This window comes from uncultured Albimonas sp., from assembly GCF_963977235.1.
Taxonomy (GTDB): domain Bacteria; phylum Pseudomonadota; class Alphaproteobacteria; order Rhodobacterales; family Rhodobacteraceae; genus Albimonas.
The window spans coordinates 57672-115342 of sequence record NZ_CAXBOD010000004.1 but is presented as its reverse complement, the minus strand read 5'-3'; the positions used below and the strand labels follow the sequence as shown (position 1 = coordinate 115342).

Sequence of the window (57671 nt, the reverse complement as noted above, 5' to 3'; positions counted from 1 at the left end):
CGCAGGGGCGGCGCCGCCCGCCGGGCGAGCCACAGGGCCAGCAGCGCCGCCGCCACCCCCGCCCCGACCCACAGCGCCAGGCGCAGACGCGCGGCGGGATCGGGCGCGGCGGCGGAGGCGGCGGGCGGACCCTCGACCGAGATCGCGACAGCCGGGACCTCGGCGGTCTTCACCCTTGCCTCGTCGATGTCCCACCAGCGCAGGGCGAGGGCCGGCAGCTCGCCCGCGCCGCCGCCCTGGGCAAGCAGGGAGATGCGCTCGGTCCGGGTTCCCGAGAGGCGGCCGCGCGCCTGCGTCTCGACCAGCTCGGGCTCGTCGGGATAGGCGGCGAGCCCCTCGATCGCGGGCGGCGGCGCGAGCGGGGGCAGCAGCATCGGCGAGGCTCCCTCGATCGTCGCGGTCAGCGTGACCGAGAGGGCCTCGCCCGCGGTCATCCCCTGCGGCTCGCCCTCGATCCTGCGCTCCAGCGTCAGGTCGGCGGCGGCGATGAAGGGGGAAAGGTCCTCGGCCCCCTCGGGCACGATGGCGCGGAAGTCGATGGCGGGGGTGGTCAGGGTCGTGCGCAGGGGGGCGCCGCCGGGGGCGTCGGGATCGGCCCAGGTGACGGCGATCTGCGAGGCGGGGAGGGTGTAGGCGCCCGGCGCCAGCGGCGCGATCTGCCAGCGCCGCGAGAGGCCCGACCAGGTCTGCCCTTCGACCCGGCCGCTGACCGGGCCGGTGGCGCGCGAGGGCAGGCGCACGCGCAGGTTGGGCGCGTCGAAGCTGGGCCAGACCGGGGGCTCGGGCAGGAAGGTGGGGACCAGCAGGGTCATGCGCAGGGTCAGGGGCTGGCCGGGCAGGGTCTCGTCCGTCTCGAACTCCACCGTCAGGCGAGGGGCGTCGGCGGCGGTCTGGGCGGGCGCGGCGGCGGGGAGAAGCGCCGCGAGACCGGCGGCCAGCAGGTGGGCGAGCGCGCCCCGGAGCCGCCGGGCGGCGCGGGCCCGGAGGGGCGCGGGCGTCGGAACAGGCAGGGGCCGGCCGTCGTCCGCCGGCCGCGCGCCGGGGGGCGCGCTGCGGCGGCGCTCCGGCGCCGGGGCGCGGAGGCGGGCGAGGGCCGTCATTCGCCGCCTCCGGGGGGCTGGGCGCGGGAGGCTTCGAGGGCGAAGCGCTGGCGCAGGAACTCGGCCGGGCGGGTGTCGACGGTGCGCATCCACTGCTCGGCGGTCAGCAGGCGGCCCTCGCCCTCCTGGTCCTCCCGGGGCGCCTGGATCTCCTGTCCGCGGTCTTCCTCGTTGTCATAGGCGACCTCGTCGGCGCCGAGATCGGGCTGGTCGCCGGTGTCGGACGCCTCCTGCTGATCCTCGACATAGGCGACGATGCGGCGGGCGAGATCGAGGTTCTCGGCCGCGCCCGGGAAGTCCGGGTCGCGGTCGAGCGCCGTCTGGAAGGCGCGGACCCCGTCGCGATAGGCGCGCGCGCGGATCGAGGCGAGCCCCTGCAGAAAGGCCGCCTGCGCGGTGTCGAGCGCGGCCAGCGCCGCGGCTGCGGCGCCATACTGGCCGTCGCGATACTGGGCCCAGGCTCGTCGGTAGGGATCGGCGTAGAGCGCGGCGGCCCGGTCGAACTGGCGCCGGCGCACGGCGATGTCGCCCTGCTGGTCGGGGGTCAGGAACCAGCCGGCGAGCGGGGCGCCGAGCTCGAACGGCCCCGGCGGCTCGACGCTCGCGGCCGCGCGCACGTCGCGCGAGCCGTCCTGCGCGCGGGGCGCGCCGGGGGCGGCCAGCGCCAGGGCCAGGGCCAGGGCGGCCCAGCGCATGGTCCAGCCGCGGCGGAACCAGATCAGCGTCAGGAGCGCCGCCGGCCAGGCCAGCCAGCGGCCGCGATCCTCCCAGGGGCGGCTCTCGTCGCCAAGCTGCGCGCGCGCCCAGGCGGCGTTCAGCAGCCCGTCGATGCGGGCGATGTCGGCGTCGTCGGGCGAGATCGCGATCACCGGGGCCGAGAGCGCGTCGAGCCCGCGGTCGCGGCTGCCCTCCGGCAGCGCCGAGAGGACCGCGAGTCTGGCTGCGGCGTCATTCAGCGCCTCGACCTCGCCCGGCGCCACCGCGTCGGCCACCAGCAGCACGCCGCCGGGGGGCGGGGCGCCCGGCGCGGCGCCCGCCTCGGCCGAGAGGAGGGAGGCGGCCAGCGCCAGCGCCTCGGCGGCCGCGTCGCCCTCGCGCGGCATCGCCCCGGGCGAGAGGGCGGCGAGGTAGGGCGCGATGACGCCCGCGTCCTCGGTCATCGGGATCACCACATGGGCCGACCCCGCATAGGCGATCAGCGCCGTGCGGGCGCCGGCGCGAAGGTCGAGGAAGTCGCGGATCTTCTGCTGCCCGCGCTCGAGCCGGGAGGGCGCGAGGTCGGTCCCCAGCATCGAGGGCGTGACCTTCAGCACCACCACCGCCGGCGCCGACTGGGCGGCGAACGGGTCGGCGGCGCGGGTCCAGGCGGGTCCGGCCGCGCCCAGCGCGCAGCAGATCAGCGCCAGCGCCACGCCGTCGATGGGCTGCGGGCGCCGCCTGCGGGCCGCGTCGAGCGTCAGGGCCGCGTGCAGGTGGGGCGCGATGCGCGCCGCCGCCGGCCGGGGCCTGGCATGGGCGCGGCGCACGGCCGCCCACAGCAGCACGATGACCGGCAGCGCCAGCAGCCACAGCGGGCGCAGGAAACGGAACGCCTCGGCGGCGAGGGCGAGCGCATCGAGGCTCATGCCGGGCCCCGGTGGCGAGAGTCGCGGCGCATGCCGCGCGGGCGCCGGTTGACGGGTCCGAGGCTCATGCCGGGCGCCTGCGGGAGACGAGGTGCAGACCCGCGGTGGTCGCCAGCACCACCGCCAGCGCCCCGGCCATCGGGATCCAGGCCAGCGAGCGGCGGGGGCGCCAGGACAGGGTTTCGACCTTGCGGGGGGTCATCTGGTCGATGCGCGCGTAGACCTCGGCCAGCGCGTCCTGGTCGGAGGCGTAGAAATAGCTGCCCCCGCCCCGCCGCGCGATGTCCTGCAGGGCGCCCAGATCGACCCGGTCCTCGCCCGAGGCGGCGGGGTCGCCGACGCCCACGGTGTGGATCTCGACGCCCCGGTCGGCGGCGATCTCGGCGGCGTTGACCGGGCTCATGCGGCTGGCGGTGTCGGCGCCGTCGGACAAGAGGATCAGCAGGCGCTGCTCGACCTCGCTCGCCTCGAAGGTGCGGATCGAGAGGCCGATGGCGTCGCCGAGCGCCGTGTGCGGGCCCGCCATGCCGACCTCGGTGCGGTCGAGCAGCGAGACGATGGCCGAGAGGTCCTCGGTCAGCGGCGACTGCAGATAGGCTTTCGAGCCGAACACGATCAGCGCCAGCCGGTCGCCCTGCCGCCCCTCGACAAAGCGGCGCACCACGTCGCGCACGGCGGCGAAGCGTTGCTGGAGCGCCCCGTCGGGCGCCTTGAAATCGCGCGTGTCCATCGAGCCGGAGATGTCGATCGCCAGCGCCACGTCGCGGGCCGAGCGTGTGATCTCCACCGGCTTGCCCAGCCGCTCGGGCCCCGCGAGGGCCACAACCAGCAGGCCCCAGGCAAGCGCCGCCGCGGCCATCTGCAGGCGCGAGCGGGCGCGCACCACGGCGCCGCGCCGGGGCTCGGCCCCCGCGGCCTCGGCCACGCGGCGGAAGAACGGGACGCGCAGGGCGGGCGTCGGCTCGCGGTGCGCGGGCATGAGGCGCCAGACCAGCAGCGGCAGGGGCAAAAGCAGCAGCGCCCAGGGGAAGGAGAGCGAGATCACCGGCCCCCCTCCATCGGCGCCCGGCGCACCCAGCGGGCGGCGAGCGCCCCGAGGCCCGGGGCGGGCGCGTCGCGGCCGTCATAGGGGCCGCGCAGCAACGCCCGGCCGGGGCCGTCGGCGAAGGCGGCGTCTCCCGCCCCGCCGGTCTCGTCGAGGTAACCGAGCCAGCGTTCGCCGGTCAGTCCGGCCACCTGCGCCCGCGGGCGGGCGGCGAGCGCGGCCCGCCTCAGGATCGGGGCGATTGCGGCGGGGTCGTCGCCCGCCTGCGCGAGGGCCGCCAGCGCCTCGCGCCGCCAGGCGTTGGCGCGGCGGCGGCGACGGCGGGCGAGCGCGGCCCAGACCAGCAGCAGCGCCAGCGCGACGCCGATCACGATCCAGCCCGGCGTCTGCGGGGTCATCGCCACCGGCGCAGGCGAAGGCGGCTGCTGGAGGGCGTCGAGCAGGTCGATGAGGTTGGCCTGCGCCTCGCCCGGCACGGCGTCGGAGGTCGGCGCGGGGATCTCCGCAGCCCCGGCCGGCGTTCCGGAGGGGGGAGCAGGCGGATCCTGCGGGGCCTCGGTTGGCGTCCCGGAGGCGGGAGCGGGCGCGGCCTGGGCCAGCAGAATGGGGGCGTCGAGGGGCGGCGCCGCCTCGGGCGGGGAGGGCGCGGGGCCGGTCATCGGGCGCCCGCCGCGGCGGGGCGCGGGGCGAGGCCCATCAGGCGGCGCATCTGGGGGACCGTCTCCTCGGCCGCGGTCAGGGGCAGGACCGGGACGCCGAGGCTGCGCTGCCAGTCGAGGATCTCGGCCAGCCGGCCGCGGGTCATCTCGCGCAGGCTCCGGTGGGCGCCGCGGTCGGCGGTGTTGACCTCGGCCTGCAGCTCCCCGTCCGAGACCACCAGGCGCAGCCCCTTGGGCAGCTCGTCGGCGAACGGGTCCGAGACGAGCCCCAGCACCAGGTCGTTGCGCCGCGACAGGGTCGAGACCAGCAGCCGGGTCTCCGCGTCCACCGCGTCGAAGTCCGAGAGCACGATCACCAGGTGATTGCGCGGCGCGATCCGGGCCACCGCGCGCAGCACCCGGTTCAGCGGCATCGGCGAGGGGTTGGGCGCGTCGGCCGCCAGCATACCGTTGGCCTCGGCGAGCGCGGACAGGAACCGGTCGAGCGAGACGCGGCCGCGGGCGGGGCGGATCTCGGCGAGATGCGCGTCGCCAAAGACGATGCCGCCCACCCGGTCGCCCTGGTCGCGGATCCGGAAGGCGGCGAGTGCTGCGGCCTCGGCCGCGGTCACCGCCTTCATGTTGAGGACCGAGCCGAAGAACATCGACATCCGCTGGTCGACCACGATCAGGGCGGGGCGGTCGCGCTCCTCGGTGGTGACGCGCACGAAGGGCTCGCCCATGCGCGCGGTGGCCTTCCAGTCGATCGAGCGGACGTCGTCGCCGGGGACGTAGGCGCGCAGCTCCTCGAAGGTCAGGCCGCGGCCGCGCAGGCGCGAGGCGTGGCGCCCGTTCATCGCCGAGCGCGCCGGCTGGCGGGGGGCGAAGCTGAGCGCGCGGGCCCGCCCCTCTAGCGCCCGCAGCCCGCCGAGCGAGACATGCACGCGCGGATCCTCCAGCGCCTGCGGTTCTGCGGCGACCAGCCCCGCGCGAAGCCGGGCGCGGGCGGAGGGGGAAGGCGAGGCCATGCGCGCAGCCCTCAGGGCAGGGCGACGCGGGCGAGGATCTCCTCGACCACGCGGTCGGGGGCGACGCCCTCGCCCTGGGCCTCGTAGCTCAGGCGCAGGCGGTGGCGCAGCACGTCGGGGGCGACCGCGCGCAGGTCCTCGGGGTCGACATAGTCGCGCCCCGCCAGCCAGGCGTGCGCCCGCCCGCAGCGGTCGAGCGCGAGGGACGCGCGCGGGCTCGCCCCGATCTCGATCCAGCGGGCCAGATCCTCGCCGAAGGCGTCGGGCGTGCGGGTGGCCTGGACGAGATCGGCCATGTAGCGCTCGATCGCCGGCGCGGCGTGGATCGCGGCGATCTCGCGACGCGCCTCGAAGATCGCGGCCTGGGGGATCGCCTCGCGCGGGGGGGGCGGCGCGGCGGCGTCGGGGGCGGCGGCGGCCTGGGCGGCGATCTCCTCGCCGCGGACCATGCGGATCACCTCGACCTCCTCCTCGACCGAGGGCCAGGTGACGAGGACATGCATCAGGAACCGGTCGGTCTGGGCCTCGGGCAGGGGGTAGGTGCCCTCCTGCTCGATGGGATTCTGGGTGGCCATCACCATGAACAGCGGCGGCATCCGGTGGGTCGTGCCGCCGACGGTGACCTGGCGCTCCTCCATCGCCTCGAGCAGGGCGGCCTGCACCTTGGGGGGCGCGCGGTTGATCTCGTCGGCCAGCACGATGTCGGCGAAGATCGGGCCGGGCTGGAAGCGGAAGGCCCCGCCCCCCGCATCCGCCGCGCCCTGGCTGTAGATCTCGGACCCGGTGACGTCGGAGGGCAGCAGGTCCGGGGTGAACTGGATGCGCGAGAAGTCGCATTCCAGGTTCTTCGCCAGCGCTTTGATCGCCCGGGTCTTGGCCAGCCCCGGCAGCCCCTCGACCAGCAGGTTGCCGTTCGCGAGCAGGCCGATCAGCAGCCGCTCGATCACCCCCTGCTGGCCGACGATGGCCTCGCCCATGCGGACGCGCAGAGCTTCGAGCGCCTCCTGCGGGATCATTCGCCGCTCCAGACCCGGGACCACTCGGCCTTCATGTCGACGATCACCCAGCCGCGGCCCTCGGCGTCCTCGAGCCCCTTGTCGAGCACCCCGATGTGGCCCTCGCGGTCGTAGGCGAATTCGCGCTCGGCGTCGGTGTGATGGACGAGCAGGCCCAGCGAGGGCCCCTCGCCCGAGGTCACGTAGTCGAGCATCTGGTAGTCGCCGTCGGAGTTGCCGAAGGCCAGGATCGGGCGCACGCCGATCTGCTGGGCGATGCCCACCGGCTTGCCTTCCTTGTCGTCGATCAGCACGACGCCGCCGGTCTTGACCACGGTCTTCGTCTCGGGGTCCCAGGCGCTGTTCCCGCGCGAGCCGACGACCTGCCAGGGGGGGATGCCGTAGGCCGCCTCGCCGACGGCGCGGATGAAGTCGACGCCCCCGCCCGAGACGATCCAGGTGGCGAAGCCGTTGTCGTGCAGGTAGCCCAGCAACTCGACCATCGGGGCGTAGGTCATCTGCGCGTAGGTCAGGCCCGAGGTCGGATGCGTGGCGTGGGTCAGCCAGTCCTCGACGTCGGCCTGGAAATCCTCGATCGAGACGCCGGCGTGGGAGACCTCGACCACTTCGAGCAGGCCGTCCATGCCGGTTTCCATGAGCGCCTGCATGTCGCCCGCCGCGGCCGCCTTCAGGGCAGGGGAGGTCAGGATCGAGGGGTCGGCCTCGGCCTTCGCCTTCACCGCGTCGAGGGCGTAGAGGAACTGGAAATAGACCGGCTGCTCGGACCACAGGGTGCCGTCGTTGTCGAAGACGGCGATGCGCCGTTCGGGCGCCACGTAGCCGGCGCCGCCCTCCTCGGTCACGCTCTCGACGAAGGCGACGATCCTCGCCTGGGCGCCCTCGTCGGTCCAGGAGGGCAGCGGGTCGGCCAGCGCGGACAGAGGGGCCGCGGCCAGCAGCGCCGCGGCGGCGAGGGTGGGAAGGGCGTCGAGGCGCATGGTCGTCTCTCTCTCGCGAAAGGGCGGGACGCGCCCGGCGCGGGCGCGTCCCGGTTCGTTTCCTCAGGGCTCGCTCACTGCTTGGGCGTGAAGGAGCCGGCCTCCTGGCGCTGGGGGTAGTCCTCGAACGTGGCCATGAACTCCGCGACGACGCCGGTGATCGGGCCGAAGGCGAACATGTGCCGCACGAACCAGTCGTCGTAGTAGGAGGAGTCCTCCGGCGCCATCTCGAAGGGATCGGCGCGCAGGTCGATCAGCAGCGGCGCTTTCAGCGGAACCTGCCCGCGGGTCCAGGCGCCCATGCCCTCTTCTTCCTGAACGCTGAAGTGAGCCTTCCAGCGGTTGATCCGCACCGCCCCCAGCGACCCGTCGTCGACGAAGGCGAAGAAGGTGTTGCGCGGCCACTCCTCGGACTCGCCCGTCAGGTTGGGCAGCAGGTTGTAGCCGTCGATGTGGACGTTGTAGGTCATGTCCCCGGCCTGGTGGCCGTCGAGCAGCTTGGTCTTGATGTCGGGATCGCCGGCCGCGGCGATCAGGGTGGGGAACATGTCCTCGAGCGACAGGATCTCGTTCGAGACCTGGCCGCCCTCGATCTTGCCCGGCCACTTGATCATGAAGGGAATGCGGATGCCGCCTTCCCAGGTGGTGGCCTTCTCGCCGCGGAAGGGCGAGGTGCCGCCGTCGGGCCAGGTGAACTTCTCGGCGCCGTTGTCGGTGGTGTAGATGACGATGGTGTCGTCGGCCGCGCCCAGCTCGTCGAGCTTGTCGAGAAGCTGGCCGACCATCTTGTCATGCTCGGTCATGCCGTCGGCGACGATGCCCATGCCGGTCGCGCCCTCGGACTCCGGCTTGAGGTGCGTGAAGATGTGCATGCGGGTGGTGTTGAACCAGACGAACCAGGGGGTGTCCGACTGCTCCTGGCGCTCGATGAAGTCGATGGCGGCGGCCATGAACTCCTCGTCCACCGTCTCCATCCGCTCGCTGGTCAGCGGGCCGGTGTCCTCGATCTGGCCGTCGGCGGTGGCCTTGAGAACGCCGCGCGGGCCGTAGGTCTCGCGGAACTCGGCGTTCTGCGGATAGTCGGGGTTCTCGGGCTCTTCCTCGGCGTTGAGATGGTAGAGGTTGCCGAAGAACTCGTCGAAGCCGTGGTTGGTGGGCAGGAACTCGTCCAGGTCGCCCAGGTGGTTCTTGCCGAACTGGCCCGTGGCGTAGCCCATGGGCTTGAGCATCTCGGCGATGGTGGGGTCTTCGGCCTGCAGGCCGATCGGATCGCCCGGCATGCCGATCTTGAGCATCCCGGTGCGCTTGGGCGACTGGCCGGTGATGAAGGCCGCGCGTCCGGCGGTGCAGCTCTGCTGGCCGTAGGCGTCGGTGAAGCGGATGCCTTCCTGCGCGATCGAATCAATGTTGGGCGTGGTGTAGCCCATGATCCCCGAGTTGTAGGCGCTGGTGTTGAACCAGCCGATGTCGTCGCCCATGATCACGAGGATGTTGGGCTTGGACGCGCCGTCGCCGGCGGCCTGCGTCTGCGCCGCTGCGCTGAGGGCCAGGAAGGCGCTCAGCCCCCCGACGATCGCGCCTGCGACGTTGCGGATTGCGTACATGCGATGGGACTCCCCTGCGAGTTCGTTCATTGACAGAAATGCGTATCATGACTGAACGGAATTCGGAGAAATAATTAGCAATGTCATGAAGATGAGCGAATTCTGACGCTGCATCTGCGAAGGCTGGCTGCCGCAGGCGCGACCGCCTCCCCCCGCGCCGGGACGCGGGGGAAGGCGAGGGCCGGGCGCGGGCTTACTGGGCCGGCGCCGCCATCCGTTCCATCACCTGGTCGAGCGAGAAGCTCGCCGCCTTCTGGCGGGGCGGGAACTCCTGGAACGTCTCCAGGAAGGCGCCGACGTACTGCTGGGCGGGAACCAGCATGTAGGCGCGGTCCAGCAGCCAGTCGTAGTAGGTGTTGGAGGTCAGCTGCGCCCGCTCGTAGGGATCCTGGCGCAGGTTGAAGATCAGCGGCACGCGCAGTTCGGTGAACGGGTTGGCCCAGATCTTGAGCGTGCCGGTCGCGCGCTGCTCGAGGAACACCAGCTTCCAGTCGTTCCAGCGCAGCGCCATCAGGTCGCCGTCGTCCGAGAAGTAGAAGATCTCGTCGCGCGGCGAGGTTTCCGACTCGCCGGTCAGCATCGGCAGGATGTCGTAGCCGTCGAGATGCACCTTGTACTCGCGCCCGATGGCCTCGACCCCGCCTTCCATCAGCTTGGACTTGATGTCCGGCTCGCCCGCGACATGCAGGAAGGTCGGCAGCCAGTCCATGTGGTGCACGATCTGGTTGTTGACCGAGCCGGCCTCGACCTCGCCGGGCCAGCGCACCATCGCGGGCACGCGCCAGGCGCCTTCCCAGTTGGTGTTCTTCTCGGAGCGGAACGGCGTCATGCCCGCATCCGGCCACGAGTTCATGTGCGGCCCGTTGTCGGTGGAATAGAACACCAGCGTGGTGTCGGCGATCCCCAGCTCGTCGAGCTTGTCGAGGAACTGGCCGATGTGCAGGTCGTGCTGGATCATGCCGGCCTGGTATTCGCTGACATGGCGGCCGGCGATCTCGTCGGCGCGGTCGCGCATCTCCTGGGCGACATGGGTGCGGAAGTGCATCCGGGTGCCCGACCACCACACGAACCAGGGCGTGCCCTCGGAGGTCTTGCGCTCGATGAAGTCCAGCGCCGCGGCGACGGTCTCGTCGTCCACCGTCTCCATGCGCTTGCGGGTCAGCGGGCCGGTGTCCTCGATCGTGCCGTCGGCCGAGGACTTGATCACCCCGCGCGGGCCGTAGGCCTCGCGGAAGGTGCGCCCGTCCTTGAGCACCATGTCGCCGGGATAGTCCTCGTTCTCGGGCTCCTCCTCGGCGTTGAGGTGATAGAGGTTGCCGAGGAACTCGTCGAAGCCGTGGTTGGTCGGCAGCATCTCGTCCTTGTCGCCGAGGTGGTTCTTGCCGAACTGGCCGGTGTCGTAGCCCTGGGCCTTCAGGAGGCCGGCGATGGTCGGATCCTCGACCCGCATCCCGAGGTCCGAGCCGGGCAGGCCGACCTTCGAGAGGCCCGTGCGGAACACCGACTGGCCCATGATGAACGAGGACCGGCCGGCGGTGCAGGACTGCTCGCCGTAGTAGTCGGTGAAGATCATGCCCTCGGCGGCGATGCGGTCGATGTTGGGCGTGGTGTAGCCCATCACGCCGCGGGTGTAGGCCGAGATGTTCGACTGCCCGATGTCGTCGCCCCAGATCACCAGGATGTTGGGTTTCGCCGCCTCCTGGGCCGAGGCCGCGCCGGCGACGGCGAGCAAGGCGGCCGTGGCGACCGCCGCCCGGCTCAGGTTTCGCAACAACAGGCGCATGGGCGGGATTCCTCGGTCCGGACCGGTCGCGTGCGACGCGCGCCGTGGGACTCGCGCGTCTCGGAGCGCGGAGACCGGCGACGACGGGCTCCGCAGCGGAAGCTTGCGCCCGATGTCGCGACAAAATCAACGGCAAAAATTAAGACAAAATCAATACATTGCCCGAATCGGTGGCCCGTGGGGGGTGCTGCGGCGCACAACCCCCACGGGTTCGCGGGATCAGGCTTTCGCCGTCGCCTGCAGCCGCTCGAACAGGCGGGCCACGGCCTCGGCGCCGGGGTCGTTGTGGCCTGCGAGGCTCTCGGCCGAGAGGTAGCTCGCCCGCCCCGCGCGGGCGTGGGTGATGGCGGCGGTGGCGTCGGCCCCCTCGCGCGCCGCCTGCGCGGCCGCGGGCAGGCCGCGGGGCAGGGCCTCGAGCGCGGGGAGCATGGCGTCGACCAGGGTTCGGTCGCCGGGTCGGGCGCCGCCGACCTGCTGCACCCGCTCGAGCCCCGCGCGCAGGGCGCCCACCATGTCCTTGCCCGCGGCCGAGCCGTCGCCGGCCGCCGCAAAGAAGATCGCCAGCAGCACCCCCGAGGAGCCGCCCATGGTCTGGCTCAGCTCCAGCCCGATGGCGCGATAGAGCTGGGTCTGGTCGGCCAGCGGCAGCCGGTCCATCGCCCCCGCCAGCGCCCGCGCGGCGGTGGCCAGCGTCGAGCCGGTGTCCCCGTCCCCCGACTTGGCGTCGAGCGCGTTCAGATCCGCCTCCGCCTCCACCAGGATCGCGCAGCACCGCTCGAGCAGCGCGCGCACGGCGGGGTTGGCCGAGGGGATCGGCTGGATCGGGGCCAGCCCGTCGGGCAGGTCCAGCACCTCGACCTCGCCCACCGCGCGGCAGCCGGGCCAGGCCCAGGGGGCGGCGGGGGCCTGCAGGGCGGCCTCGTCCTCCCGCGTGGCGGGCAGCAGCGAGACCGAAAACCCCTGCATGTCGAGCGAGGTCATCAGCGGCGCCGGCCCCACCATCCAGCGCACCTGCGGCCCGAGGCGGGAGCGGACCAGCTCCTCGGCCAGCACCCCCATCTCGAGCGGCGTCGCGCCGCCGAGGTTGTTGAGCAGCGCCACCTGCGGACCGGGGCCGATATGGGGGGCGAGACGCTCGACCACCTGCTCCATCGCGTCGCGGGCCGAGGCGACGTCGACCTGCTCGATCCCCGCCTCGCCGTGGATGCCCAGGCCCAGCTCGGCCTTGCCGGGGGGGATCCGGGTCTCCTTCGGGGAGCCCGGGATGGTGCAGGTGTCGAGCGACATGCCGATCGAGACGACCCCCCCGATCACCCGCTCGGCCGCGGCCTGCACGGTCTCGAGGTCGGCGCCCTGCTCGGCGAGCGCGCCGGCGATCTTGTGCACGAAAAGCGTGCCGGCGACGCCGCGGGCCTGGGGCAGGTCGGGCAGGGCCACGTCGTCGTCCACGATCACCATGCCGACCTTGAGCCCCTGGGCGCGGGCGCGCTCGGCCGCAAGCCCGAAGTTCAGCCGGTCGCCGGTGTAGTTCTTCACGATCAAGAGGCAGCCCGGCTTGCCGGTGACCGCCAGGATCCCGGCCAGCACCGCGTCGACGGAGGGGGAGGCGAAGACCTCTCCGCACACGGCCGCGGTCAGCATCCCCTGGCCGACGAAGCCCGCGTGGCTGGGCTCGTGCCCCGAGCCGCCGCCCGAGACCAGCGCCACCCTGGAGCGATCCCAGTCGGTGCGCGCCACCACCTTGATGTGCGGATAGCCGTCGAGCCGCGCCAGCCGGCCGCCCGCGGTGCGCAGGGCGCCGTCGATGGCCTGCGTGACCAGGCGGTCCTTCGCGTTGATGAACTGGGGCATGGGGCCTCTCCCTTCAGGCGATGCGCGCGCCGGCGGCGTCGAAATACAGCGGATTGCGCGGCGCGACCGGCACGGCGTCGCCGGGCGCGAGCGCGGTGTGGGGATCGGCGAGCGTGACCAGCGCGTGCCCCTCGAGCGCAAGATGCAGGCGGGTCTGGTCGCCCAGCCGCTCCACCCGCACCACCTGCGCGGGGGGGCCGTGATCGTGGGCCACATGCTCGGGTCGCAGGCCGATGGTGGCGGCGCCGGCGGGCGCGCCGGCCCACAGGCCTGCCGGCAGGGCGTTGATCCGCGGCAGGCCGAGGCGCCCGGCGACATAGAGGCTGACCGGATCCTCGTAGATCTGCCGCGGGGTTCCGAACTGCACCAGCCGCCCATGATCCAGCACGCCCACGTGGGTCGCCATGGTCATCGCCTCGACCTGGTCATGGGTGACGTAGAGCATCGTGGCCCCCAGGCTCGCCTGGATGCGCTTGAGCTCGATGCGCAGCTCGGCCCGCAGCTTGGCGTCGAGCGAGCTCAGCGGCTCGTCCATCAGATGCGCCGCCGGGTCGCGCACCAGCGCCCGCCCGATCGAGACGCGCTGCATCTCGCCCCCCGACAGCGCGGTCGCCTTGTTGTCGAGCTTGTGGGCGATGCGCAGCACCTCGGCCACTTCGCCGATCTTGCGCGCGATCCGGTCCTCGGGCGTGCGCAGGATCGGGGAGCGGAGCGGGAAGGCCAGGTTCTCGCGCACCGTCATGTGGGGGTAGAGCGAGTATTGCTGGAACACCATCGCCACGTCGCGCTGGGCGGGCGTGTCGTGGAGGACGGATCGCCCGCCGATGCGGATGTCCCCCGCGTCCGGCCGCTCCAGCCCCGCGATCAGGCGCAGGGTGGTGGTCTTGCCGGCGCCCGTGGGGCCGAGCAGCACCACGAAGGCGCCGTCCGGCACGGTCAGGCTCACGTCGTCCAGCGCCGCGGTCTCGCCGAAGGCCTTGCCGACGCCGGTCAGTTGGATCTCAGCCATGCAGGACCCCCTCGTTGAGCGCCGAACGCAGGGCGCGGCCCGATTGCGCGTCGAACAGCGTGGTGGTGCGCCCGTCGAAGTCGAGGCCCACGGTTTCGCCCGTCCGGGCGGGCTGGTCGGCGGGAATGCGGGCCTTGATCTCGCCGTTGGGGGTGGCGAGCGTCACCACCTGCGTGGTGCCCAGATACTCGGTCGCCAGCACCTCGCCGCGGTAGGGGGCGGCGTCCGACAGGCGCACATGCTCGGGGCGCACGCCGTAGACCAGATCGCCCTCGAACGCCTCGCGCAGGGCGGGCAGGCCGGCGGGGACGTGGCCCAGCAGGGCCTCGGTCGCGCCAGGGGCCAGGGCGCCGTGGAAGCGCAGGAAATTCATCGGGGGTGAGCCGATGAACTCGGCCACGAAAAGGCTCGCCGGCTTGTCGTAGATGTCCTGGGGGACGCCGAACTGTTCGATCACGCCGTGATTCATCACCACGATCTTGTCGCCCATCTGCATCGCCTCGAGCTGGTCGTGGGTGACGTAGATCGTGGTGGCGCCCATGCGGTCGTGCAGGGCGCGCAGCTCCTCGGCCATGCGCTCGCGGAACTCGGCGTCGAGCGCGCCCAGCGGCTCGTCCATCAGGAAGCAGGCGGGGTCGCGCACGATGGCCCGCCCCAGCGCCACCCGCTGACGGTCCCCGCCCGAGAGGCCGCCGACGGGGCGGTCGAGAATGTCCTCGATCCCCAGGATCCGCGCGGCCTCCTCCACCTTCTCGCGCACCTGCGCCCGCCCCATCCCCTGCGAGACCAGCGGATAGGCGATGTTCTTGCGCACGTTCAGATGCGGGTAGAGGGCGAACATCTGGAACACGAAGGCGATGTCGCGCTGCGAGGCGGGCTTGCGGGCCACGTCCTCCCCCCCGATCAGGATCTCGCCCGAGGTCGGCAGCTCCAGCCCCGCGATCATGCGCAGCGTGGTGGTCTTGCCGCAGCCCGAGGGGCCGAGCAGCATGAAGAACTCGCCGTCCTCGACCTTGAAGGAGGAGGACTGCACGGCGGTGAATTCGCCGAACTCCTTGCGCACGTTGCGGATCACGATCTCGGCCATCAGCGGTCCTCCGGAAAATGGCTGACGACGATGAACAGGACCGTGCCGGTCAGCAGCACCAGGAACGACCAGGTGAAGGCCGCCAGCCAGAACGGCTGCATCAGCATGAACACGCCCAGCCCGATGGCGATGGAGGCGACCATCTCCCACGGGCCGCGGCGCAGGCGGGCGAGGCCTTTGAGAAACCCGGTCATTTGCGCACCGCTCCGAAGGTGATGCCGCGCAGCAGGTGCTTGCGCAGCAGGATGGTGAAGACCATGACCGGCAGCAGGAACAGGGTCGCGCCGGCGGCCACCGCGGGCCAGTCCTGGCCGCCCACGCCGATGATCGTGGGGATGAAGGGCGGGGCGGTCTGCGCGGTGCCCGAGGTCAGCAGCACCGCGAAGGCGTATTCGTTCCAACTGAAGATCAGGCAGAAGATCGCCGTCGCCGCGATGCCGGTCGCCGCCTGCGGCAGCACCACCTTCCGGAACGCCTGAAAGCGGGTGTAGCCGTCGATCAGCGCGGCCTCCTCATACTCCCGCGGGATCTCGTCGATGAAGCCCTTCAGCAGCCACACCGACAGGCTGAGGTTCACCGCCGTGTAGAGCAGGATCATGCCGAGATGCGTGTCCGACAGGCCCAGCGAGCGGAACATCAGGAAGATCGGGATCGCCACTGCGATGGGCGGCATCATCCGGGTCGAAAGGATGAAGAACAGCAGATCGTCCTTCAGCGGGATCCGGTAGCGCGAGAACGCATAGGCCGCGAGCGTCCCCAGAAACACCGACAGGAACGTCGAGCCGAAGCCGATGATCACCGAGTTCAGGAACCGCTCCCCGAACCGGCTCGGCCCCGCGATGACCATGCCCTTGTCGTGCACGATCTCCTCGTACCAGGTCTGCGGCGGGTTCTCGGCCAGGTACTCCGGCGTCTGCCGAGTCTGGGCGGTGAACAGGTTCACATAGCCCTCCAGCGACGGCTCGAAGGCGATCTTGGGCGGGTAGGCGATGGCGTCGGACGAGGTCTTGAACCCCGTCGACACGATCCAGATCAGCGGCAGCATCGTGACCAGCGCGTAGAGGATCACCAGCGTTCCGGCGACGGCCTTCTGCCGCGGCGAGGGATCGGTAATGGAAAAACTCATCGCTCCTTCACCTTGTTCAGCGCCTTCACGTAGATCGAGGCCAGCCCGAACACCGTGACGAACAGGACGATCGCGTAGGCCGAGGAATAGCCCGTGCGCCACTTCTCGAAGGCCTCGCGCTTGAGGTCGATCGAGGTCAGCGTGGTGGTGTTGCCGGGGCCCCCGCCGGTCAGCTGCACCACCAGGTCGAACATCTTGAAGTTCTCGATGCCCCGGAACAGCACGGCCAGCATCAGGAACGGCAGCACCATCGGCACGGTGATCGTCCAGAACTGCCGCCAGGGGGAGGCGCGGTCGCACTCGGCGGCCTCGTAGATGCTTTCCGGGATGGACCTCAGCCCCGCGAGACAGATCAGCATCACGAAGGGCGTCCACATCCAGGTGTCGACGATCACGATTGCCCAGGGGGCGAGCGAGACCTCGCCGATCATGGAAAAACTGGTGGCCGGCGCCCCGGTCAGGAACTCGATGGCATAATTGAACAGGCCGATCTGGGGTTGATAGAGGAAGGTCCAGAAGTTCCCCACCACCGCCGGCGAGAGCATCATCGGCAGCACGATGATCGTCGTCCACAGGTCCGAGTGGCGGAACTTGCGGTTGATCAGCCAGGCCAGCGCAAAGCCCAGCAGCACCTGGAAAAACAGCGTCCAGAACAGGAAATGCGCCGTCGCCTGCATCGTCGCCCAGACGTCGGAGTCGGTCAGGATGCGCTCGTAATTGCGCAGGCCGACGTTCTCGACCTCGGCGTTGGGGCGGTTGGCGCGGAAATTGGTGAAGCTCAGCCGGATCGTCCAGATCAGCGGGAAGATGTTCACCGCCAGCAGCAGGAAGATCGTCGGGGCCACGAAGATCCAGGCGATCGCCCGGTCCGAGAGGCCGCGGATCCGGCGGGCCGCGCCGGGCGGGGTCGCCTCGGCCACGCGACCCAGGGCCGTGTCGGTCATCGGGGGTCCTTCATCGGTTCGCCTTCGGGGGCGTCAGGTGGGGCGGACGCAGGGCGAGGGGCCTGCGTCCGCCCGGTCCGGTCCGCCCCTGTGGACGGGCGGGCCGGCGCCCGGTTCGGCCTTGCGGGGCTCAGATCTTGCCGTCGTCCTCGAAGACCTCGGTCCAGTCCTCGACCAGCGCGTCCAGCGCCTCCTGCGCGGTGCCTTGCCCCGCGACCACGTAGGCGTGCACCCGGTCCTGCATCGACAGCAGCAGCGAGGCGTAGGAGGGCTCGGCCCAGAAGTCCTTCACGATCGCCATGCTGTCGAGGAAGGTCTGCGCGTAGGGCTGCGAGGCGCCGAAACCCGGATCCTCGACGACGGCCTTCAGGGCCGAGTAGCCGCCGAGGCTCCACCACTTCTTCTGCACCTCGGGCTGGGCGAACCACTTGATATACTCGAGCGCGGCCTCCTGCTCGTCGGAGTAGCTGACCACCGAGATCCCCTGGCCGCCGAGCTGGGCGAAGTGCCCCGCGGGCCCGGCCGGGTTGGCGAAGTAGCCCGACTTGCCGCCGCCGACGTTGGGGTCGGCCTCGACGCCCGGCCAGATGAAGGCGAAGTTCATCTGCAGCGCCACCTGGCCCGACTTGTAGGCGTCGATGTCCTCGGACATGTACCAGTCCGAAGATCCCGGCGGCGTGCAGCAGTCGTAGAGCGCCTTGTAGAACTCCAGCCCCTCCACCGCGCCCGGCGAGTTCACATAGCCGTCGAGCATGTAGGGGTTCTCGGGGGAGCCGTATTCGAACCCGTAGTTGTAGAGGGCGTTGGTCACGCCCATGGTGATGCCTTCCGAGCCGCGCTCGGTATAGATCGCGGCGCCGTAGACGGTCTTGCCGTCGATCTCGCGCTCCTGGAAGAACTCGGCGATGTCCTTGAGGTCTTCGAGGGTTTCGGGCGGGGCCAGGTCGCGGCCGTATTTCTCCGAGAACTCGGCCTGCAGCTCGGGCTTTTCGAACCAGTCCTTGCGATAGGTCCAGCCAACCACGTCGCCAAACGCGGGCAGGGCCCAGTAGTTGGGCGTGCCCTTGGGCCACTCGGCATAGCCCGCCACCGTGGCGGGGATGAAGTCGGCCATGTCGATGCCGTTGGCCTCGAAGAAGTCGTTGAGCTTCACATAGTGGCCGGCCTCGGCCCCCAGCCCGATCCACTGGCTGTCGCCGATCATCAGGTCGCAGAGCTGCCCGCCGGAGTTGAGCTCGTTGAGCATCCGGTCGGCGAAGTTGGGCCAGGGCACGAACTCGAAGTTCATCGTGTGGCCGGACTCCGCCTCGAAATCCTTCGAGAGCTGGATCAGCGCGTTGGCCGGGTCCCAGGCGGCCCAGCACAGGGTCAGGTCGGCGGCGCGGGCCTGGCCGGCGCCCAGCGCGGAGGCGACGGCCACGGCCGAGGCAAGGGTGACGGGGATGGGTCTCATTATGGGGTCCTCCCTGGACGAAGGCGCGTTTTGTGGTTCGCACCTCCCTGCGCGCGGGGTGCAGGAAGAGTCGTAGTTGAGGGGCGTGCCTCACGTCCACTGTTTTGAGGCACGTTCCTCATTTCGGGAGGGGTTGGAGACGCGGCGTCATTCCGCGGGGGCGGGCGCAAGCGGTTCGACCGCAAGGCGGAATCCCCTGCCGGGGAGCGGTCGCCGGGGCAGGGAGATTTCGCTCCTCGGCGCGGGCGCGGCGCGGTCTGCGGCCCGCGCGCGACGCGAATCAGGGGAGGTTTTCGCGCAGCACGATCTCGATGCGGATCCGCTCCTGCGCCTCGAAGACCGGGGCGGCGTCGCAGGCGGCGCGCAGCACCCGCAGGGCGCTGCGCGCCAGGTGCCCGACGTCCTGCGAGATCACCGCGGCCATCTCGTTGTCCTGGAGCGCGCGGCGGGTGACGGGGGTCAGCTCGTGACCGATCACCACCAGCTCGTCCAGCCGGCCCGAGCGGCGCAGCGCCCGCAGCAGCGGCGTGTTCCCCGACCCCATCGAATAGACGCCGACCAGGCGGGGGCGGGCGCGCGCGGTCTCCAGCGCCACGCGCTCCATCCGGGCGGGGTCGTCGTAGGATTCGGCGGTCGGCAACACAGTCAGGCGCGGGAAATCCTGCGCCATCACCTGGTCGAAGCCCAACCGCCGGTCGAGAGAATCCCGCGATCGCAGGGAGTTGGTGACCACCAGCACCTCCCCCTCGGGCGGCGCGAACCGCCCCGTCAGCAGCGCCGCGGTGCGCCCGGCGGCCATGTTGTCGATGCCCACGAAGCGGTCGCGGGGGGCGTTGGGCAGGTCCGAGACCAGCGCCACCACGGCCAGCCCCTCCTCCTTCAGGCGGGCGACGGCGTCGCGGACCTGCGGGGTCTCGGGCGCCATGATCGCCACGCCGTCGAGGCGCCGCGGGTTCAGCGCGCGCAGGGCCCGGACCACGGCGTGGGGGTCCTGGGCGGGCGTGGTCACCACCTTTACCGAGGCGCGGTCGGCGACCTGGGTGGCGCAGGCCTCCAGCAGCGCGGCGCGCAGCGTCTCGACGAACTGGTTGGGCCCCTCGGGCAGCACGAAGGCCAGGCGATAGAACCGCCCGCGCGCAAGGTTGGCCGCGGCGGCGTCGCGCACATAGCCCAGCCGGGCGACCGCCTCCTGCACCCGGGCGATGGTCTTCTCGCGCACGCCGGGGCGGGCGTTGAGCACGCGGTCCACCGTGGCGAGGCTGACGCCCGCCTCCTTCGCGATGTCGTGAACCGTCGGTCTCATCGGGGCGCCTCCGCCCCGAAACCTAGTCGCCGGGCTGAGGTACGTCAATCAAGCCCGCGGGCGGCCGTGGCGCTCAGCCCTCGGGGTCCACGACCTTGCCGGGGTTCATCCGGCCCTGCGGGTCGAGGGCGCGCTTGACCAGGCGCATCACCGCGATCTCCTCGGGGCTGCGGCTGTGGGCGAGGTAGGGGCGCTTGGTCGTGCCGATGCCGTGCTCGGCCGAAATCGAGCCGCCGAACTCCCGCACCGTGTCGTAGATCGCCCGGTCGAAGCCGTCGCGCGGCTGGGCGGCGCCGCAGGCGGCCGAGCGCACGATCAGGTGCAGGTTGTTGTCCCCCAGATGCCCGTAGGCGAGATGCATCGCGTCGGGCCACTGCGCGCGGACCCGCGCGGCCGAGGTCTCGACGAACCGGTCGGTGACCCCGGCTGGCAGCCCGATGTCGTAGGAGACCAGCGGCCCGGCCTTCTGGCGCAGCTCTCCCACGATCTCACGGATCTTCCAGAACTCGGCGGCCTCGCGCTCGGTCTGGGCGATCAGGGCGTCCTCGATCAGGCCCTCCTCCATCAGCTCGCCCAGCGCGTCGGGCAGACGCGAGTCCTCGCCGGCCCCGAAGCGGGAGATCTCGACGATGGCATAGAAACGGTGGGCGGCGGCGAAGGGGCGGCGCAGCTCGAAGGTCGAGGTGATGGTGTCGAGGTATTCGTCCCACATCGCCTCGAAGCTGGTCAGGCCGGGGCCGAAGCGGGCGCGCAGCCCGGCCAGCAGCGAGAGCAGCGCGGCGTAGTCGGGCAGCGCGCACAGCGCCACGTCCAGCGCCGCGGGCCTCGGCTGCAGGCGCAGGGCGACGCGGGTGATCGCGCCCAGCGTGCCCTCGGCCCCGATGAACAGGTGCTTGATGTCGTAGCCGGTGTTGTTCTTCACCAGCCGGTTGAGCGCGTTGACCACGGTCCCGTCGGGCAGCGCGACCTCCAGCCCCAGAACCTGGTCGCGGGCGGTCCCGTAGCGGATCACCCGGTTGCCCCCGGCGTTGGTCGAGACGTTGCCCCCGATCGAGCAGGACCCGCGGGAGCCGAGATCGAGCGGGAAGAACAGCCCCGCGGCCTCGGCCGCCGCCTGCACCTCGTGCAGGGGCGTGCCGGCGCGCACGATCATGGTGGCGCCCTCGCGGTCGACCTCCTCGACGCCGGTCAGCCGCTCCATCGACAGGGCGACGCCGCCGGCGACGGGGTGGGCGCCGCGCACGAGGCCCGTCAGCCCGCCCTGGGGCACCACCGCCAGCCCGGCGCGGGCGCAGGCGGCGAGCACGGCCGAGACCTCGGCGGTCGAGCGCGGCCGGGCCAGCGCCAGCGGGCGCACCGGCGGCTGGCGGGACCAGTCCTGCAGGTTCCGCTCGGGGATGTCCGCGCCGAAGACCAGCAGGTCGGCGGGCAGGGCGCCGCCGCGGGCCTCGGCTTCGGCGGCCAGCGCCGCCCGCAGGGCCTCGGCGGCGTCGGCGGCGTCGGCGGCCTGCACGGCCTCGCTCGGCCGGTCGAGGGATCGGGTCTCGGTCATTGTGCGCCTCCCATGCGCCTCGCGCCCGGGATTCGGGTCCCGGGCATCATTGGTTGGGCCGACGATACCCGCTTGGCGAGACGATTGCGCGCCCGGCGGACGCCCCCGGGCCAGGGGAGGCCGGCGCCGGCGCGCCGTCGCCGGCGGCGTCGGACGCTGGCGCCCGCCTCGGACGCGGTTGTCTCGGGGGCGGCAGGCGGCTAGCCCTGTTGCGTTCGGTGTCCGCCGCGCCACGCGCGGGGGAATAATCGGGAACGCGGTGCAGATCCGCGACGTGCCCAGCGCTGTGAGGCGGACCGGGCGGCAACAGGCCACTGGCTCGGGCCGGGAAGGCGCCGCTTCGGGAGGATGCCAAGTCAGAAGACCGGCCGGACGACATTGACCGAGGCGCGCGGACGGCGCCGCGGCCGCTGGCTTCACGGACAGGGGACATGTCATGCAGCCGATCCAGACCCGCCCGGCCGGGCCCTTCGCGCCCGCCGAGCGCGCCGCCGTCTACCGCGCCATCCGCGAGCGTCGCGACGTGCGCGGCCAGTTCCTGCCCGATCCGGTCGACCCCGCCGCGCTGACCCGGATCCTCGAGGCCGCCCACGCCGCGCCCTCGGTCGGCCTGTCGCAGCCGTGGAACTTCATCGTGATCCGCGACCCCGGCGTGCGGGAGGCGGTGCGCGCCGCGTTCGACCGCGCCAACGCCGAGGCGCGGGAGATGTTCGGCGAGGCGCGCCGGGCGCTCTACTCCGAGCTCAAGCTGCAGGGCATCCGCGAGGCGCCGCTGAACCTCTGCGTCACCTGCGACCGGACCCGGGGCGGGCCGACCGTGCTGGGGCGCACGCATGACCTGGACACCGACCTCTATTCCACTGTCTGCGCGGTGCAGAACCTCTGGCTGGCCGCCCGGGCCGAAGGGATCGGGGTCGGCTGGGTCAGCATCTTCCGCGAGGGGGACCTGCGCGAAATCCTGGATCTGCCGGCGGAGGTCACGCCGGTGGCCTATCTGTGCCTTGGCCATGTGCGCGAGCTCTTCGACGGGCCGGAGCTTCAGGCCCGCGGCTGGGCGGCCCGGCGACCGCTCGCGGAGATGGTCTTCGCCGATCGCTGGCAGGGGCGGAGCGCGACCCCGCCTGCGCCCTCGGCGCCTGCCGCCGGCGAGGCCGACCCGATAGGCGGCCGCGGCGCCTGAGGGCCCCCGGCCCGGGGCGCCCGCGCGGCCACCGCGCCCGGCAGGCGCGGCGGCTCTGGATCAGGCGGCGGGCGGGACCACGCAGCCCTCGGCGGTCAGCGTCTCGATTTCGTCGTCCGAGAAGCCGGCCGCGCGCAGGGTGGCGAGCGTGTCGGCGCCCGCCGCCGCGGCGGGGGCGCGGATCGTGCCGGGGCTGGCCGAGAGGCGGGCGATGAACCCCGCGACCGGCAGCGCCGGCCCGTCCGGTTTCGGATGGTGGTCCTGGAACACGCCCGACCCGCGCACGCCCGGATCGTTGATCGCCTGGATCGGACTGAAGGCCGGGCCGGAGGGGATGCGCGCCTGCGCCAGCGCGTCCATCGCCTCCTGCATGGTCAGGGGGCCGGCCCACTCGCCCAGGATCGCCGAGAGCTCGGCGCCGGCCTCGCCGCGTTTCTCGTCGGTGTCGAAGCGCGGATCCTGCGCCAGTTCCGGCCGGCCGATGGCCTCCGCCAGCCGGGCGAACATCGCCGGTCCCACGACCTGCACGACCACCGCGCCGTCCTTCGTGGGCGCCAGCTCGGCGGGGCCGGCGTAGGGGCTGCGGCCCTCGCCCGGGGCGCGTTCGACGCCGGTGGAGGCCTCCAGCAGCACCGCGTTCATGAAGGTCAGCGCCGTCTGCAGCAGCGAGGCCTGCACCTCCTGCCCCTCGCCGGTCTGCTGTCGGTGCATGATCGCGGCCATGATCCCCAGCGCCGTGCCCAGCCCGGTGCCGAAGTCGACATAGTTGCACGAGGTGCGCACCGGCTGGCCGGGCCAGCCGCTCATGTAGGTCGCGCCGCTCATCGCCTGGCCGATCAGGTCGAAGCCGTTGCGCCCCGAGAGCGGCCCCTGCGGCCCGTAGGCCGAGACGTTGGCCGAGATGATCGCCGGGTTGGCCTGTTTCAACGAGGCGTAGTCGAGCCCCAGCCTGGGCAGCGCCGCGGGGGGCATGTTGGTCAGCGTCACGTCGGCGCTGGCGACCAGGCGGTTGAGCACCTCGCGCCCGCGCGGGCTGCGAAGGTCCATGGTCAGGGACTTCTTGTTGCGGTTCAGCGCCATGAACTGGGCGCCGTCGTCGAACCCCTCGACCTTCAGCAGGAAGCGGTCGTCGGCGCCGCCGGGCGGCTCGATCCGGATCACCTCCGCGCCGAGGTCGCCGAGGATCGAGGCGCAGTAGGGCCCCGCGATGTAGCGGCTGAAATCCAGAACCCGGATGCCCTGCAGCACCCCCGGCGCGGCGGCCGCGGCGGCGGCCTCGCGGTTGAAGCCGTCGGTCATGCGCGGCCCTCCCATGATGCGCGGCCGATCTGGAACGCCGGCCGTCGTTGGCAACTTTTTTAACGGCCGTTCGGCAAGTTTGAAATGATTCCCGCCGGCTCCGGCCCCGCCTCTCCGCGGACGACGGGCGGCTCGGTTCCGGGTCGAACCGATCCCCCGGCGCCGGCCCCGGCGAGCGTCGGGGCCCCTCCGCTCAGGAGAACACCCGACCCGGCAGGCCCCGGAGCAGGCCGGCGTGCCGCTCCAGCACCCAGGCCTCGGCGCCCTCGCGCGTCGTGGTCGTGACGCGGTAGCGGTGGCCGCTGCGCCGCAGGCGCTTCAGCTCGCTCAGCGTCGCGGCGATGCTCTCGCGCTCGGCGGCCAGCTGGGCGGCGGTCCGGGCGGGCTCGCCCTTGCGGCGGCGGGTCTGGGCGAAGCTCTCGGCGATGGCCTCGACGCTCAGCGGCTCTCCCGCCGAGACGACCAGCCGGGCGATCACCCGGCGGGCCTCGGGCGCGTAGAGGCTCTCGGGCAGCTCCATCGCCAGCAGCCCGTGCTCGATCAGCGCCGACTCGAGCGCGCGCAGGCCGATGGCGGCGATCCTGCCCTTGCCGCCGCCGGTCCACACCGCCCAGGCCACCGCGCGCGTGATCGGCCCCGGGCGCATCGCGGCGACCTGCGTCTCGTAGAGCGCCTGCAGACGTCCGCGGATCGGGCCGCGCAGCGCCAGCAGCTCGGCCACCGTCATTCGCGGCCAGTCGGGCTGCTCGATGGGCCGGGCCAGCTCGGGCGAGAGTTCGACGATCGGCCGCTCGCCGCGCTCGGTCCGGGGGCCCTGCGTGTCGCCGAACACCGGGTTGGCGGGGTCGAGCGCGAAATGCTGCTGCAGGAACCGCTGCGCGTTGCGCTGGCCGAGGATGAAGTCGTGCTGCCGGAAGCGCAGGTCGAGAAAGCCCGAGAACCCGCCCAGCGCTCCGCAGGCCAGCAGGCTCGAGCTCGACAGCGGCTCGGCCCCGTCCCTCGCCGGGCGGCTGGGGGCGATCATGAAGCGGGACTTGATCTCGGTCTCGGCGGCGGCGGCGAGCTCGGCGGGCTTGAAGCGGGCCTGCGAGATCATCGCGCCGAACAGCTTGCCCAGGCTGCCGGGCAGGCCGGCGGCGGCAAGGTCCTCGGGGTTGTCGGGCGACACGGCGCCAAAGACCCCGCCCTCGGGGAAGGCGTCGATCATGATCACCGCGCGGTCGGCCTCGGCGGCGCCGCGCGGATTGGGGGCCAGCCAGTCGGCGCCGCTCGCGCGCTCGCCGCCGGGCGCTTCGGGGCGCAATGTGAAGCGGGCGAACTCGAACGGTTCGTTGTTGCTGACCCCGCCGTCCACGGCGAGATAGGTGGCGTCGCCGTCGCGACGCGCCTCGGCCCGGCCCCAGTCGGGCCCGGGCAGGTCGGCGCGGGGCAGGTCCAGCGGCCAGGCGCCGCCCGCGGCGAGGGGGGCGCCGTCGACCTCGAAGGGCTGATGCTCGCCCATCGTGGCATGGATGAAGCGCGGGGGCAGGCCGACGGGAAAGGCGCCCGAGGCCATCGCCGTCTCGCGCAGGTGGGTCCAGGCGGTGGCCGCGCGCGTGCGGCTGCGGGCGCGCAGGTCCACCGCGCCGCCGCGCTCGGGCGCCTGCAGACGCAGCCCGCGGTCGTGATAGGCCTCGAGCCACGGCGAGCCGATCGGCCGCCCCCCAAGCCCGTGCACGGCGAAGTGTCGGGCCATGGCGTGGCGCGACATCAGGTGGGCCGAATTGCGGTCGAAGCGGACCTTGTAGACCACGCCCTGCACGTTGGTGGTGGTGATGAACAGGTCCAGCGGCTCGGCCACGAACGGATAGGGCGCGCCGCGGTTCCAGCGCACGTCGGCCAGCGCCCGGTTGGCGGCGCGGTCGATGGCCACCCCGTTCAGCAGCGAGGGCGCGGGCAGCCGGGCGGCGCGGGCGGCGCTCAGGTCGGCCACGTCCAGCAGGCCCTCGCGGGTCGTCTCGTCCTCGGGCAGGGGCGGGGTCGCGGGGCGCGCCGCCGCGGCCTCGCGCGCGCGGTCGAGCGGATCGACGGTCAGGCTCAGCTCGGTCACCCAGATGTCGTGCAGGCGCCTGAGGGCGAAGCTGTAGTCGCGCGGGCTCGCCGCCCCCGGGCCCGCCTCGGGGTCGAGCCGATACGTCCCCGCGTGCAGCTCCGAGGGCGAGCCGTCGAGCAGCGAGGCCACCGCGAGGCTCGCCGAGGTGCCGCCCCCCGAGGTGCCGCTGATCACCTTCAGCACCACCGGCCGCTCGGGGTTGGCCGTCGCATGGGCGTCGAGCGCGCGGATCAGGAAATCCGTCACGCCCGCGAGGTAGGCCCCCGCCGAGACGGAGCCCGCCAGGGTCAGCCCCAGCAGGAAGGGTTTGCCCTCGGGGGGTCGGGAAGACGCGTCGCTCATCTGAAATCGCCTCTCGGACATCCGCGCGGCGCGCGGCGGGCGAGCATCGCGCAGGGCGGGAACGAATTCAAACAATGCCTGACGTTGGGGCGCCGCCTCGCCGCCGATCCCGGGAGACGCCCGCCCCGGGCGCCCCGCCGACCCCGCGCCGCGCGCGGACCGCCGGGCCCGGGCGCGGCCTCCGTCGCGGCGCTCCCGCCCCCGCCGGGGGCGCCCGGCCCTGCCGGGGGCGCGGCCGCCCCCGCCCCGGACCGGGCCCCCTCACTTCCAGGGCGTGACGAGGTATTTTTCCCCCGTCTTCATCGCGCGATAATCGGTCACGGCGTCCTTGGTCAGCATCTCTTCGAGATCGACCCGTTTCTTGTAGGTGCTGGCGAAGGTCGTCGTCAGGCTCTCGAGCACGCGCTTGCGCATCCGAGCGACGGTCTCCGCGCCGGCCGACTGAAGGAACGGGAACAGGAGCCAGCCCGACAGGGTCCAGCCGAAGCCGTAGCTGGGCGTCAGGATCGTCGCCCCCGTATCCAGGCGGCCGTAGATGAACATCCGCTTCTTCTGGTTCGAGCCGTAGCGCGAATACTCGGTCATCTTGCCGACCGCGACCTGCTCCATGGCCTTGAACACGCTGTCGACCGACTTCCCCCCGCCGATCGGATCGAACCCGTAGAAGGCCTCGGTCTCGTCGATCGCGGTCCGGAGCCGGTCCATGAAACCGTCCTCAGAAGTATTGACGACATGGGTAGACCCAAGCTGCGCGAGCAGGTCGACCTGCTCCTGCTTCCGCACCAGATTGACCAGCCCGAGGCCGTCTTCCTCGCAGATGCGGGTCAGCATCTGACCGAGGTTCGAGGCCCCGACCGTGTGCAGGATGGCGTCCTGCCCGTCCATCTTCGCGTTCTCCACGAAGCCGAGCGCGGTCATCGGGTTGACGAAGCCGCTCGCGCCGTCCTCGGCCGTATAGTCGCCCAGCGGCAGGCACATGCCGGCGTCGGCGACGCAGTACTGGCTGTAGGCGTTGCCCGGCACGCAGGCGACGCGCTGCCCCATCAGCGCCCTGGCCTTGTCGCCCTCGCCCGTGGCCACGACCGTGCCCGCGCCTTCGTTGCCGGCGGGAAGCTTCAGCCCATGACGCGCCTTGGAGCCGGAATTGAACGGCTCGGGCATGGTGGCGACGTATTTGCCGGGCGAGTATTCGGCGGTCTCGAGATCGGCCGCGCCGGCAAGGATGGCGAGGTCCGAGGGGTTGATCGGGGCCGCCTCCATCTTCACCAGCACCTGGTTGCCGGTCGGATCGGGAAAGGTCACGTCCTCGATCGCGACGGTGAGCGTGCCGTTGCTTTCAAGCGTGGTGAAAAGCTGCTTGCCGGTGGTGCCCATGCCGATATCTCCGGGGTTCGGGGTCAGGATGCAGATGGCTTCGGATCGAAGGTCCGGCGCCTCGAACCTGCGGCGCCATCGAACACGAGACGCGCGCGCGCGGCAATCCCGCCGCCGATGCCTCCTCGCGAAGGTGACGCGCCGCGCCCGGCCGGACTGGCGGCCTGGCCCCGCAAAGCGGTCCGCACGCCGGGGTCGATCCACAGCAGAACGCCCCGCCCGGCGGGACCGGGCGGGGCGTCGAAGGGTCGGGCGGGGGCGGCGCTCAGGCCGCCCGGAGGGACCTCACGGACCCTCGAACATCTTGCCGCCGAGCGTGTTCTTCATCGCCGACTGGCGGTCGTTGGAGGACTGGAAGTCCTTCACCTCGGCCCGCGCGATGACGTTGTGGTGCACCTCGTCGGGGCCGTCGGCCAAACGCAGGGTGCGCTGCTTGGTGTACATCTCCGAGAGCGGCGACCACTGCGAGACGCCGGTCGCGCCATGCACCTGCATCGCCTGGTCGATGATCTGGCAGCACTTCTCGGGCACCATCGCCTTGACCATCGAGACCCAGACCCGGGCCTCCTTGTTGCCCAGCACATCCATCGCCTTGGCGGCCTTGAGGACCATCAGGCGCATCGCCTCGATCTCGATCCGGGCGCGGGAGATGGTCTCCATGTTCTTGCCGAGATCGATGATCCGCTTGCCGAAGGCCTGACGGTTGATCCCGCGCGAGATCATCAGGTCCAGCGCCTTCTCGGCCGAGCCGATCGAGCGCATGCAGTGATGGATCCGGCCCGGGCCCAGGCGGACCTGGGAGATCTCGAAGCCCTTGCCCACGCCCCAGAGGATGTTCTCCTTGGGCACGCGCACGTTCTCGAGCTTGATGTGCATGTGGCCGTGGGGCGCGTCGTCATGGCCGAAGACGCACATCGGGCCCAGCACGTTCACGCCGGGCGTGTCCATCGGCACCAGGATCTGGGACTGCTGGCGGAAGGGCTCGGCCTCGGGGTCGGTCAGGACCATGCAGATCATGATCTTGCACTGCGGATCGCCGGCGCCGGAGATGTAGTACTTCTCGCCGTTGATCACCCACTCGTCGCCCTCGAGCTTGGCGGTGGTGTGGATGTTGCGCGCATCCGAGGACGCCACGTCCGGCTCGGTCATCCCGAAGCAGGAGCGGATCTCGCCGTTCAGAAGCGGCTTGAGCCACTTCTCTTTCTGCTCGGGCGTGCCGACGCGCTCCAGCACTTCCATGTTGCCGGTGTCGGGGGCCGAGCAGTTCAGCGACTTCGAGGCCAGCGGGTTCTTGCCCAGCTCGACCGCGATGTAGGTGTAGTCGAGGTTCGACAGACCCTCGCCGGTCTCGGAGTTGGGCAGGAAGAAGTTCCACAGGCCGTCTTTCTTGGCCTTGTTCTTCAGCTCTTCCATGATCTCGAGCTGGCGGGGGTGCCAGCTCCAGCGGTCGGACTTCTTCGCGTCCAGGCTCTGGAATTCCTCGAGCACGGGATCGCAGTTGTCGCGCACGTGCCGGATCACCTTGTCCAGCAGCGGGCGGACCTTCTCGGACATGGTCAGGTCGTTCATGTCCTGGTGGGGCAGGGAATGTTTCACGGATCTCCTCCCAGAGACGGCGCGTCGGGGGCGCCTTCGAAGTGTTGGGACCGCGCCGCGGGGCGGGTCCTGGACGGGCCCTGCCGAGGGGCCCCGGGGGACGTCGGGTGCGACGCTAGGGGGCGTCGCCCCCTCCGTCAAGTTGCCTGTCGGCCGGTCGGCAAGCCGCCGCAGGGCCGGGTCGCGGGACGCCTCCGGGCTGCGCAGGCGGCCCGGTCTCGCGCGGGCTCAGCGGCCCGCCTCCGCGTCGGCCTCCTCGGCCACGCGGCGGCCGGCGGCGGCCATCACCCGGCCGCGTTCGCACATCGCGATCGGGTCCACGCCGGCCGAGCTGACGTTGCCCTGCGCGGCGCGGGCCGCCACGCCCATGGCGATGGCGGCAAGGCGGAACATCGAAAAGGCCATGTAGATCGGCCAGTCCTCGATCCGCTCGCGCCCCGAGCGCAGGCGATAGCGCTCGACGAGCTCCGCCTCGGTGGGCATGCCGTCGGCCTGCGGGTCGACCCGGTCGGGCGAGCCCTCGGGCATCCGCCAGGGCCGCAGCAGGTAGGCCAGATCCGACAGCGGGTGCCCGATGGTGCACAGCTCCCAGTCGAGGATCGCCAGCAGCTTCGGCTCGGTGGGATGCAGGATCACGTTGCCGGGGCGGTAGTCGCCATGCACGACGGTGGATTCGTCGCGCGCGCCCGGGGCATGGGTCTCCAGCCAGGTCCGCAGCCAGTCGAGGTCGGAATAGTCGAGATCGGCGGGCAGCACGTCCTTGGCCCCCTCGACCTGACCGGCCCAGCGGGCGGTCTGGCGCACCACATAGCCGTCGGGCTTGCCGAACCCCTCGAGGTCCTTGCGCCAGTCGACCGCGTGCAGGTCGGCCAGCGCGTCGACCAGCGCGAAGGCGGCCTCGCGCCGGTGCTCGGGCTTCATCGGGGCCAGCGCGGCCGAGGGGATCACCCGGCCCTCGACATGCTCCATCACATAGAACTCGGCCCCGATCACGGCCGGGTCGTCGCAGTAGGCGATCATCTTCGGGGCGGGGACGGGCGTGCCCTCCATCGCCGCCATGGCGCGGTATTCGCGATCGACGGCGTGGGCCTTGGGCAGCAGCTTGCCCGGCGGCTTCTTGCGCAGCACCCAGCGCGTGCCCTGCGCGCCGGTCAGCAGGAACGTCGGGTTCGACATGCCGCCCTGGAACTGGGCGACCTCGAGACCCTGCGCCGCCTCGGGCAGATGCGGCGCCAGCCAGGCGGCCAGCGCATCGGCGTCAAAGCGATGCACCTCGCTCGGCGCCTGGGTGCGGGGCGTGTCGCCGTCTCCCTGCGGGGAGCCGGAGGCCCTGGGGGCTTGCGTCACGGACATGCGCGCCCTCACACCGCGGGGAAGGCGGGGGGGCGACGCTCGACGAAGCTCTTGACGCCCTCGCCGAAGTCGGGGGCCTCGAAGCTGCGCTTCATCTCGGCGTCGGCGATGGCCAGCGATTCCCCGAAGCTCTGGAAATACGAGGCCCGCACCTGCCGCTTCATCACCGCGACGGAGCGGGGCGAGACCTCCCTGGCCATGCTCTGCGCCACGCCCGCGACCAGCGCGTCCAGGCTCTCGCCCGGGACCGCGCGGTTGACCAGGCCCATGCCCTGCGCCTCGGCGCCGGTGAACTTGCGGGCCGAGAACAGCAGGTCGAGCGCGTTGGCCTCGCCCACCAGGCGCGGCAGCAGCCAGGCGATGCCATGCTCGGCCACCAGGCCGCGGGCGGCGAAGGCGGTGGTGAACTTGGCCTCCTCGGCCGCGTAGCGCAGGTCGCAGTAGAGCGCGAGGATCAGGCCGATGCCCGCGCAGGGGCCGTTGATCTTGGCGATCACCGGCTTGGGGCAGCTGTAGAGGTAGCCGAAGCGTCCGGCATAGACGTCGCCCAGCGCCGGCCCCGGCGCGGACGAGAAGCGCGGATCGCCCTGGGGGGCGGTCGCGTCGGGCTTGTTCTCGGAGGTCCCCTTCGAGGACACCGCGTTCTCCAGCACCCCCATGTCGGCGCCCGCGCAGAAGCCGCGCCCGGCGCCGGTGATCACGATCGCCCGGCAGGCGGGATCGACGCCGGCCTGCTGCACGGCGGTCTGCAGCTCGTTGGCCAGCGTGGGGGTGTAGGCGTTCAGCCGGTCGGGTCGGTTGAGGGTGATGGTGGTCACGTCCTCGGCGGTCGAGACCAGGATCTCCTGGAAGCTCATCGGAGCGTCTCCTGCAGGCGGCGTCGGCGCCCCGCGCCGGGCAGGGCGCGGGGACGGGAGGGGGTCATTCGGCGGGAACCGGCGCGCCGGCGGCCGGGGCCGCGGCGCGCAGGGCGGTGGGGCGCAGGCTGATCACGCCCGAGGCGACCAGCGCCTGATAGGCGGCCTCGTCGACGCCGAGGGCGCCGGTCAGCACCGCGTGGGTGTCCGCGCCCAGCAGCGGGGCGGGCGCGCGGGGCGGCTTGCGCCGGCCCTCCTCGAGGATCGGCAGCGAGAACTGGCGCTGCAGGCCGACATGGGGCCGCTCGATGTCCAGATGCGCGCCGACGGCGGCGAAATGGGCGTCCTCGAGCGTCTCCTCGGGGGTCTGCACCGGGGCGGCGATGACGCCCGCGGCCTGCAGCGCCTCGGCGGTCTGATGGATGTCGCGCGGGGCGGTCCATTCGGAGAGCGCGGCGTCGATCTCGTCCTCCCGCGCGCGGCGGGCTTCAAGATCGAGATCGGCCAGATCCGGCCGCCCGATGGTCCGCGCGAGGCTCGCCCAGGCGGCCTCGTCGCGGGCCGCGACATGGATCCAGCGATCCTCGCCAAGGCCGGGATAAAGGCCGTGGGGGACCATGTCGACATGGCGGTTGCGCAGGCGGGTCGGCTCGCGCCCGGTGACGCCGCGGGCCAGCAGGGCGGGGGCGGCGAAGGGCACCAGGCACTCCACCTGGCTCAGGTTCAGCCACTGGCCCTTGCCGCCGCGTCGCCGGTGCACCAGCGCGGCCAGCGCCGCCGCCGCGCCATAAAGTCCGCCCACCGGGTCGCCATAGGCGATGTGGCCCATCGTCGGAGGCCAGGCGGGATCGCCCCGGAACGAGGGCAGCCCCGAGGCCTGCTCGAGCGTCGAGCCATAGGCCCGCGTGTCGGACCAGGCGTTCCCCGTGCCGAAGGCCGAGGCCGAGATCATCACCAGGTCGTCGCGCCCTTTCGAGAGCGCCTCCCACCCCATGCCCAGCCGCTCCATCACCGTGGCGGCGTGGTTCTCGACCGTCAGCTGGCTGGCGTCGACCAGCGCCTTGGCCAGACGCTTGCCCTCGGAGGTGGTCAGATCGAGGCTGACGCTCTTCTTGCCGCGGTTCAGGGCGGTGAAGCGGCGCGATTCCTCGTACTGGCCGCGGGCGATCGACTCGGCGTCCCACAGCGTGCCGCGCCACCAGTCGGGATAGCGCCCGGCCTCGATCTTGATCACCTCGGCCCCGAGATCGGCCAGGATCCGCGTCACCAGCGGCCCGGCCCACCCCATCGAGAAATCGGCGACCCGCAGCCCGGTCAGCGGCTCGCCCGGCGCGGCCTCGGCGGCGGCGGAGGTGTCCAGCGGGCTCGCCCCGCCGCCGGTGTCGACCACGCGGATCGGCGAGCGCGGGGCGGTCAGGCGGCGGCCGTCGGCCTCGATCTCGCCCATCAGGCCGCGGGGGCCGAAGATCGGGTGGTCGAGCAGCATCTCCGCATCCGGCACCACGGCCATCGGCACGCGCATCTTGCGGCCCAGCGCGGCCCATTCCTCGGCCGGGCGGGTCCGGAGGCGGGCGTCGATCACCGGCTCGATCTCGTCCACCCGCTCGCCGCGGAGCTGGATGGTGGCCAGCCCGGGGTCGGTCGCCCACTCCGGCAGCTCCAGCATCTCGCAGAAGCCGGCCCATTGCGCGGGCGTCAGCACGGTGATGCCCAGCCACTTGCCGTCCGCGCAGCGGTGGGACGAAACGGGGCAGGTCGGGAAGAAGCGGTTCACGCCCCGCCGCTCGCACTTGCGGTCGTAGATGACCGCGTCGGCCATCGCGAGCTCCGAGAGGCAGAGGTTGGCCTCGAGGATGCCCACCTCGAACGCCCGGTGACGGCCGCCGGCGTAAAGCGCGGCGAGCCCCGCGTGAAGGGCGTGGACGCCCCCGATCATGGCCGCCTGCAGGTCGCCCAGCTGCTGGGGGGCCTCGTCCGTGGGGCCGACGACATGGACCATGCCGATCAGCGCCTGCACCACCGCGTCCGAGCCCGCCCAGTCCGAGCGCGGGCCCCCGCCCGCGAACCAGCGCAGGTCGACGGTGGCGGCGCGGGGCTGCGCGGCGGGGGCGGGGCGGGGGGCCTCCTCGCCCAGGATCAGCAGGTCGGCCTCGGCAATGGCGGCCGCGAGGTCGCCGGTCAGCGGCGTCTTGCCGTGATCGAGCCAGGCGTGCAGCAGCCCCTGCGTCGCGGGATCGTCGGGAACCTCGCGGCGCAGGCGCAGGGGATCGCCGCCCTGCGGCTCGACGCGCAGCACCTCGACGCCCAGGTCGGCGAGCATCCGCCCGCACCAGGCGCCGCCCACGCCGCCGCCGATCTCGACGGCGCGCAGCCCCGAAAGCGGGCCGCTCATCGGACGGGTCCCCGGTCGGAGAGCGCGGGGCCGGAGAGCGCGGGGCCAGGGAACGCGGAGACGGTCAGTCGATCGAGCGCGCCCTGAAGGCGCGCCTGCGGTGCGGGCCGCGGCATGGGGATCCTCCCAGATCTTTGTCTGCGTCCGCCCTCTCGCGCCGGGGTCCGGGCCGGGGGCGGTTTCCGCGCGAGCCTAAGCCTGACAGCTGTCAGGAATCAAGGCCGCCGATCAGCCTTCCTTGCGATCGGGCGGCGGGCGGCGGCCGGGGCGCTGCGGCCGCGCCCCTCCGGCGCCGCTCGGGTGCTGGACGCGAACCGCCCTGCGGGGCCGGCGCGACGCGCGACGGGTGACGGAAACCGGCCGCGGGGGCGCCGCGTGGGAGGCCGCGGCGGAGGCCCCGGGTCAGGCCCGGGGCGCGCCTGGCGCTTGCCGGGCCTCGTCGATTGCTGGCGGCTCGCCGGTCGAGGGGCGGGCTAGGCCTCGCCCTCTGCGGGGGCCCTGGCGCCCAGCCGGGAGGCGTCGGGGGAATCGGTCGACCCTGCGCCGGCCTCGCGGGCCAGACGCTCGACCATGGCCGCGACCGAGATGGCGACGGTGCGCAGCAGCAACTCGGGGTCGGCGCCCTTGCTCAGCCAGTCGCGCATCGGGCCGAACGCCGTCATGAACACGATCAGGTTGGCCATCAGCTCGGGGTGAGGATCGTCCTCGGGCACGCCGGCGAGGCGGCGCAGGTGCACCGCCAGCTCGCCCAGCATCCGCTTTTCGCGGGCGTGCATGGCGCGGCGGTCCTCGTCGCGCAGGTGCGGCACGGCGCGGTAGGACAGCATGATTCCCTGCCGGTTGGTCCCCCACAGCTGGCGCAGATAGTCGACCAGAACATCCTCGAGCGGCGCGCCGGGGCGGGCGTCCAGCATCTCGGGCAGGGTGGGCGCGTCGGTGCGGAACCACAGCTTGTTCAGCAGCCGGCGCAGGATGTCGTGCTTGTTGGCGACATAGTCGTAGAGGCTCGCCTGGTTGACGCCCGAGCGCGCGCAGATGTCCCGGATCGTGGTCGAGGCGAAGCCCTTCTCCAGGAACAGGTCCAGCGCCGCCTCGCAGATCTGGTCGCGCCGGATCTGCACCAGATCGGGATTCTGGATGCCCTCGATCACCGCCTCGGCAAGCTCGGCGGGCGGCTTGCCGCCGCTCCGGGCCCCGGATCTGGCCCCGGATCTGGCCCCGGATTTCGCTCCGAACTTGGATTGCTTCGCGGTCACGCGACCCCTCTCCGATGACCCGGCGGCCGACCGTATGGGCCGCCCCGGGGCGGCGCAAGCCGGGCGTCGGCGCCGCCACCCGCAGGCGCCGGCGGACTTCCCGACCGGCCGGCAGGCGGCTTGACGCTCCATGGCGCCCTCTGTAGCCTGACAAGCGTCAGCCTGTCGACCGTCAGGAATCGTTCCGGGGTAGGCGGCGGGCGTCAGACGCGAACCAGACGGGGGCCAACCCCGCGGATTGCGGGAGGAGAACGACATGGGCGTGGCGACACGCGTCCGCGCGCGGCTGGTCCGCGGCGCGGCGAACACCGGCGTCGGCGGACGCCAATCCGGCGCCGGCGTCGGCGGACGCCGTTTCGAGCAGCAACGGCGCCCCCGGGGCAGGTCGGCCCGATGAGCGCCGAGGCTGGACTGGCCGACGCCGCGGCGCGCCCTGCCGCCGCCACCGGCCCGCTGCTTTCGGTCGAGGATCTCGGCATCGCGTTTGGCCCGCGCCGCGGCTTCGGCGGCGTGCGGGTGACCGAGGGCGTCAGCTTCGACATCGCCCGCGGCGAGCGCGTCGGCCTCGTCGGCGAAAGCGGCTGCGGCAAGACCGTCACCGGCCTTGCGCTGATGCGCCTGCTGCCGCCCTCGGCGCGGATCGACGGCCGGGTGACGCTCGACGGCGAGAACCTGCTCAGCGCCTCGGCCTCGCGGATGCGCAAGCTGCGCGGCGCCAAGGTGGCGATGATCTTCCAGGAGCCGATGACCGCGCTCGACCCCGTCTTCACCATCGGCGAGCAGATCGGCGAGGCGCTGCGCATCCACAAGCCCGTCTCCAAGGCCGAGGAGCGCGAGCGGGTGATCGAGGCGCTGGCCGAGGTCGGCATCCCCGCCCCCGCGCGCCGCGCCAACGAGTTCCCCCACCAGCTCTCGGGCGGCATGCGCCAGCGGGCGATGATCGCCATGGCGCTGGTCTGCCGGCCCGAGCTGATCATCGCCGACGAGCCGACGACCGCGCTCGACGTCACCATCCAGGCCCAGATCATGGACCTGCTGGCGCGCCTCTCGGAAGACACCGGCACCGCGCTCCTGTTCATCACCCACGACCTCGGCGTGGTGGCCGAGACCTGCACCCGGATGATCACCATGTATGCGGGCCAGGTGGTCGAGGACGCGCCGGTGGACGAGGCGCTGATGCGCCCGCGCCACCCCTACACCTCGGGCCTGCTGCGCTCGCTCCCCCAGCTCAACCGGGGGCTCGACGCGGACGGGCGGCGCAACTTCGCCTTCATCCCCGGCCGCGTGCCCTCGCCGATGTCGATGCCCGAGGGCTGCCGCTTCCGCGACCGCTGCAGCTTTGCCGAAGCCGGCTGCGAGCGCCCCCAGGTCCTGACCGACGTCGCGCCCGGGCGCCGGGCGCGCTGCCGCCGCACCTCTGAACTGACCTTGCCGGGAGCCGTCGATTGACCGCCGCCCCTTCCCCCTCCGCCCTCTCCCCCTCCGCGCGGGCCGAACCGCCCGTGGTGCGGGTCGAGGACCTGCGCATCCTGTTCCCCTCGCTCGACGGCGTCGACACGGTGAAGGCCGTGGACGGGGTGAGCTTCGAGATCCGCCCCGCCGAGACCTTCGGCATCATCGGCGAGAGCGGCTCGGGCAAGTCGACCATCGGCCGGGCGCTGGTGGGGCTGCTCGACGCCACCGAAGGGGTGATCGAGCTCGACGGCCGCACGCTGGCCTCGGTCCCCCGGCGGGACCGGCGCAAGGTCCGCCAGGCCTATCAGATCGTGTTCCAGGACCCCCACGCGGCCCTCAACCCGCGCATGACCCTGATGGAGAGCCTGACCGAGCCGCTGCGCATCCGCGGCGGCGTCCCGGAGGACGAGATGCGCCGCAAGGTGCAGGAGAGCCTCGAGCGGGTGGGCCTGCGCGCCGAGATGCTGGCCCGCTATCCCCATGAGCTGTCGGGCGGCCAGAAGCAGCGGGCCAACATCGCCCGGCTGCTGCCGCTGAACCCGCGCCTGATCGTCTGCGACGAGGTGGTGGCCGCCCTCGACGTCTCGATCCGGGGCGAGGTGCTGAACCTGTTCGCCGATCTTCAACGCGACTTCGGCATCGCCTACGCCTTCATCGCCCATGACATCGCGGTGGTCGCCCAGGTCTCGGACCGGATCGCGGTCACCTACCTCGGCCGGTTCATGGAGGTCGGCCCCGCCGAGGCGGTGACCGAGCGCCCCCTGCACCCCTACACCACAGCGCTTCTGTCGGCCGAGCCGCGCCCGCTGCCCGCCCACCTGCGCGAGGCGCGCCGCATCGACCTGAAGGGCGAGATCCCCAGCCCCGTGGACCCGCCCTCGGGCTGCCGCTTCCGCACCCGCTGCCCCTGGGCGCAGGAGCGTTGCGCGGCCGAGGTCCCCGAGTGGCGCGAGCTGCGCCCCGACCATTTCGTCGCCTGCCACTTCGCCGGTCCCGAGGGGATCGAGTCGATGCCGGCGCAGGCGACCGGGCCGACGCCCGGCTGACGTCGCCGGGGGGAGAGCGGCCCCCCGACGCGTCCCCCCCGCAAGAGCGCCGCAAAAGGCGCCGCAGCGGATCACGGAGGAGGAAAGAACACGATGACCGACAGGATCGGAACCCAGGGCGTCCTCGCCCACCTGCCGCCGCTGCGCCGACGCCAGTTCCTGGCCGGCGCCGCGGCGCTCTCGGCGCTGGGCGCGGCCGGCGTGCCGCTGCGCGCGGGCGCCGCCCCCTCGGGCCACCTGCGGGTGGTGGCCAACGCCAATCCCTCGAGCCTCGACCCCGCCACCGGCGGCGCGGGCTCGGACCACGTGTTCCTCTACTGCTTCTACGACACGCTGGTGGACTGGAACTTCGCCACCCTCGCCCCCGAGCCCGGCCTGGCCGAGTCGTGGACGTTCGCCGACCCCCAGACCCTGGTGTTCACGCTGCGCGAGGGCGTCGTCTTCCACGACGGGACCCCCTTCGACGCCGCCGCGGTGGTCTTCAACCTCGAGCGCAACCGCACCGCGGCGCTGTCCAACGTCAAGAGCGACCTCGCCAACGTCGAGACGATCGAGGCGACGGGCGAGCATGAGGTCACGCTGAAGCTCTCGGCCCCCGACACCGCCCTGCCGCTGATCCTCTCGGACCGCGCGGGCATGATGATCTCGCCCGCCGCGCTGGGCGAGGACCCCGAGACCAACGTCGACCGCGCCCCGGTGGGCACCGGCCCCTGGTCGTTCGTCGCCTGGACCGACGGCGAGAAGGTCGAGGGCAAGGCCAACCCCGACCACTGGCGTGAGGGCATCCCCAAGGTCGAGAGCATCGAGCTGCAGATCATCCCCGAGCGCGCCACCGCCCTGCGCGCGGCGCAGTCGGGCCAGGCCGACATCGCCTACCAGATCGCCGAGCAGCAGAAGGTGCTGATCGAGCGGATGCCGAACCTGGCGCTCGCCTTCGGGCCGACGCTCTATGTCTACCAGCTCTATCTCAACGCCTCGCGCGGGCCGCTCTCGGACCCGCGGGTGCGCAAGGCGATCACGCTCGCGGTCGATCGCGACGCCTGGGTGAAGGCCACTCAGGCCGGCGTCGGCGAGCCGGCGCACATGAACCTGCCCCGCGCCCACTGGGCCTGGTCGGAAGAGGCGGCGCAGCACACCCGGCACGACCCCGACCGGGCAAAGGCGCTGATGAAGGAGGCGGGCGTCGAGGGCGGCTTCGAACTCGACTTCCGCGGCTACACCGACCAGGCCTCGGTGCAGCGGGCCGAAGTGATCCTCCAGCAGCTCTCGACGCTCAACATCTCGGGGCGCTTCACCAACGGCACCATCGCCGAGACCTCGTCGCGCTTCTTCTCGGCCGAGAAGGCGGGCGACGTGCTGCTTTCGGCCTGGACCGGGCGGCCGGACCCGAGCCTCACCTACTCGCTGCTGTATTCGGAAAGCTCCTACTACAACCCCGGCCGGGTGCCCCCGCCCGAGGGCTTCGACGCGGCGATGGCCGAGAGCCGCGCCACCGCCGACCAGGGCGAGCGGGCCGCGGCGCTGGGGCGGGCGCAGGCGCTGGTGATGGACGCCGCGCTGACCATCCCGCTGAGCATCCGATACGAGGTCGACGCGATGTCGACCAAGGTCCAGGGCTTCGAGGCGAACCTGCTGGGCAAGCCGAAGTTCCTGAACGTCGGGCTGGGCTGAGGCCCCGTCCGAACCGCATTCCGCGCGCCCCGGGGCGCGCGGATCCGGCCCGCAACCGCCGCAAAGACGGCACGGGCGCCCCACAGGGAGGATCACCGATGGACGACACGCGCAACAAACTGAAGACCGAGGGGCTGCTGGCGCACCTGCCGCCCCTGCGCCGCCGCCAGTTCCTGGCCGGCGCCGCCGCGGCCGCCGGCGTCGGCGCGCTGGGCCTGCCGCGCATGGCCGCCGCCCAGACCGGCAACACGCTGCGGATCTCGAGCTACACCAACCCCTCGAGCATGGACCCGGCCATCGGCGGCAACGGGGGCGACCACGTCTACCTGTGGAACTTCTACGACCCGCTGATCGAGTGGGACTTCCAGACGCTGGCCCCGGTCCCGGGCCTGGCCAAGGCGTGGGAGTTCACCGACCCCCAGACCCTGGTGCTGACCCTGCAGGAGGGCGTCACCTTCCACGACGGCACGCCCTTCAACGCCGAGGCGGTGGTCTTCAACCTCGAGCGCAACCGCGGGGCCGAGACCTCGAACGTGAAGCCCGACCTCGCGACCATCGAGTCGACCGAGGCGACCGGCGAGCTCGAGGTCACCATCCGCCTCAACAAGCCCGACACCGCGCTGCCGCTGATCCTCTCGGACCGCGCCGGGATGATGGTCTCGCCCACCGCGCTCGGCAACGACCCCGAGGCCAACGTCAACCGCAACGCGGTCGGCGCGGGCCCCTGGAAGTTCGTCTCCTGGACCGACCACGACAAGGTCGAGGGCACGCGCTACGAGGGCTACTGGCGCGAGGGCCTGCCTGCGATGGACAACCTGGTGATGACCATCACGCCCGAGCGCGCCACCGCCATGCGCGCGGTGCAGTCGGGGCAGTCGGACCTCGCCTACTCGCTGGCCGAGACCCAGAAGACCCTGATCGAGCGGCTGCCGAACCTGAAGCTGGTCGAGGGGCCGACGGTCTACATCTACCAGCTCTATCTCAACCGCTCCCGCGGGCCGCTGCAGGATGCGCGCGTCCGCCAGGCCCTGCAGCTCGCCATCGACCGGGAGGCCTACGTCCAGGCCACCCAGGCCGGCGTCGGCGAGCCCGCGCGGATGTTCCTGCCCCAGGCCCACTGGGCCTATTCGCAGGCCGCGGCCGAGCACGTCTACTTCGACCTCGACCGCGCCAAGGCCCTGATGAAGGAGGCCGGCGTCGAGAGCGGGTTCGAGATCGACTTCGTCTCCTACACCGACCAGGCCTTCGTGCAGCGCCAGGAGGTGGTGCTCGAGCAGCTCTCCAAGATCGGGGTGACGGGCACCTTCCGCAACGGGCCGGTCCCCGACATCGTCTCGCGCTTCATGGGCGCCGAGAAGTCGGGGGACTCGATGCTCTCGGCCTGGACCGGGCGGCCCGATCCGACCCAGTCCTACGACCTGCTGTTCTCCGAGAACTCCTTCTACAACCCCGGCCGCACGCCGCCGCCGGAGGGGTTCGACGAGGCGCTGGCCGAGACCCGCGCCACCTCGGTGCAGGAGGAGCGCAAGGCCGCCTTCGACAAGCTGCAGACCATCGTCATGCGCGAGGCTTTGGCGATCACGCTGTCGGTTCGCTACGAGGTCAACGTGGCCACCGACAAGGTCTCCGGCTTCGAGCCCAACCTGCTGGGCAAGCCCAAGTTCCGCGACGTGAAAGTCGGCTGAGGCCGACGCCGCCCCGGCGCCGCGCGGAGGTTTCGCGCGGCGTCTCCCCCCTTTTCCTCCGACCGGAAGGCCAGACGTGCTCAACCAGCTCCAGCGCCGGATGTTGCGCCGCCGCCTGCTTCAGGCGATCCCGGTGCTGTTCCTGGCCACCTTCTCCGTCTTCATGCTGATGAAGCTGCTGCCCGGCGACGTCGCCGTGGTGCTGGCCGGAGAGCAGGCCACAGACGAACGCATCGCCGAGATCCGCGAGATCTACGGACTCAACCGCCCCCTGCTGGTGCAGTACGGCGACTGGGTGCTGAACGCGCTGCAGGGGGACCTGTCGCAGTCGCTGCTCTCGGGCGAGAGTATCTCGACCACCATCGCGCGGGTGTTCCCCAACACGATGTTCATCGTGGCCTACGCGATCCTGATCTCGATCGTGCTGGGCGTGCCGCTGGGCGTGCTGGCCGCAAGCCGGCCCAACACCTGGGTCGACAAGTTCGTGATGACCTTCTCGTCGGTCGGCGTGGCGCTGCCGAACTTCTGGCTGGCGATGATCTTCGTGGGCGCCTTCGCGCTGAACCGCGCCTGGCTGCCCGCGACCGGCTTCGTGCCGCCCCAGGAAGACCTGTGGGCCGCGATCGCGCATTCCACCCTTCCCGCCGTTGCGCTCGCGGCCTCCGGCGTGGCCGAGGTGGCCCGCCAGCTGCGCTCGTCCCTCGTCGAGATCCTGCAGTCGCAGCACTTCCGCACCCTGCACGCCAAGGGCCTGCACCCGCGCGCGATGCTCTGGCGGCACGGGCTGCGCAACGTTTCGGTCAACCTGCTGACCGTGATCTCGCTGCTGGTGAACCGGACGCTGGCCGCCACCGTGGTGGTCGAGGCGGTGTTCGCGATCCCCGGCATGGGCACCACCATGGTCAACGCCACCCTGCAGCGGGACTTCCCCGTGGTTCAGGGCGTGGTGCTGATGATGGTGCTGACCGTGATCACGGTGAACCTGATCACCGACATGCTCTACAGCGTGCTTGACCCGAGGATCGGCCAGAAATGACTTCCGCTCCCCGTTCCCTCCACGCCGGCGAGACCCCGCCCGAGCAGGGCCCCCCCGGCGTCGATCCCGCGCCCTCGGCGGTGGCGGCCGCGCGCGCGGCCGCGCCCGATGCGGCCGCGACCGCGCAGGCGGCCGCCCGGCCTCCTGCCGCGGTCAACATCGCCGACGTGGCGCCCGCGCGCCGCTCGTTTGCGCTCAAGGCGCGCGACTGGGCCTCGGACGACCCGTTCGCGGTGGTGGCGCTGATCGTGCTGCTGACCATCGTCGCCTGCTCGATCTTCGCGCCGTGGATCTCGCCCTACGATCCCACGCTGCAGGACTACGACGTGATCCTGATGCCGCCCTCGGCGGACTATCTGCTGGGCACCGACGACCTGGGGCGCGACGTGTTCAGCCGGCTGATCCACGGGGCCTCGGCCTCGGTCTACGCGGCGTTCCTCGCCGTGGGGGTCGCGGCCTTCCTGGGCATCCCCGTGGGGCTGATCGCGGGCTACGCCGGCGGCTGGGTCGACGACGTGATCAGCCGGATCATCGACACGTTCCTCTCGTTCCCCGCCATCGTGCTGGCCATCGCGGTCACCGGCGTGCTGGGGATCGGGCTGACCAACGCGATGATCTCGGTGGGCATCGTCTTCGCCCCGCAGCTCGCCCGCCTCGCCCGCGCCCGGACCCTGGTCCTGAAACAGGAGCTCTATGTGGACGCCGCGCGCTGCTTTGGCGCCTCGCCCACCCGGATCCTGTGGAAGCACGTGCTGCCCAACGCCATCCAGCCGGTGCTGGTGCAGATGACCCTGCTGATGGCCGTCGCCCTGCTGGCCGAGGCGTCGCTGTCGTTCCTCGGCCTCGGCATGCAGCCGCCCGAGCCCTCCTGGGGCGGGATGATCGCGCGCGCCTACCTCTACATGCAGATCGCGCCCGAGCAGATGTACGCCCCCGGCCTCGCGATCCTGGCGACCGCGCTCGCCTTCAACACGCTGGGCGAAAGCCTGCGCGAGGCGATGGACCCCACCTCGGGCAAGACCTGACCCCGCTTCCGGCGCGCCCGTCGCGGGCGCGCCGTCCGACCTCTTCAGGAGAACCCGCCGAATGCCCTCCGCGCAGCCCGCGTCCGCCCCCCGCGCCACCTCGCTCGCCCGCCTTCTGATCGCCAACCGCGGCGAGATCGCCCTGCGCATCGCCCGCACCGCCGCCGATCTGGGGGTCGAGAGCGTGGCGATCTATTCCCGGGACGACGCGAAGTCCCTGCACGTGCGCCGCGCCGACGCCTCCGCCGCGCTCGAGGGGATCGGCGCGCGCGCCTATCTCGACGCCGGCGCGGTGATCGAGGCGGCGCGGGCCGCCGGCGCCGACGCGGTGCATCCCGGCTACGGGTTCCTCTCTGAAAGCGCGGCCTTCGCCCGCGCGGTGGAGGAGGCCGGCCTGATCTTCGTCGGCCCCACGCCCGAGCAGCTGGCCCTTCTGGGCGACAAGGTCTCGGCCAAGCGCCGGGCGCAGGAGCTGGGCGTCCCCACCCTGCCGGGCACCGCCGAGGACACCGATCTCGAGGGCGCGCGCGCCTTCTTCGCCGACCTGCCCGACGGCGCCGCGATGCTGATCAAGGCCGTCTCCGGCGGCGGCGGCCGCGGCATGCGCGTGGTCCGCGAGGCCGCGGAGATCGAGGACTCCTGGACCCGCTGCCGCTCCGAGGCCAAGGGCGCCTTCGGCGACCCCGCCGTCTATGTCGAGCGCTTCCTGCCCGCCGCCCGCCACCTCGAGGTTCAGGTGCTCGGCGACGGGACCGGCGCCTGCATCCACCTCGGCGAGCGGGAGTGCACCCTCCAGCGCCGCCACCAGAAGGTGGTCGAGATCGCCCCCTCGCCCACCCTGCCGGCCGCGACGCGCGAGGCGCTGTGCGCCCACGCCCTGAAACTGGCGGCCAGCGCGAACTACCGCAGCCTCGGCACCTTCGAGTTCCTGATGGACGCCGAGACCGGCGAGATCTTCTTCATCGAGGCCAACCCCCGCATCCAGGTCGAGCATACCGTGACCGAGGCCGTCACCGGCCTCGACCTCGTCGCCCTGCAGATCGAGATCGCCCGCGGCCGCACGCTCGCCGACCTCGGCCTGACGCAAGCCGCCGTCCCCGCCCCCCGCGGCCACGCCATCCAGCTGCGTGTGAACATGGAGCGGATGGACGCCACCGCCGCCGCCAAACCCTCCTCGGGGACCGTGCGCGCCTATGAGCCGCCCGCGGGCGCGGGCGTGCGGGTCGACGGTTTCGCCTACGCGGGCTTCAAGACCTCGACCGGCTTCGACAGCCTGCTCGCCAAGGTCATCGTGCACTCCCCCGGCGACTGGGCCTCGGCCGTGGCCCGGGCCGAGCGCGCGGCGGCGGAGTTCCGCATCGAGGGGATCGAGACCAACCTCAGCTGGCTTCGCGCCCTGCTCGCGCGGCCGGAGGTGAAGGCCAACACGCTCACCACCCGCTTCATCGAGGCCGAGGCCGCGGCCCTGCACGCCGCCGCCGCCAAGATCGCCCCCGCCCTGTTCTTCGAGAGCGAGACCAGCCTCGAGGCCGCCGCCGACTCCGCCCCCGGCTCGGTCCCCGAGGGCGCCGTCACCGCTCCGATGCAGGCCACCGTCCTCTCGGTCGACGTGGCCTCCGGGGACCAGGTGGCCGCCGGCCAGCAGGTCGCGGTCCTCGAGGCGATGAAGATGGAGCACGTCGTCGTCGCCCCCCACACCGGCACGGTGCGCCGGGTGATGGCCCAGCCCGGGGTCACCCTGATGGACGGCGCCCCGATCCTGGTGATCGAGCGGGCCGAGGACGCCGCCGACGCGGTGATGACCGAGGAGGAGATCGACCTCGACCGGATCCGCCTCGACCTCGCCGAGGCGCTGGACCGTCGCGCCTTCGGCCGCGACGAAAGCCGCCCCGAGGCGGTGGCCAAGCGCCACGCCCGCGGCCACCAGACCGGGCGCGAGAACCTCGCCCAGGTCTGCGATCCCGGCACCTTCCTCGAATACGGCGAGACGGCCATCGCCGCGCAGCGCCAGCGCCGCAGCCTCGAGGATCTGCGCAGGAACACCTCGGGCGACGGCATCCTGACCGGCATCGGCCTCGTCAACAGCGCCGAGGTCGGCGAGGATCTCGGCCGCTGCGCCTTCGCGGTGGCCGACTACATGGTGCTGGCGGGCACCCAGGGGCAGCGCCACCACCGCAAGCTCGACCGGATCTTCCACCTCGCCAAGGAGTGGAGCATCCCCGTCGTGCTCTTCGCCGAGGGCGGCGGCGGCCGGCCCGGCGACACCGAGCGGGCCACCTACGCCGGCATCTCCTCGCGCACCTTCACCGCGTTTGCCGAGCTCTCGGGCCAGGTGCCGCTGGTGGGCGTGGTCTCGGGCCGCTGCTTTGCGGGCAACGCCGCCTTCCTCGGCTGCTGCGACGTGATCATCGCCGACGAAAGCGCCAACATCGGCATGGCCGGCCCCGCGATGATCGAGGGCGGGGGCCTGGGCGTCTACACGCCCGAGGAAGTCGGCCCCATCGACGTGCAGTCGAAGAACGGCGTCGTCGACATCCGCGTCAAGGACGAGGCCGAGGCCTGCGCCATGGCGCGCAAGTATCTCTCCTACTTCCAGGGTCCGATTGCGGAGTGGGAGGCCCCCGACCCCCGCCGCCTGCGCCACGTGGTGCCTGAGAACCGCCTGCGCTCCTACGAGGTGCGCGACGCGATCCATGGCATGGCGGACGTGGACTCGGTCCTCGAGCTGCGCCCCGAGTTCGGCATCGGCATCGTGACGGCCTTTATCCGCATCGAGGGCAAGCCCTTCGGCATCATCGCCAACAACCCCAAGCATCTGGGCGGCGCCATCGACGGCCCCGCCGCCGACAAGGCCAGCCGCTTCATGCAGCTCTGCGACGCCTTCGACGTGCCGCTGATCAGCCTGTGCGACAGCCCCGGCTTCATGGTGGGACCCGAGGCGGAGAAGACCGGCCTCGTGCGACATGTCTGCCGGATGTTCGTCACCGCCCGCTCGATCAGCGTGCCGCTGTTCGGCGTGGTGCTGCGCAAGTGCTACGGGCTGGGCGCCCAGGCGATGCTCGCGGGCGGCACCTACGACGACTTCTTCACCGTCGCCTGGCCGACGGGCGAGTTCGGGCCCATGGGCCTCGAAGGCGCCGTGCGGCTGGGCTACCGCAAGGAGCTGGATGCGGTCGAGGACCCGGACGAGAAACAGGCCCTCTACGACCGTCTGCTGGACGAGATGTATCAGCAGGGCAAGGCCATCAAGGTCGCCGAAACGCTGGAGGTCGACGCCGTGATCGACCCGGTGGAGACGCGGCAGTGGATCCTCGGCGGCCTGCGCGCCACGCGCCTGCGCCCGCCGATGTCGGGACGCAAGCGCCCCTTCGTGGACGCCTGGTGAGGGAGAAAACCATGCCCAGAGACGACAAGGAGGCCCCCGGCTGGGGCCCGGAAGTCGAGGCGCTGGACGCCCGCCGCGCCCGGATGCGCGAGATGGGGGGCGAGGCCAACATCGCCCGCCACCACGCCCGCGGCAAGCTGACCGCCCGCGAGCGGCTGGAAATGTTCGCCGACCCCGGCTCCTTCCGCGAGATCCACCCCTTCTCGGCCGACGCGGTCTATGAGGGCGAGACGCTCGCCGAATTCACCCCCAAGGGCCTGATCGAAGGCTCGGCCAAGGTCCGCGGCCGCAAGGTCGTGGTCACCGCCGGCGACTTCACCGTCAAGGGCGGCTCGGGCCGCGGCTCCCGCGGGGGGCTGGGCCAGGAGATCGGGTCCGCCAAGAAGGCCCTGCAATGGCGCCTCCCCTATGTCCGGCTGCTCGACGCGGTCGGCGGCTCGGTCCGCGGGTTCGAGGCGCTGGGCCGCACCTACCTGCCCGACGGCAACGACTACATCGCCCCCGAGGTGGAGCTGCTGCAGGAGGTGCCGGTCGCCTCCGCCGTGCTCGGCTCGGTCGCCGGCCTGCCGGCGGTGCAGGCGCCGCTGTCGCATTTCTCGGTGATGGTGAAGGGCATCTCCCAGATCTTCCCCGGCGGCCCGCCGGTGGTGAAGGCGGCCTTCGGCCTCGACATCACCAAGGAGGAGCTGGGCGGCGACCAGATCCACACCCGCGTCTCCGGCTGCATCGACAATGTGGCAGCCACCGAGGCCGAGGCGATGGAGATGGTGGCGACCTGGCTGTCCTACCTCCCCCCCTCGCGCGAGGAGATGGCCCCCCGCCACGAGACCGGCGACGACCCCGAGCGCCGCGAGGACTGGCTGCTCGAGGCGATGCCCCGCGACCGCCGCAAGGTCTATGACGCGCGCAGGATCCTCAACGCCATCGTCGACCGGGACTCGTTCTTCGAGATCGCGCCGATGTATGGCAAATCCCGCATCACCGGCCTCGCGCGGCTGAACGGCTACCCGGTGGGGATCATGATCAACAACCCCCGCGCGCTGGGCGGGGCGACGGACGCGGCGGCGGGCTCGAAGTCGATGCGGCTGATGCAGCTGTGCGACCTGTTCAACCTGCCGCTGATCTCGCTCGCCGACGAACCCGGCTTCCTGGTCGGCCTGGAAAGCGAGAAGCAGGGGATCGAGCGGGCAGGGGCGCGCATGGTCTCGACGGTGTGTCTCACCACGATGCCCTGGTGCACGGTGGTCATGGGCCGCCTCTACGGCGTCGCCGGCCAGTGCCACCACCGCGCCTCGGGCATGTTCCAGCGCATGGCCTGGCCCTCGGCCAACTGGGGCTCGATGCATATCGCGGGCGGCGTCTCGGCCGCCTACCGCGCCGAGATCGAGGCGGCCCCCGACCCCGAGGCCAAGCGCGCCGAGATCGAGGCCCGCCTGAACGCCATCGCCAACCCCCTGCGCACCGCCGAGGCCACCGGCCAGGACATCATCGACCCCCGCGACACCCGCGCGCGCCTGTGCGAATTCGTCGAGGAGGCGCAGCGGGTGCTGGCCCGCCAGCTCGGCCGCTCCCGCATGGCCTACCTCCCGTAGACGGGGGGGCGGAAAATCCGCGGCGGCCCGTGAACCCCTCCGGCCGCCGCGCGCACCTACGGGCATCGAACAACCCAGCCCGAGGGAGCCCCCACATGAAGCGCTTCGGCACGCTCACCTACCCCGACACGATCGACGCCATCGTGGCGGACCGCGCCTTCGTGAAGGTGTTCTTTTCCCACCTCGTCAAGGAGCTGAACAGCGAGAACCTGCTGTTCTACATGGGCGGCTTCGATCCGCGGACCGCCTACCCGATGTTCCTCGCGCCCGACGCGAAGCACCAGATCAACATCAGCAGCGCGCAGCGCCAGCCGATGATCGACCTCGCCAACGCCGGCGACTGGGACAGCGTCGAGTGGGTGTCGAACATCGCCGCCGCCCGGCTCGAAATCTACAACCTGCTCACCCAGGACGCGCTGCCGCGGTTCTGGAAGTCCGACGTCTTCCTGCGCCACCACGAGAAACGGGGCGGCTCGCGCGACGACGCGGCCCAGGACGTCGCCGACCCGCCCCCGCCCCCGGCCTGGCAGCGCGCCGCCTCGGCCTTCAGCTTCAAGAACCCCCAACTGATGCAGGCCTACATCGCCGCCTTCGAGGCGAAGGGCGAGACGCTGACCATGGGCGCCTGCCGCAAGATGCTGAAGTCCGAGGGCATGCGCCTGGACCCCTACCTGTTCAACCGGATGCTGGTGCGGGAGGGCTACGCCCGCAAACCCGCCGACCTCGAAAAGGACCCCCGCGCGGTCGAGACCGAGATCGACCCGCTCGACGCGCCCGCCCCTCTCGACCCCGACACCGGCGAGCCGCAGATCGCCGACGTCGCCGGCCTGCAGGTGACCTTCAACAAGGAGAAGCTGAAGGCCTGCGGCTACACGCTGGTCACGAAGGAGGCGGACCTCAAGGCGCTCAGCGACATGATCCTCGCCCATGTCGCCAAGGACAACGACGCCCTGCGCCAGTACGTGCAGATCCAGAAGGCCGAGAAGCTCAAGAAGAACCAGGCGATCGAGGGCATCACCTTCGTGAAGATGATGAAGAAGATGCGCGAGGAGAAGGCCTATTCCATCGGCGGCGCCGTCGCCCCGGCCTGAGCCCGGCCTCCCTCCCCCGCCGGCCATCGCCTCGGGCCGACGGAGGGAGGGGCCCCGGGACAGGCCCGGGGCGCGCCCCCCGCGTGGGGCGAACGTGCGCGGCGGCCTCCCGGGGGCCTGCCCCCGGCGGGGGCCTACTCGGCCGCCGCCTTGGAGTTGAATCGGCGGTTGAGCTTCTTCATGCCGCCGATCCAGCGGTCGTAGTTCGCGGTCTTGTTGCGCATGTACTCCAGGACCTCGGGGTGGGGGAGGACCAGGAAGGTCTCCGCCTCGATGCAGCGCAGGCACTCGTCCGCGACCGCCTCGGGCGTCAGCAGCCCGTCCATCGAGGCGACGCCCGACGACCCGCTGCGCACCATGTCCGTGTCCACCGCCTGCGGACACAGCAGCGACACCCGGATCCCGTCGTCGCCATGGGTGAGGGCCAGCCACTCGTTGAACCCCACCGCCGCATGCTTGGTCACGGCGTAGGAGGCCGAGCCGACCTGGCTCAGCAGACCCGCGGCGGAGGCGGTGTTGAGGAAATGCCCGCCGCCCCGCGCGGCCATCCGCGGGACCAGGTGCCGGGCGGCCCAGACGTGATGCATCACGTTGACCTCCCAGATCTTCTGCCAGTCCTGGTTGGAGATCTCGAGCCCGCCGCGCTGGATGATCCCGGCGTTGGCGCAGAACAGGTCGATGGGGCCGATCTCGTCCTCGACCTCCTCGATCAGCGCCTGGATGTCCGCTTCCTTCGAGACGTCGCAGCGCCGCCCCACGCCGCCGATGCCCTCGGCCGTGGCCTTTGCGCCGGCCTCGTCGAGGTCGGCGCAGACCACGGTCTTCGCGCCGGCCCTGGCGAAACGCTCGGCCAGCGCCTTGCCGATGCCCCCGGCGGCGCCGGTGACGACCACGATGCGGTCCTTCACGTCCATGTCGTCTCTCCCTGTCGAGGACCCGTCAGGTCCACATATTGGTGCCGCCGCAGACGGTCAGCGCCTGCCCGGTCATGTAGCGGCTGGCGTCGGAGGCCAGATACACCGCCAGCCCCGCGAAATCGTCGGGCTCGCCCAGCCGGCGCAGCGGGATCTCGGAGTTGGCGCGCGCCTCGGCCTCGGGGTTGTCCCACAGGGCCTTGGCGAAATCGGTGCGGATCAGGCCGGGGCAGATGGCGTTGGCGCGCACGCCCTGGGGGCCGAACTCGGCGGCCAGATTGCGCACCAGCCCGATCAGCGCCAGCTTCGACACCCCGTAAAGCCCCAGCGTCGCCGAGGGCTTGAACGCCCCCACCGAGGCCGTGAACATCATCGAGCCCGAGCCCTTGGCGATCATGTCCGGCGCCACCAGGCGCGCCAGCCACAGGTTGGACTGCACGTTGGTCGCCATGGTCTTCTCATAGGCCGCATCCGGGATCTCGGAGATCTTGCCGTAGAAGATGTTCACGCCCGCGTTGCCGACCACGATGTCGATCGGGCCCGCGATCTCCCGCGTCTTCGCGACCAGGTTCTCGAGGTCCCCGTGACGCCCGGCGTTGGCGGCGACCGCATGCACCCGCTCGGCGCCGATCTCGCCGTTGATCCCGGCGGCGGCGGCGTCGAGCTGGTCCTGCTTGCGCGAGGAGATCACCACCGTTGCGCCGTGGGCCGCCAGCCCCGCGGCCATCGCGCGGCCCATGCCCTTCGAGGCGCCGGTCAGCAGCGCCACCTTGCCCGTCAGATCGAAAAGTCGGGTCTCCACCATAGCGGCGTCTCCTCCCATAAAACGGGCGGCCGGTCTTCGCGCCGGTCGCGCCCCCGTGCCGGCGCGCGTCAGTCCCGCAGGGCGAAGCGCACGCCGCCGATCATGATCTCGCCCTCGGGCGTCAGCAGGCCGCGGGCCTTCGCCTCGGCCATGGCGCGCTCGGGGTCCTCGGCGCGCAGGCGCACGGCCGAGAGGCCGGGGCCGCGCCCGTCGGCGGCCTCGGCGAAGCGGATCAGCGCGTCGGCCAGCCGGATCACCGGCCGGCCGCCCTCATGCTCCACCGGCAGACCGCAGACCGCGGCCCATCTGGCGGCCAGCGCCTCGGGGTCCTCGGACTGAAGCTCGACGCCGGTGATGTCCGAGACGACCTCGGTCGCCACGTCCTCGCGCCAGCTCTCGCCGCCCGCGGGCATCCAGTTGCCGGCGACGTCGGCCTTCTCGTCCCAGTCGACCTCCAGGAACGCCGCGCCCATGTCGGCGGGGTGCAGCTGCATGATGTTCCAGGTCTGGCGGTCGATCTCGTGGGCGACGCGCACGCCGGCCTCGGCGGCCCGCGCGCGGACCGCCGCCTGCTCCTCCAGCGTGGGCACCTGGCAGATCACCATGTAGCCCCCGTCGCCGCCGCGACGCTCGAGGTAGCGCCCCCCGGCCGTCCCCTCCTTCACCGGGGCGACCACTTCGAGGAAGCGGGCGCCCACGGCGATCAGGGTATTCTCCAGCCCGTACTTGCCGACCTCGGGGTCGACATGCCCGGGTTTCAGCGAGAAGACCGCGCAGAGGTCGTCGATGACGGGAGCAAGCTCCCGCGCGACCAGGGCGACCTGGCGCAGGTGGATGGCCATGGGGGTCTCCTTCTCCGCCTCAGCGGGTTCGCCTCAGCGGTTCTTCCACTGCGGGGCGCGCTTCTCGACGAAGGCCTTCACGCCCTCGACGAAATCCTCGGTGTCCTTGAGCGAGTTCATCACCGGCTTGGAGGCGGCCATGGCCTCCTTGAACCGCTCGATCTCGTCCATCGCCACCAGCACCTCCATGGTCGCGCGGACCGAGGACGGCGAGACCGAGGCGATCTCCTTGGCCTTGGCCATGGCCGCGTCCATCAGATCGGCCTTCGGCACCACCTGGTTGACGAAGCCGAGCCGCGCGCCCTCCTCGGCCGAGACGTGGCGCCCGGTCAGCATCATCTCGACGGCGAGCTTGCGGCCGATCTGGCGCGACAGGCGCTGCACGCCGCCCGCGCCGGCAAAGAGGCCGACCTTGACCTCGGGCAGGGCGAAGGTGGCGGTATCCGCCGCGATGATCACGTCGCAGGCGAGCGCCGTCTCGAAGCCGCCGCCCATGGCGAACCCGTTCACCGCCGCCACGATCGGCTTGGTGCGGTCATAGCGTGTGGCGAGCCCGGCAAACCCCGCGGGGTTCTGGCTCAGCGGCGCGCCCGAGGCGGTGGCCTTGAGGTCGTTGCCCGCCGAGAACGCCTTCTCGCCGGCGCCGGTCAGCACCGCGACCCACAGCTCGGGGTCGGCCTGGAAGTCGTCCCAGACCTTGGCCAGCTCGTCATGCATGGGGCCGTGCATGGCGTTGTAGACCTCGGGGCGGTTCAGGGTCACCACCAGGATATTGCCCTGCCGCTCGGTCTTGCAGAATTCGTAGGTCATCAGGCGCGCTTCTCCTTGCCGACTTTGAGCCCGCCCAGGTCGAGGTCCACGAAGCGGCCCCCCTCGGCGGCGAGTTTCTTCAGCGTCTCCGCGGGGGCGAACTCGGGATCGTCCGCGCCCAGCTTCTCCATCCGCGCGAGCACGGCCTTCGCGCCCACCATGTCGCCGAACCACATCGGCCCGCCCTTGTCCGACGGCCAGCCATAGCCGTTGAGCCAGATCACATCGATGTCGCTGGGCCGCTGGGTCTTGCAGTCCTCGAGGATGCGGACCCCCTGGTTGATCATCGGGAAGATGCAGGTCTCGATGATCTCGTCGCGCGACATCGAGGAGGGCTCGACCCCCGTCACATCCCGGATCACCTTCGCGGTGACCTCCGAGGGCGAGCCCTTGCGGCTCTCGTCATAATCGTAATAGCCCGCGCCGGTCTTCTGGCCGCGGCGGTCCATCTCGCACAGCGCGTCGCGGATCGGGTTGGCGGTCGCGGCGCCCTTGCTCCAGCCGATGTCGAGCCCCGCGAGGTCCGACATCTGGTAGGGCCCCATCTTGAAGCCGAACTCGTTCAGCGCCGCGTCCACGTCCCAGGGCATCACGCCCTGGTAGACCAGCTTGTTGGCCTGCAGCTGGCGCGCGCGCAGGATCCGGTTGCCCACGAACCCCGGGCACACGCCCACCAGCGAGGCGACCTTGCCGATCTGCCGGGAGATCTCCATGCAGGTCGCGACCACGTCGTCGGCGGTCTCGTCCGCGCGCACGATCTCGAGCAGTTTCATCACGTTGGCGGGCGAGAAGAAGTGCAGCCCGATCACGTCCGCGGGGCGCGAGGTCTGGGCCGCGATGGCGTCGATATCCAGGCCCGAGGTGTTGGTCCCCAGGATCGCGCCCGATTTCGCCACCGTGTCGAGGCTGGCGAAGATCTTCTTCTTCAGTTCCAGATCCTCGAACACCGCCTCGATGATCAGGTCGCAGTCGGCGAAGTCGGCCATCTCCAGCGTGCCGGTCAGGCGGCCCATCCGCTCCTCGACCTCCTCCTGGGGGAAGCGGCCGCGGTCGGCGCTGCGCTGGTAGTTGGTGCGCACCACCTTCAGGCCGCGGTCGAGCGCCTCCTGCTTGGTCTCGAGGATCGTCACCGGCATCCCGGCCGAGGCGAAGTTCATCGCGATGCCGCCCCCCATGGTGCCCGCGCCGATGACGCCGACCTTGCGGACCTCGCGCAGGGGCAGGCCCGCGGGCAGGCCGTCGATCTTCCAGGTCTTGCGGCCGGCCTCGGCGATGTAGGCGGACAGCGCGGCCTTGTCGGGATCGGGCGCGGTGAGGGATTCGACGGTCATGGGCAGGGCTCCATCGGGGGCCTCGCGCGGGGGCCGGGGACGGCGGCGCGCGAGGCGGAATACAGGGTGCGGGGGGCGCCGCAGGCGCACGGCTCTCCCGCCCTCCGGCATGGATGGCGGTCGGTCTCCTCCCCTTGGCCCGTCGCGGTCCGGCGATCCTCGTCGCCGCCGGCGGCTCCGGCTGACAGGCGTCAGGACGCTAGGCCGAGCCGGCCGGATCGGTCAAGCCTGTCGTCCGGTCAGTAAGCGGGGATCAGGCTCCGTCTTCCGCCGCGCGATCCTCGTCGCGCCGCCCGGTGGCGATCGAGCGCACCAGCCAGAACGGCGCCAGCCCCAGCCCGGCCGAGACCATGGCCAGCACGAAGCTCGCCCCGTAGCCGCCCGTCAGGTCGTGCAGCAGCCCCGAGGCGAAGCCCCCCACGGCCGAGCCGATCCCGAGCCCGATGGTGATCATCCCGAACACCGCGCCCACGTTCTGCGGATAGAGCCGCGCCACCAGCGCCGTGACCACCGGCCCGCGCGAGCCCATGTTGCACCCGAAGATCGCCACGAACCCCACCAGCAGCGCGAACCCCGGCGCAAGCTGCAGGGCCCACAGCACGGCCACCCCCAGCGCGCTCATCGTGAAGCTGGCGGTCAGCACCGGCCGCCGCCCGAAGCGGTCGGCCAGCCAGCCCGTCGCCAGGATCCCCACGATCGAGAGGCCCCCCACCACCCCGTAGGCGGTGGCCGCCGACAGCGGCGAATAGCCGAGCTCGGTCAGGTAGGCGACCAGCTGCAGCAGCACCGACCAGGTGCACACCGCCGTCATCATCAGCGCGACGAACAGGCCCAGGAACTCCTTTTCCAGCAGGATCCGCCGCGGCGGGAACAACGAGCGCGAGCGCGGGGCCGAGGGCCAGCGCCCCGCCCCGATCCGCGCCCACGGCAGCGCGACCAGCAGCACCGGCCCCGCCACCAGCAGGGTCCCGCCCATCAGCCGGTAGGCGAACCGCCAGCCCTCGGCCTCGATGATCGCGGCGGCGAGCGGGGCGACGGTGATCATCCCCACCGACAGCCCCGCATAGGCGCCGGCCATGGCCATGGTCAGCTCGCCCCGGAACCAGCGCGCGATCAGGCCGGCGCCGACCGCCATGCCGGTGCCCGCGACGCCAAAGCCCACCATCACGCCCGGCCCGATCACCGCCATCCACCACTGCGTCATCACCGAGGCGACCAGCAGCCCCGCCCCGAACAGCATCAGCGCAGGAATCCACACCGCCCGCGCGCCGTGACGATCAAACAGCGCGCCCGCCAGCGGCGCCGCCAGCCCCTGCGCGATCATGTAGACCGCGTAGATCGACGAGAAGGCGCTGCGGCTCCAGCCCAGATCCTCGGTCACCGGCAGCAGGAACACCGCGAAGCTCTCGCCCAGGCCGCGGGCGAGCATGTTCATCCCGAAGCACAGCGCAATGACGGCGAGGCCGGCGCCCGCCATCTCCCGCCCCTCGAACTCGGAAGGGCCGGCCGGGGGCTCCCCGGCCGGCCCCGCGCCCCGCCGCCCTGCGGCGGGGCCGGCCTGCATCTGCGGACGCTCCATCAGTTGTACATCAGGCCCGGCAGCCAGGTGATGATCTGCGGGAACATGATCAGCAGCACGATGGTCAGCGCGTCGGCGATGAAGAACAGCGTGATGCCCTTGAACACGTCCGAGAGCGGAATGTCGGGCCGCACGCCGTTGACCACGAAGCAGTTCAGCCCGATGGGCGGGGTGATCAGGCAGACCTCGGCCATCTTCACCACGATGATCCCGAACCAGACCGAGGCCTGCGCCCCGTTCATCCCGAAGGCGCTGTCGGCGGCCGTCACGTCGGGCCCTCCGTTCAGCGCCATCACCGCCGGATAGACCACCGGCAGCGTCAGCAGCAGCAGCCCGATGGCGTCCATGAACATGCCCAGCACCACATAGCCCATCAGGATCCCGCACAGGATCAGGTAGGGGTCGGTGTCGAAGCTCAGGATCCAGGTCGCGAAGGTCTCGGGCAGGCCCGAGAAGCCCAGGAACCGCCCGAAGATCAGCACGCCCCAGATCAGCGAGAAGATCATCACGACCAGCTTCGAGGTCTCCATCAGCGCGGCCTTCAGCGAGGGCCAGCGCAAGCCGTTGATCCACGCCACCACCAGCACCACGAAGGCGCCCAGCGCGCCGGCCTCGGTGGGCGTCGCCCAGCCGCCGTAGACGGCCGAGACGATGATCACCACCACCGCGAAGATCGGGAACAGCCCGGGCAGGGAGCGGAACCGCTCCCCCCAGCTCACGCCGCGCACGGGCGGCCCGGCGTCGGGGTTCATGATCGACCAGACGATGATGATGCCCGCGTAGACCACCGCCGAGAAGATGCCGGGCAGGAAGCCCGCCAGCAGCAGCGCGCCCACCGATTCCTCGACGATGACCGCGTAGATCACCAGGATCGTCGAGGGCGGGATCAGCGAGGCGAGCGTGCCGGCCGCGGCCACCACCCCCGCGGCGAGCCGCTTGTTGTAGCCCGCGGCCAGCATCTCGGGGATCGCCACGCGCGAGAACACCGCCGCCGTGGCGACCGAGGCGCCCGACACCGCCGCAAACCCTGCGGCCGCGAACACCGAGGCGACCGCCAGCCCCCCCGGCACCCAGCCGATCCAGGCCCGCGCCGCGGCGAACAGCTGCCGCGTCATGCCGGCGTGGAAGGCCAGGAACCCGATCAGGATGAACATCGGCAGCAGCCCGAGCACGAAGCTGACCGACTTCGAGAACGGGATCTGCCCCACGGCCGAGGCCGCGCCGTTCCAGCCGATCAGCTCGACCAGCCCCACCAGCCCGACGATGCCGGCGGCGAAGACCACCCGCACGCCCAGCAGCACCAGCACCAGCAGCAGGCCCATGCACAGGATGCCGACCTCGGTCGGGTTCATGTAGCCGATGCCGAAGATCGCCTCCGGCCGGCCGTCGATCAGCGCCTGGATGTTCATGCCCGGCCCTCCCCGTCACGTCCCTTCGCGGCGCTCTGGCCCTCGCTCTGGCTCTGGCCCGGATCCTGCGCGCGGCCGGCGCGCTGGTCCTGCGCGTCGTTCTCCTGCTGGATGCCGGCCTCGCGGATCTCGCGCTCGGCCTCCTCGGCGGGCGTCAGCTGCAGGGGCACGGCGACGGGCTCGGCGTCGGGCCAGATGGTCAGGCGCACATAGCCCGCGGTCTCGACGGCCAGGCGCGCGGCCCAGACGGCGAAGGCCAGCGGCACCAGCAGCTTGGCGGGCCAGGTCGGGAACTCGATGTCCACGGTGGAATCGCCGATCTGGTAGGCGTTGAGGAAGAATTCCCAGGAATAGCGGATCAGCACCACCACCAGGCACAGGCCCGCGAAGGTGGCCAGCGCCTCGACCGCCCAGCGCAGGCGGCCCGGCAGCTTGCCGATGATCAGCTCCATGCGGATGTGGGAGCCCAGGCGCTGGGCGTAGGCGGCGCCGAAGAAGGCGAAGATCGCGATCGCCTGCTCGGAGATGTCGAGGTATCCCAGGATCGGGAAGCCCGAGATGCGGCTCGCGATCGAGATCGTGGTGCCGATCATCAGCACGAAGATCGTCACCGCCGCCACGACGTTCAGCCCGTTCTCGAGCCGCCCCAGCAGCCCCGAGACCGCGCCCAGCGCGCCGCCCCCCTCGCTCGGTCCGCCGGGATGGGTCCCGGCCGTTCCTAGGCCCGCCATCGCGGCACCCCCCTCGCCTGCTTGCCGGAGGCGACGCCGCCCCCGCGGGCGCCGCTCAACACGCGACGCCGGGGGCGGTCGATCCGGCGATGTTGGAAATAGGGCCGGCCCGGCAGGCCGGCGTCGGGCGGCGACGGATGCGCGCCGCCGCCCGATCGGATCGGCTCAGGCGATCAGCTGCCGCCGCCGGCCAGCGACAGGGTCTTGTCGAGCACCGCCTGGGCGTCGAACTTGTCCTTGTTCTCGGCCACCCACTCGTCCCAGACGGGCTTGCCGGCGGCCTCGCGGAAGGCGGCGAGCTGCTCGTCGGTGTAGACCACCTCCTCCATCGCCTCGCGGAACATCGGCAGGTTCTTGGCGTCGGCGGCCTCGTAGGCCTCCT

Annotated in this window: 45 protein-coding genes and 1 riboswitch (2 of these 46 cut by a window edge); of the genes, 10 read left to right on the top strand and 35 right to left on the bottom strand. The window is 72.0% G+C overall.

Going from position 1 to position 57671, the window contains the following annotated elements; all coding sequences use genetic code 11:
- The 18 genes from AAC134_RS05180 to AAC134_RS05095 all read right to left on the bottom strand — a co-directional run.
- A protein-coding gene (locus tag AAC134_RS05180) for a hypothetical protein (protein ID WP_339947995.1) crosses the window boundary here: on the bottom strand, window positions 1-1100 show its 5' portion. Its footprint begins 346 nt before the window's first position; 1100 of the gene's 1446 nt are visible here — the first part of the coding sequence; it begins with the start codon at window positions 1098-1100; the stop codon falls past the left edge of the window.
- Entirely contained in the window at window positions 1097-2725 is a 1629-nt protein-coding gene (locus AAC134_RS05175; protein WP_339947994.1) for a VWA domain-containing protein, read from the bottom strand. The genes AAC134_RS05180 and AAC134_RS05175 overlap by 4 nt, the downstream gene beginning before the upstream one ends.
- A gap of 64 nt (window positions 2726-2789) precedes the next feature.
- Window positions 2790-3770: a VWA domain-containing protein gene (locus AAC134_RS05170; protein WP_339947993.1), complete on the bottom strand. Its 981-nt coding sequence runs from the start codon at window positions 3768-3770 to the stop codon at window positions 2790-2792.
- Window positions 3767-4429: a DUF4381 family protein gene (locus tag AAC134_RS05165; protein ID WP_339947992.1), complete on the bottom strand. Its 663-nt coding sequence runs from the start codon at window positions 4427-4429 to the stop codon at window positions 3767-3769. The genes AAC134_RS05170 and AAC134_RS05165 overlap by 4 nt, the downstream gene beginning before the upstream one ends.
- On the bottom strand, window positions 4426-5436 hold the full coding sequence (locus tag AAC134_RS05160) for a DUF58 domain-containing protein (RefSeq protein ID WP_339947991.1): 1011 nt from the start codon (window positions 5434-5436) through the stop codon (window positions 4426-4428). Before AAC134_RS05160 ends, AAC134_RS05165 begins: the two co-directional genes overlap by 4 nt.
- An 11-nt stretch (window positions 5437-5447) precedes the next feature.
- The gene (locus tag AAC134_RS05155) at window positions 5448-6452 is read right to left on the bottom strand and encodes an AAA family ATPase (RefSeq protein ID WP_339947990.1); all 1005 of its coding nucleotides are present in this window, start codon (window positions 6450-6452) and stop codon (window positions 5448-5450) included.
- Window positions 6449-7429, bottom strand: a complete 981-nt coding sequence (locus tag AAC134_RS05150; protein ID WP_339947989.1) for an HAD family hydrolase — start codon at window positions 7427-7429, stop codon at window positions 6449-6451. The genes AAC134_RS05155 and AAC134_RS05150 overlap by 4 nt, the downstream gene beginning before the upstream one ends.
- A 74-nt stretch (window positions 7430-7503) precedes the next feature.
- The gene (locus AAC134_RS05145; RefSeq protein WP_339947988.1) at window positions 7504-9033 is read right to left on the bottom strand and encodes an arylsulfatase; all 1530 of its coding nucleotides are present in this window, start codon (window positions 9031-9033) and stop codon (window positions 7504-7506) included.
- Between the two features lie 193 nt (window positions 9034-9226).
- Window positions 9227-10816 (bottom strand): arylsulfatase, encoded by a 1590-nt coding sequence (locus AAC134_RS05140; protein WP_339947987.1) that lies wholly within the window; start codon window positions 10814-10816, stop codon window positions 9227-9229.
- Window positions 10817-11035: 219 nt separating this feature from the next.
- The gene (locus tag AAC134_RS05135) at window positions 11036-12667 is read right to left on the bottom strand and encodes a dihydroxyacetone kinase subunit DhaK (protein WP_339947986.1); all 1632 of its coding nucleotides are present in this window, start codon (window positions 12665-12667) and stop codon (window positions 11036-11038) included.
- A gap of 13 nt (window positions 12668-12680) precedes the next feature.
- Entirely contained in the window at window positions 12681-13676 is a 996-nt protein-coding gene (locus AAC134_RS05130) for an ABC transporter ATP-binding protein (protein WP_339947985.1), read from the bottom strand.
- The gene (locus tag AAC134_RS05125; RefSeq protein WP_339947984.1) at window positions 13669-14763 is read right to left on the bottom strand and encodes an ABC transporter ATP-binding protein; all 1095 of its coding nucleotides are present in this window, start codon (window positions 14761-14763) and stop codon (window positions 13669-13671) included. Before AAC134_RS05125 ends, AAC134_RS05130 begins: the two co-directional genes overlap by 8 nt.
- Window positions 14763-14957, bottom strand: coding sequence for a hypothetical protein (locus AAC134_RS05120; RefSeq protein WP_339947983.1), 195 nt, complete (start codon window positions 14955-14957; stop codon window positions 14763-14765). The genes AAC134_RS05125 and AAC134_RS05120 overlap by 1 nt, the downstream gene beginning before the upstream one ends.
- The gene (locus AAC134_RS05115; protein ID WP_339947982.1) at window positions 14954-15889 is read right to left on the bottom strand and encodes a carbohydrate ABC transporter permease; all 936 of its coding nucleotides are present in this window, start codon (window positions 15887-15889) and stop codon (window positions 14954-14956) included. The genes AAC134_RS05120 and AAC134_RS05115 overlap by 4 nt, the downstream gene beginning before the upstream one ends.
- Entirely contained in the window at window positions 15886-16833 is a 948-nt protein-coding gene (locus AAC134_RS05110) for a sugar ABC transporter permease (RefSeq protein WP_339947981.1), read from the bottom strand. The genes AAC134_RS05115 and AAC134_RS05110 overlap by 4 nt, the downstream gene beginning before the upstream one ends.
- Before the next feature lie 130 nt (window positions 16834-16963).
- A complete protein-coding gene (locus AAC134_RS05105) occupies window positions 16964-18286 on the bottom strand; it encodes an ABC transporter substrate-binding protein (RefSeq protein ID WP_339947980.1) in 1323 nt (440 codons plus the stop codon).
- Window positions 18287-18566: 280 nt separating this feature from the next.
- Window positions 18567-19589: a LacI family DNA-binding transcriptional regulator gene (locus AAC134_RS05100; RefSeq protein ID WP_339947979.1), complete on the bottom strand. Its 1023-nt coding sequence runs from the start codon at window positions 19587-19589 to the stop codon at window positions 18567-18569.
- Window positions 19590-19662: 73 nt separating this feature from the next.
- Entirely contained in the window at window positions 19663-21141 is a 1479-nt protein-coding gene (locus tag AAC134_RS05095) for an FAD-binding oxidoreductase (protein ID WP_339947978.1), read from the bottom strand.
- A gap of 199 nt (window positions 21142-21340) precedes the next feature.
- Window positions 21341-21529, top strand: a riboswitch (cobalamin riboswitch).
- 48 nt (window positions 21530-21577) lie between these two features.
- Between AAC134_RS05095 and bluB the strand changes: the two genes are divergently transcribed.
- On the top strand, window positions 21578-22321 hold the full coding sequence (gene bluB / locus AAC134_RS05090; protein ID WP_339947977.1) for a 5,6-dimethylbenzimidazole synthase: 744 nt from the start codon (window positions 21578-21580) through the stop codon (window positions 22319-22321).
- A 60-nt stretch (window positions 22322-22381) separates the two neighbouring features.
- On the opposite strand, the gene AAC134_RS05085 is transcribed toward bluB, so the two are convergent.
- The 8 genes from AAC134_RS05085 to AAC134_RS05050 form a co-directional block, all read right to left on the bottom strand.
- A complete protein-coding gene (locus tag AAC134_RS05085) occupies window positions 22382-23620 on the bottom strand; it encodes a CoA transferase (protein ID WP_339947976.1) in 1239 nt (412 codons plus the stop codon).
- 193 nt (window positions 23621-23813) lie between these two features.
- Entirely contained in the window at window positions 23814-26054 is a 2241-nt protein-coding gene (locus AAC134_RS05080) for a hypothetical protein (RefSeq protein WP_339947975.1), read from the bottom strand.
- A 261-nt stretch (window positions 26055-26315) separates the two neighbouring features.
- The gene (locus tag AAC134_RS05075) at window positions 26316-27428 is read right to left on the bottom strand and encodes a zinc-binding dehydrogenase (protein ID WP_339947974.1); all 1113 of its coding nucleotides are present in this window, start codon (window positions 27426-27428) and stop codon (window positions 26316-26318) included.
- Window positions 27429-27713: 285 nt separating this feature from the next.
- On the bottom strand, window positions 27714-28997 hold the full coding sequence (locus tag AAC134_RS05070; protein WP_339948016.1) for an acyl-CoA dehydrogenase family protein: 1284 nt from the start codon (window positions 28995-28997) through the stop codon (window positions 27714-27716).
- A gap of 255 nt (window positions 28998-29252) precedes the next feature.
- Window positions 29253-30377: a phosphotransferase family protein gene (locus tag AAC134_RS05065; protein WP_339947973.1), complete on the bottom strand. Its 1125-nt coding sequence runs from the start codon at window positions 30375-30377 to the stop codon at window positions 29253-29255.
- A gap of 8 nt (window positions 30378-30385) precedes the next feature.
- Window positions 30386-31234 (bottom strand): enoyl-CoA hydratase, encoded by an 849-nt coding sequence (locus AAC134_RS05060; protein ID WP_339947972.1) that lies wholly within the window; start codon window positions 31232-31234, stop codon window positions 30386-30388.
- A gap of 64 nt (window positions 31235-31298) precedes the next feature.
- Window positions 31299-33626: a CoA transferase gene (locus tag AAC134_RS05055; protein ID WP_339947971.1), complete on the bottom strand. Its 2328-nt coding sequence runs from the start codon at window positions 33624-33626 to the stop codon at window positions 31299-31301.
- A 473-nt stretch (window positions 33627-34099) separates the two neighbouring features.
- Window positions 34100-34882, bottom strand: a complete 783-nt coding sequence (locus tag AAC134_RS05050; RefSeq protein WP_339947970.1) for a TetR/AcrR family transcriptional regulator — start codon at window positions 34880-34882, stop codon at window positions 34100-34102.
- 393 nt (window positions 34883-35275) lie between these two features.
- Here AAC134_RS05050 and AAC134_RS05045 point away from each other — a divergent pair, with 393 nt between their 5' ends.
- The 9 genes from AAC134_RS05045 (at window position 35276) to AAC134_RS05005 (ending at window position 48868) form a co-directional block, all read left to right on the top strand.
- Entirely contained in the window at window positions 35276-36331 is a 1056-nt protein-coding gene (locus AAC134_RS05045; RefSeq protein WP_339947969.1) for an ABC transporter ATP-binding protein, read from the top strand.
- Complete coding sequence (locus tag AAC134_RS05040) at window positions 36328-37383, top strand: oligopeptide/dipeptide ABC transporter ATP-binding protein (protein ID WP_339947968.1); 1056 nt, start codon at window positions 36328-36330, stop codon at window positions 37381-37383. Before AAC134_RS05045 ends, AAC134_RS05040 begins: the two co-directional genes overlap by 4 nt.
- A 93-nt stretch (window positions 37384-37476) precedes the next feature.
- Complete coding sequence (locus tag AAC134_RS05035) at window positions 37477-39054, top strand: ABC transporter substrate-binding protein (protein WP_339947967.1); 1578 nt, start codon at window positions 37477-37479, stop codon at window positions 39052-39054.
- A gap of 98 nt (window positions 39055-39152) precedes the next feature.
- Window positions 39153-40739: an ABC transporter substrate-binding protein gene (locus tag AAC134_RS05030; RefSeq protein ID WP_339947966.1), complete on the top strand. Its 1587-nt coding sequence runs from the start codon at window positions 39153-39155 to the stop codon at window positions 40737-40739.
- A gap of 76 nt (window positions 40740-40815) precedes the next feature.
- Entirely contained in the window at window positions 40816-41775 is a 960-nt protein-coding gene (locus AAC134_RS05025) for an ABC transporter permease (RefSeq protein WP_339947965.1), read from the top strand.
- Window positions 41772-42800 (top strand): ABC transporter permease, encoded by a 1029-nt coding sequence (locus tag AAC134_RS05020; protein ID WP_339947964.1) that lies wholly within the window; start codon window positions 41772-41774, stop codon window positions 42798-42800. The genes AAC134_RS05025 and AAC134_RS05020 overlap by 4 nt, the downstream gene beginning before the upstream one ends.
- Window positions 42801-42861: 61 nt before the next feature.
- A complete protein-coding gene (locus tag AAC134_RS05015) occupies window positions 42862-46185 on the top strand; it encodes a carboxyl transferase domain-containing protein (RefSeq protein ID WP_339947963.1) in 3324 nt (1107 codons plus the stop codon).
- An 11-nt stretch (window positions 46186-46196) separates the two neighbouring features.
- The gene (locus tag AAC134_RS05010) at window positions 46197-47777 is read left to right on the top strand and encodes a carboxyl transferase domain-containing protein (protein WP_339947962.1); all 1581 of its coding nucleotides are present in this window, start codon (window positions 46197-46199) and stop codon (window positions 47775-47777) included.
- A gap of 95 nt (window positions 47778-47872) precedes the next feature.
- Window positions 47873-48868: a hypothetical protein gene (locus tag AAC134_RS05005; protein ID WP_339947961.1), complete on the top strand. Its 996-nt coding sequence runs from the start codon at window positions 47873-47875 to the stop codon at window positions 48866-48868.
- A gap of 134 nt (window positions 48869-49002) precedes the next feature.
- On the opposite strand, the gene AAC134_RS05000 is transcribed toward AAC134_RS05005, so the two are convergent.
- From AAC134_RS05000 to dctP, 9 genes are all read right to left on the bottom strand, one after another.
- Window positions 49003-49782 (bottom strand): SDR family NAD(P)-dependent oxidoreductase, encoded by a 780-nt coding sequence (locus AAC134_RS05000; RefSeq protein WP_339947960.1) that lies wholly within the window; start codon window positions 49780-49782, stop codon window positions 49003-49005.
- Window positions 49783-49807: 25 nt separating this feature from the next.
- Entirely contained in the window at window positions 49808-50587 is a 780-nt protein-coding gene (locus AAC134_RS04995) for an SDR family oxidoreductase (protein ID WP_339947959.1), read from the bottom strand.
- A gap of 68 nt (window positions 50588-50655) precedes the next feature.
- The gene (locus AAC134_RS04990) at window positions 50656-51429 is read right to left on the bottom strand and encodes a VOC family protein (RefSeq protein WP_339947958.1); all 774 of its coding nucleotides are present in this window, start codon (window positions 51427-51429) and stop codon (window positions 50656-50658) included.
- 33 nt (window positions 51430-51462) lie between these two features.
- Complete coding sequence (locus AAC134_RS04985) at window positions 51463-52239, bottom strand: enoyl-CoA hydratase-related protein (protein WP_339947957.1); 777 nt, start codon at window positions 52237-52239, stop codon at window positions 51463-51465.
- Window positions 52239-53570 carry a 3-hydroxyacyl-CoA dehydrogenase NAD-binding domain-containing protein gene (locus AAC134_RS04980; protein WP_339947956.1) on the bottom strand — a complete coding sequence of 444 codons (1332 nt, stop codon included), beginning with the start codon at window positions 53568-53570 and terminating at the stop codon, window positions 52239-52241. The genes AAC134_RS04985 and AAC134_RS04980 overlap by 1 nt, the downstream gene beginning before the upstream one ends.
- Before the next feature lie 253 nt (window positions 53571-53823).
- Window positions 53824-55047, bottom strand: coding sequence for an MFS transporter (locus AAC134_RS04975; RefSeq protein ID WP_339947955.1), 1224 nt, complete (start codon window positions 55045-55047; stop codon window positions 53824-53826).
- A gap of 101 nt (window positions 55048-55148) precedes the next feature.
- A complete protein-coding gene (locus AAC134_RS04970; protein ID WP_339948015.1) occupies window positions 55149-56501 on the bottom strand; it encodes a TRAP transporter large permease in 1353 nt (450 codons plus the stop codon).
- A gap of 53 nt (window positions 56502-56554) precedes the next feature.
- Complete coding sequence (locus AAC134_RS04965) at window positions 56555-57289, bottom strand: TRAP transporter small permease (RefSeq protein WP_339947954.1); 735 nt, start codon at window positions 57287-57289, stop codon at window positions 56555-56557.
- Between the two features lie 173 nt (window positions 57290-57462).
- On the bottom strand, window positions 57463-57671 hold the end of the coding sequence (gene dctP / locus AAC134_RS04960) for a TRAP transporter substrate-binding protein DctP (RefSeq protein WP_339947953.1). 841 nt of this gene lie beyond the right edge of the window; the window shows 209 of its 1050 coding nt (coding positions 842-1050); the start codon falls outside the window, past its right edge; the stop codon is at window positions 57463-57465.

Bases quoted from the DNA above. Each gene is read 5' to 3' on its own strand.
- AAC134_RS05175 (WP_339947994.1), bottom strand. From the start codon at position 2,725: ATGAGCCTCGATGCGCTCGCCCTCGCCGCCGAGGCGTTCCGTTTCCTG.
- AAC134_RS05165 (WP_339947992.1), bottom strand. From the start codon at position 4,429: ATGACCGGCCCCGCGCCCTCCCCGCCCGAGGCGGCGCCGCCCCTCGAC.
- AAC134_RS05160 (WP_339947991.1), bottom strand. From the start codon at position 5,436: ATGGCCTCGCCTTCCCCCTCCGCCCGCGCCCGGCTTCGCGCGGGGCTG.
- AAC134_RS05155 (WP_339947990.1), bottom strand. From the start codon at position 6,452: ATGATCCCGCAGGAGGCGCTCGAAGCTCTGCGCGTCCGCATGGGCGAG.
- AAC134_RS05150 (WP_339947989.1), bottom strand. From the start codon at position 7,429: ATGCGCCTCGACGCCCTTCCCACCCTCGCCGCCGCGGCGCTGCTGGCC.
- AAC134_RS05145 (WP_339947988.1), bottom strand. From the start codon at position 9,033: ATGTACGCAATCCGCAACGTCGCAGGCGCGATCGTCGGGGGGCTGAGC.
- AAC134_RS05140 (WP_339947987.1), bottom strand. From the start codon at position 10,816: ATGCGCCTGTTGTTGCGAAACCTGAGCCGGGCGGCGGTCGCCACGGCC.
- AAC134_RS05135 (WP_339947986.1), bottom strand. From the start codon at position 12,667: ATGCCCCAGTTCATCAACGCGAAGGACCGCCTGGTCACGCAGGCCATC.
- AAC134_RS05130 (WP_339947985.1), bottom strand. From the start codon at position 13,676: ATGGCTGAGATCCAACTGACCGGCGTCGGCAAGGCCTTCGGCGAGACC.
- AAC134_RS05125 (WP_339947984.1), bottom strand. From the start codon at position 14,763: ATGGCCGAGATCGTGATCCGCAACGTGCGCAAGGAGTTCGGCGAATTC.
- AAC134_RS05120 (WP_339947983.1), bottom strand. From the start codon at position 14,957: ATGACCGGGTTTCTCAAAGGCCTCGCCCGCCTGCGCCGCGGCCCGTGG.
- AAC134_RS05115 (WP_339947982.1), bottom strand. From the start codon at position 15,889: ATGAGTTTTTCCATTACCGATCCCTCGCCGCGGCAGAAGGCCGTCGCC.
- AAC134_RS05110 (WP_339947981.1), bottom strand. From the start codon at position 16,833: ATGACCGACACGGCCCTGGGTCGCGTGGCCGAGGCGACCCCGCCCGGC.
- AAC134_RS05105 (WP_339947980.1), bottom strand. From the start codon at position 18,286: ATGAGACCCATCCCCGTCACCCTTGCCTCGGCCGTGGCCGTCGCCTCC.
- AAC134_RS05100 (WP_339947979.1), bottom strand. From the start codon at position 19,589: ATGAGACCGACGGTTCACGACATCGCGAAGGAGGCGGGCGTCAGCCTC.
- AAC134_RS05095 (WP_339947978.1), bottom strand. From the start codon at position 21,141: ATGACCGAGACCCGATCCCTCGACCGGCCGAGCGAGGCCGTGCAGGCC.
- bluB (WP_339947977.1), top strand. From the start codon at position 21,578: ATGCAGCCGATCCAGACCCGCCCGGCCGGGCCCTTCGCGCCCGCCGAG.
- AAC134_RS05085 (WP_339947976.1), bottom strand. From the start codon at position 23,620: ATGACCGACGGCTTCAACCGCGAGGCCGCCGCCGCGGCCGCCGCGCCG.
- AAC134_RS05080 (WP_339947975.1), bottom strand. From the start codon at position 26,054: ATGAGCGACGCGTCTTCCCGACCCCCCGAGGGCAAACCCTTCCTGCTG.
- AAC134_RS05075 (WP_339947974.1), bottom strand. From the start codon at position 27,428: ATGGGCACCACCGGCAAGCAGCTTTTCACCACGCTTGAAAGCAACGGC.
- AAC134_RS05070 (WP_339948016.1), bottom strand. From the start codon at position 28,997: ATGAACGACCTGACCATGTCCGAGAAGGTCCGCCCGCTGCTGGACAAG.
- AAC134_RS05065 (WP_339947973.1), bottom strand. From the start codon at position 30,377: ATGTCCGTGACGCAAGCCCCCAGGGCCTCCGGCTCCCCGCAGGGAGAC.
- AAC134_RS05060 (WP_339947972.1), bottom strand. From the start codon at position 31,234: ATGAGCTTCCAGGAGATCCTGGTCTCGACCGCCGAGGACGTGACCACC.
- AAC134_RS05055 (WP_339947971.1), bottom strand. From the start codon at position 33,626: ATGAGCGGCCCGCTTTCGGGGCTGCGCGCCGTCGAGATCGGCGGCGGC.
- AAC134_RS05045 (WP_339947969.1), top strand. From the start codon at position 35,276: ATGAGCGCCGAGGCTGGACTGGCCGACGCCGCGGCGCGCCCTGCCGCC.
- AAC134_RS05035 (WP_339947967.1), top strand. From the start codon at position 37,477: ATGACCGACAGGATCGGAACCCAGGGCGTCCTCGCCCACCTGCCGCCG.
- AAC134_RS05030 (WP_339947966.1), top strand. From the start codon at position 39,153: ATGGACGACACGCGCAACAAACTGAAGACCGAGGGGCTGCTGGCGCAC.
- AAC134_RS05020 (WP_339947964.1), top strand. From the start codon at position 41,772: ATGACTTCCGCTCCCCGTTCCCTCCACGCCGGCGAGACCCCGCCCGAG.
- AAC134_RS05015 (WP_339947963.1), top strand. From the start codon at position 42,862: ATGCCCTCCGCGCAGCCCGCGTCCGCCCCCCGCGCCACCTCGCTCGCC.
- AAC134_RS05010 (WP_339947962.1), top strand. From the start codon at position 46,197: ATGCCCAGAGACGACAAGGAGGCCCCCGGCTGGGGCCCGGAAGTCGAG.
- AAC134_RS05005 (WP_339947961.1), top strand. From the start codon at position 47,873: ATGAAGCGCTTCGGCACGCTCACCTACCCCGACACGATCGACGCCATC.
- AAC134_RS05000 (WP_339947960.1), bottom strand. From the start codon at position 49,782: ATGGACGTGAAGGACCGCATCGTGGTCGTCACCGGCGCCGCCGGGGGC.
- AAC134_RS04995 (WP_339947959.1), bottom strand. From the start codon at position 50,587: ATGGTGGAGACCCGACTTTTCGATCTGACGGGCAAGGTGGCGCTGCTG.
- AAC134_RS04990 (WP_339947958.1), bottom strand. From the start codon at position 51,429: ATGGCCATCCACCTGCGCCAGGTCGCCCTGGTCGCGCGGGAGCTTGCT.
- AAC134_RS04985 (WP_339947957.1), bottom strand. From the start codon at position 52,239: ATGACCTACGAATTCTGCAAGACCGAGCGGCAGGGCAATATCCTGGTG.
- AAC134_RS04980 (WP_339947956.1), bottom strand. From the start codon at position 53,570: ATGACCGTCGAATCCCTCACCGCGCCCGATCCCGACAAGGCCGCGCTG.
- AAC134_RS04975 (WP_339947955.1), bottom strand. From the start codon at position 55,047: ATGGCGGGCGCCGGCCTCGCCGTCATTGCGCTGTGCTTCGGGATGAAC.
- AAC134_RS04970 (WP_339948015.1), bottom strand. From the start codon at position 56,501: ATGAACCCGACCGAGGTCGGCATCCTGTGCATGGGCCTGCTGCTGGTG.
- AAC134_RS04965 (WP_339947954.1), bottom strand. From the start codon at position 57,289: ATGGCGGGCCTAGGAACGGCCGGGACCCATCCCGGCGGACCGAGCGAG.